Below are 57,671 nucleotides of genomic sequence, written 5' to 3'. Positions count from 1 at the left end.
GATAGCAAAAAATTCATTGTCGTTATAATCCACAAAAGAATGGGTAATGCGTTTGCCCTCGCTATTGACACAGAGCCTCAAGCCCCTGCCTACTTGCTGATGCCTGCTTGTCTCGCTGCTAGAATTTGCTAATTTGGTGAGCGTAAAGATATTTGGATTATCCCAACCCTCTTGCAACGCCCATACGCTAAAGATAAACCGCAAAGGGGTTTGAAAAGAAAGAATCTTTTCTTTTTCCTCTAAAATCATTTTTATATCGTTTGCTTCGATGTTTTCTTTGTTGCTTTCTTTTTTCTTGGTTAGCTTTAGGCTATCGCCACTAAAATAGCCCTGATGCACGCGTAAAACATTGTCTTTGTCAAAGTCTTGGTCTAAATATTCCCTATACTCTTGGGGGAGATTCTGCCTTAAAACCTCCTCTCGCTTTTGCTTATAGATTCTCTCAAATTCCTTTTTGATAAAAGGCTCTTCGCCCCTAAAGTCCTCAATGCTAGGGATAAAAAACAAGCTTAAAGCTTTAATGCCCTTTTGGAATAGGGCTATTTCTTTTTTGAAATGCAAGTCAATGGCTTTTTGTAACAATAAACTAATCTCACTTTCTTGCAAAACATAGCTTTTTTTGGTTTGGATTATCTCTCCATTGTCTAAATAGACTTTGTCTTTGGTGATTTTTATAAGGCAACTCCCCCGAAATTTAGGGTCTAGCTCTCCCAAGTCTTGGTTTAGGGTTATTCTTTTTTGTTTTTCGATTCCATTGACAAAATAAGAAAAAGTTGCATTTGCCTTATTATCGGCTTTGATGAGATAGGGGCTAGTATTGTCTTGAATGATAGTGTGTGTGCGTATTTGTTTTACAAGATAATGATTAAAGGCATTTATGGAATCAAGGCAATAAACAATATTGCTTAGTGCGTATTCCTTTTCTTTAGGGAAGGTCGCCCCAAAGCGAAAATACAAAGAATCAATCTGTGAAAAATATTTATTAAATGCCTCGCCTTTTAGCAAATGGGGTTCATCGATAATGCTAATTGGCTTTAGATTAGCAATATTTGTAAAGATACTCTCTACATTAAAAAGCCCTTCATTGCTTCTATTTAAAATATTATCCTTTTTGTCAATGGAGCTATTGGTAAGGATTAACACAGAGAGTTCATTAGTATTTTTAATGTAATGATTGATGATGTTGGATTGGCTCTTTGTATCGCTATAAACATAGGCTTTGAGGTGTTTATTGTATTGGGTGTAGAAATAATCTTTAGTGAGTTTGATGTTTTGTTTAACAGATTCTAAAATCGCTTTTCGTGGGACAAAAATAATAAATTTGTTTTGATTGAAATTGCGGTGTAATTCAAAGATGAGGTTTAGATAGGTAAAAGTCTTGCCCGTGCCTGTCTCCATAAGAATATCAAGATTGAGTTTATTGCTTAAATTCTTTAAGGGCATAGTATGTGTGCTGTAGAATCTATCTAAACAAGCTTTAAGATTTTCTGCATTATGTGTGTCAAAGTCAAAGCCTTGTAATACAGAAATAACATTGCCTATACATTCTTGCTGATAAACTTGTCTCTCAAAAATCATCTCTACCCTTTTTTAGCCTAAATGAAGCAATCTCACTTTTTTGCTTTCTTCTTTGAAAACTTTTAATTTTCAAACCCCAATAACAATCTTTCAGTCTATTATTAAAATGCTTTTTGCGTTTTATTGTTCTATTCTAATTCCTAACAAGCTTTGATTGCATCTTACTAATTTTTGCCGCAGTTTTACTTTATATACTTTATATTTAATATTATCTACATATTTTAATATAATTTCATCGCCCAATCAAGGCAAAAATACTTTAAAATTTCCCTAAATTTAGTTTCTGAAATTCTTGAAACAACTTCTACTCATTTTTTATCGTGCTAATCATAGCTTAAAGCTCCTTATTTTAACTTTAAGTTTGATTGAGCCAATGTTTTGCAGGCTGAATTTAGAACTTGCATTTGATAATATAAAATACAGCATTATTTTCTTTGTAGAAAATACTTTAAATACAAGCTTTATTCTTTTTTAAAAATCTTTTTAAGGTTAATTTTATAAACCTTTCTTAAACACAAAGCCTGTTTTTTCAAAAGCCATTTTTTCTTCATAAAAGCTATGTGCTTCTTTTCTAAAAAAACTTGAGCTCAGCTCTAGCTCTTTATAGCCTTGAGCTTTTGCCCAACTTTCAAGCTCTTTAAGGCATCTTGCTCCCACGCCCTTGCCTCTTAAGTTCTCATCAACCACAAAATCACAAATATAAAGACAAGCTTCATGATAAAGCACATTAAAAGGCATAACCCCACAAAGTGCTATAAATTCATCATTTTCACCCTGAAATGCAAAAAGTTTATAATATTCAGTTTTAAAAGCAAGTTCAGCTTTATCTAAAAATTCAGCTAAAGTAAGGCTTGGGCGAAGTTGCTTTATCAGTTTAAAGGCTTTTTCTAAGTCATTTTTTCGTCTAAGTTCTTGCATTATATTCTTCCTTAAATTTAAACAAAAAATTCAGGTTTAAGTCGCATCATCAAGCAAAATGCAGCCAAACACGCTTGCTCTCTGATGAAATTTCTATTGCCCTTAAAATCAAGTATTTCTTGTAAAAAAGTGCCATCTTTATACATCGCCCCTATAAACACCCTGCCACTTTTGCAAGTTGGCTCATTAGCCTCGCCAGCTACCCCGCTGATAGCCAGGGCAAAATCACATTGACTTGTTTTAAAAGTGCCTTTAAGCATAAAATACACACAACGCTCACTATACTCACCTCCATTTTCAAGAACACCTTCGCTAATACCGAGCCATTCGTGTTTTAAGCGGTTTGAGTAAGTGATCAAAGAACCTTCAAAAAGAGCAGAAACTCCGTCAATTTGAGCTAAATTTGCGGCACAAAGCCCAGCTGTGCAAGATTCTGCAAAAGAAATTTTAAGATTTTTTTCTTTTAGTGTTTGTGCGAGGTATTTAAGGGGATTGTTGCCAAGCATCATTTTTGCACCAAAAAGGTTTTTGCATGCCATAAAAAAGCTTTCAAGTTTGGCGTGTTCTATGTTGCTTGCTTTGATGAGTATGAGATTTTCTAAAATGCTTGTAGTTTGTATGCTTGTGTCATAGGACTTTGTTAAGGTTTCAAGCAAGAGCCTTGCACTCTGTTCGTCTATATCTTTAAGCATAAAAAAGTCAAATTCATCTTCAAGCTCGTGAAGTATGGCAGGAAGTTTTTGGTGTAGTTCTGTTTTAATGCAATTTACTTTTGATCTTTCAAAAGTGCTGATAAAGCTATTTTGATCAAAGCTTAAAGTTTTTGAAGGCACTAAAATATCATCTTTTAAAACGAGTAAGTCTTCATTTAAAGTGGCTAAAATCTTTGCGACGATAACATAATTTACTTGATTTGAAAAGATAGTGATATAGTTAAATTCTTTGATCCAGCCCTCAAGCAAAAAAGGCAAATCTTTGCTTGCTTTGGTAAGAATTTTAAGCTCATTGAGTTCTTTGAATTTTTTTTCATATTCTTCACAAATATAAGCGATAAAATTTTTATGCAAGTGTAAATCTTCGCCTATAATTAAAAGCAAATGTCTCATTTTTTTCCTTATTTTTTTGAAATTATAGCTAATTTAAAGTCAAATTTAAAGCATTTTTAAGTAAAATTGTAGCTTATATTTAAGTTTTTTAAGGAAAATTATGGATTATAAAGATACTTTGCTTTTGCCAAATACGAGTTTTGCTATGCGTGCAAACCTCCCAGAAAACGAGTCAAAGGCTTTTAAAAGATGGTTTGAAAACAATTATGCGTATGAAAAAATGAAGCAAAAACGAGAAAAAGCAAGTAAAAGTTTTACGCTTCATGATGGTCCTCCTTATGCAAATGGCTACATTCACATAGGACATGCCTTAAATAAAATCCTTAAGGAAACCATCATAAAAACACATTATTTTAACGGCGAAAGGGTGCGTTTTACACCGGGCTGGGATTGTCATGGTTTGCCTATAGAACAGCAAGTTGAGTTGAGTTTAAAAGAAAAAAAACAAAGTGCAAATACTCAAGAAATTCGCACACTATGCCGTGAGCATGCAAGTAAATTTATTGCTTTGCAAAAAGAAGGTTTTAAAGAGCTTGGAGTTATTGCAGACTGGAATAAGCCTTATTTGACTATGGATTTTGCTTTTGAAGCAAATATTTATCGCGCACTTTGCAAGGTGTTTGAAAAAGGACTTTTGCTTGAAAGAAGCAAGCCTGTATTTTGGAGCTGGGCAGCTCAATCAGCTTTGGCTGAAGCTGAGGTAGAGTATGAGGATAAAGAGGATTATTCGCTTTTTGTAGCCTTTAGTCTAGATGAAAAAGCTTGTGAAAAGCTTGGAGTAAAAGAAGCAAAGGCTGTGATTTGGACAACTACGCCTTGGACTTTGGTGGCAAACGTAGCTATAGCTTTAAATCCAGATGAAGAATATGTGCTTACAAGTGAAAACCTAATCTTTGCAAAACCCTTGCTTAAAAGTATGGTAGAAAAGGGCTTTACTAAGGCACAGGTGCAAAAAAACTTTAAAGCTAGCGAGCTTGAATATCTTGAAGCTATCAATCCTTTAAATTCAAGAAAATCCTTACTCATACTAGGCGATCATGTTTTAATGGACGGAGGAACCGGACTTGTGCATACTGCTCCAGGACACGGCGAAGATGATTATCATGTGGGTTTAAAATACAAACTTGAAGTGCTTATGCCTGTTGATGACGCAGGACTTTATGATGAAACTTTAAGAACTAAAAAGCTTTTACCTGAGGATAAACTTGATGAGTTTATCGGACTTCATATCTTTAAGGCAAATGAAAAGATTATCAAATTACTCGACTCAAGCGTCTTATCTTGCTCTAAATTTATACACTCTTATCCATTTTGCTGGAGGACACATAAACCTGTGATTTATAGGGCAACAAAACAATGGTTTATTGTGATGGATGAAAAAAAACTCAATCAAAAAAGCCTAAGAGAGCTTGCCTTAAAAGAGCTTGAAAAAATAAGATTTTATCCACAAAGTGGGATTAAACGCATAGGTTCTATGGTGCAAAATCGCCCTGATTGGTGTATCTCAAGGCAAAGAGCTTGGGGAACACCAATAGCCTTTTTTAGAGACAAAAAAACAAAAGAAGTGCTTTTAGATTTTACTTTATATGAACATATAGCAAAGATTTTCGAGCAAAAAGGAGCTGATGCGTGGTGGAATTTGAGTATAGCTGAACTTTTACCGCCAAACTCAAGCTATGAGGCTAAAGACTTAGAAAAGGTTGAGGATATACTTGATGTATGGTTTGATAGTGGTTCGACCTTTGAAGCTGTGCTTAAAAGTGGGCTTTATGATGCGGGAGGATTTTCAGCAAGTATGTATTTAGAAGGTAGCGATCAGCACAGAGGTTGGTTTCAAAGTTCGCTTTTAATCTCTTCAATCATCAATGAAAAAGCCCCCTATAAAAGCGTTTTAACGCATGGTTTTACTATAGATGAGAAGGGTCAAAAGATGAGTAAGTCTAAGGGCAATGTCATCGATCCAAAAATGGTTGCAAAGACTTATGGGGTAGAGATTTTAAGGCTATGGATTTTCTTAAGTGATTATTCAAGTGATTTGAAAATTTCAGAAAATATACTCAAACAAGTTGCCGAACAATACCGCAAAATCCGCAATACCTTGCGTTTTTTACTAGCCAACACTAATGATCTTGAATTCTTAGAAACACAAAATTTTAGTCTCATTGACAAGTGGATATTAAGCAAAGCAAGCAAGGTTTTTGCAAACACAAAAGCTTTGTTTGATACTTATGAATTTGCTAAAGCTTATGGGCTTTTGATGAATTTTCTCATCGCTGATTTAAGTGGAATTTATCTTGATATTTGCAAAGATAGATTGTATTGTGATGCAAAAAACTCGGCTAAAAGGCAAAGTGCTCAAAGTGCTATGGTTTTGATAGCAAAAGAACTTTTAATCCTACTAGCTCCTACTTTAACTTATAGTGTTGATGAGGCTTTAGAGCATGCAAATGTGCTTATAAAAGGCAGTGCAAAAGATGTGTTTGATCTTTGTTTTAATGGGGGCTTAGAGTATGATTTTAAGATAAGCGATGAACTTTTACTTAGCGCTAGAGCGAAATTTTTAGAACACATTGACAGTCTTAAAAAAGAGAAGATCATCAAATCAACTTTAGAGCTTAGCCTTCAAACTACCGCCAATGAGCTTTTAAGCTATGATATAAGTGAGATTGAGGACTTTTTTATGGTCAGCGAGGTGCGAAGCTTTGATTTAAGTGAGGCTTTGGCTGAATTTAGTGTAGGAGATCATCAATTTAAGATCATTAAAACAAGCAAGCACAAATGCCCAAGATGTTGGAAATTTCACGCTAAAAGCGAAAACGAACCTTGTTCAAGATGTGCTAAGGTCTTAAAGGCGATGAATGCTGAATAATCCGGTGCCATCAAGCCTTGTCATCACAACGATAATTATTGTTTTTGCCCTAGCTGGGCTTTTTTTTGTTTTAATTAAGAAAAAGGATAAAAAATGCTGAGTTTAAAAGAGGCGTTAAAGCTTTCAAAAAATGAGCTTGATGAGCTAAGAAAAGAGCTTAATGAAAGAGCGAAAAAAGAAGCAAAAATAGGTGCTTATGTCGAGCAGTTTTTAGGCAAAGACTTAAGCCAAAGTGGTGAGGGCGTGCCTATAGCGATAAAGGATAATATCAGCGTAAAAGACTGGGAGCTTACTTGTGCAAGCAAGATTTTGCAAGGTTATGTTGCTCCTTATGATGCTACAGTCATAGTAAATTTAAAGAAAAATGGCTTTGCACCATATGGTAGGGCAAATATGGACGAATTTGCTATGGGAAGCACCACAGCAACTTCCTTTTATGGCAAAACCCTAAATCCCCTAAATCCCTCACGCGTTCCGGGCGGCTCAAGTGGAGGCAGTGCAGCTGCAGTTGCAGCAAATTTAGCTCTAGCAAGTTTAGGTTCTGATACAGGCGGCTCTGTGCGTCAGCCAGCTGCTTTTTGTGGGTGTGTGGGCTTTAAGCCAAGTTATGGCAGGGTAAGTAGATATGGGCTTAGTGCATATTCATCAAGCCTTGATCAAATCGGCGTTTTAACTAGAAGCGTTGAGGATGCTGCCATTTTATATGATGCTATAGCAGGGCACGATGAAAAAGATAGCACTAGCCTTGATAAGCCTTTTGAATCAACTATGCCAAATTTAAATCCTAAGGCAAAAGCAAAAATTGCTGTGATACAAAATTATATAGATGAATGCACTCCAGAGGTAAAAACTGCTTTATTAGCAAGCCTTGATAAGCTTAAAAGTGAAGGTTTTGAGCTTGAGTTTCACTCCTTGCAAGATTCTAAATTTGATATAGCAACGTATTATATCATCGCTACAGCTGAAGCAAGTGCGAATTTAAGTCGTTATGATGGGGTGCGTTATGGAAGAAGGGCTGAAAATTTAAACAATCTTAAGGATTTATATCTTAAAAGCAGAAGCGAGGGCTTTGGCGATGAGGTAAAAAGACGCATAATGCTTGGGTGTTTTGTGCTTAGCAGTGGGTATTATGATGCGTATTATATCAAGGCTCAAAAAGCAAGGGCTTTGATCAAACATAAATACGATGAGCTTTTAAAAAGAGCTGATCTTATCTTTATGCCTGTTACTCCTAGTGTAGCTTTTGAGTTTAATAGTAAAAAAAGCCCTATGCAAGTGTATTTAGAAGATATTTTTACTATTTCTGTAAATTTAGCTGGTTTGGCTGGAATTTCTGTGCCTATAGCTAAGGATAAAGACGGGCTTAATATCTCAGCCCAGCTTATCAGCAATGATGAATTAAAGCTTTTAAATTCAGCCCTTAGCCTTGAAAATTTAGTAAAGGAGAACAAATGAAGATCATCAAACGCGCTTTAACTTTTGAAGATGTGCTTTTAGTTCCTCAGTATTCTGAAATTTTACCCAAAGAAGTAAGGGTAGAAACTCGTTTAAGTAAAAATTTAAAACTCAATATCCCTATCATTTCAGCAGCTATGGACACAGTTACAGAACACAGAGCTGCTATTACTATGGCAAGGCTTGGTGGAGTAGGTATAATTCACAAAAATATGGATACAGCAAGTCAAGCAAGAGAAGTTAAACGAGTGAAAAAAAGTGAAAGCGGAGTTATCATCGATCCTATTTTCATCAGCCCAAAAGCAAGCGTAAAAGACGCTCTTGATCTTATGGCAGAGTATAGAATTTCAGGCGTTCCAGTCGTTGATGAAAATAAAGTGCTTATAGGTATTTTAACAAATCGTGATTTGCGTTTTGAAGGTAAGTTTGATAATCGAGTTGAAAGTGTTATGACAAAAACTCCTTTAATCACCGCTTTAAAAGGCTGCACCCTTGATGATGCAGAGAAAATTTTTAGCACCAATAAAGTCGAAAAACTCCCAATCGTCGATGAAGAAGGACGACTTGAAGGCTTAATCACTATCAAAGACCTAAAAAAACGCAAAGAATACCCAAATTCAAACAAAGATAAATTTGGTAGGCTCTTAGTTGGTGCTGCTGTTGGGGTAGGACAGCTTGATAGGGTAGAAGCTCTTGTTGAAGCCGGTGTTGATATCATCGTGCTTGATAGTGCACATGGGCATTCAAAGGGCATTATTGATACAGCAAAGGCTATAAAAAAGACTTTTCCTAAACTTGAACTTATTGCTGGCAATGTCGCTACAGCAAAGGCTACAAAGGCTCTTTGTGAGGCTGGGGTTGATGGGGTTAAAGTTGGCATAGGACCGGGCAGTATTTGCACCACGCGTATAGTTTCAGGTGTGGGCGTGCCTCAAATTTCAGCCATAGAAGAATGTGCTTTAGAGGCGAGTAAATTTGATATTCCGGTGATAGCTGATGGGGGCATTAAGTATTCAGGCGATATAGCAAAGGCTCTTGCAGCAGGAGCAAGCTCTGTGATGATAGGCTCGCTTTTAGCTGGCACTGATGAAAGTCCGGGCGAGCTTTTTACCTTTCAAGGCAGACAGTATAAGACTTACAGAGGTATGGGAAGCTTAGCGGCTATGCAAAAGGGAAGTTCAGATCGTTATTTTCAAGAAGGCACAGCCAGCGAAAAGCTCGTGCCAGAAGGCATAGAAGGACGTGTGCCTTATATAGGTAATATCAAAAGCGTGCTTCATCAGCTTGTAGGTGGTTTAAGATCGGCTATGGGTTATGTTGGAGCAAAGGATATACTTGATTTTCAAGAAAAGGCTGAATTTGTAGAAATCACTTCAGCTGGACTTAAAGAAAGCCATGTGCATGATGTCATCATCACTCAAGAAGCTCCAAATTACAAGGTCAATCAATGAATTTTGAAGAGAATTTAAACGAAGCAAACAAAGCCCTAGAAGAGCTCAATAAAGATGAATTAAGTCTTGATGAGAGTGTAAAAATTTACAAACAAGGCTTAGAATTTATCAAAAACGCAAGAGAGCTTTTAGAAAAAGCTAAGCTTGAAATAAAGGAAATTGATGAGTAAAATAGCTGCCTTACAGCTAGCAACTTTGCCTTTGAGTGAAATGAGACTTGATTATTATCTAAAAGCTTCAAAACAAAGCGGGGCAAATCTTGTCGTGCTTGGTGAATATGTGCTAAACAGCTTTTTTACTGAACTTTTAACCATGCCTAAAAATATGATCAAAGAGCAAAGCCAGGTAAAAAAAGAAAGCCTCGTGTATTTAGCTCAAAAATATGAACTTAGCATCATCGCTCCTTTTATCGAGGTGCAAAGCAGGGCTTATAAAAAAGTGTGCTTAAAAGTAGCTCCAAATGGTGAAATTTCAAGCTATGAGCAGCAAATTCTTATGCCTTATACGCACTGGAATGAAGAGAAATTCTTTAGTAACAAAAGCACGAGATTAAAACTTTTTCATTTTGATTATGAGGGTATAAAATGTGCCTTACTTTTTGGTTTTGAGGCTCATTTTGATGCTTTTTGGGCTTTAATTAGAGCTAAAAAAATCGATCTTGTCATTATGCCAAGTGCTTGCACTTTTAAAAGTCAGCAAAGATGGCTTGAACTGCTTAAAACAAGGGCTTTTTTAAACTCAACAGCTATTTTAAGAGTAAATCGCATAGGGCAACTTAAAAATGATGAAGATTGGCTTTTTTATGGTGATAGTTTATATATAAATGCTTTTGGCGAACTTGAAGACAGACTTAAGGCTGATGAAGAAATGCTTATCATAGAACCTGTAAAGGCTGATGAGGCACGTAAAATTTGGAGCTTTGATAGATTAGCTAAAAAGCATAAGGTTTAAAAAGGTTAAATTTGAATTTAAATGCCGAAATTTTAAATAAAAATATTACAGCACTTATTTCAGGCACAAATGAACCACTTGCTCGCAAGCTTTTAGATTTTTTAAAAAGCAAAAGTTTTACTCGTTTTAGTTTAAGTGAAGACTTTAATATCTATGATAAAAGCAATCAAACTTTTATGTATGAAAATTTAGAAAAAGAACTAGAGCATTTTTATACGCATATACTTGCTTTAAGTCCCAGTTATCCTTTTATCTGTCTTTATGGTATAGCTAATGCCTTTCTTGTGAAAAAACTCGCAGGGCATTATAAACATATCTTTGTTTTTGAAAATGAGCTTGAGCTTTTTGCTTTGGCTTTATCAAGCGTTGATTTAAGCTTGGAACTAGCAAGTGGAAAGGTCTATCTCATCGATAGCTTAGAAGAAAAGATAACAACGCAACTTTTGATTTTATTTGATCAAAAAGATATGTTTGAATACCTACTTTTATACGAACTTTTTATCAACAATGCCTATTATAGTCGTTTTTATGAGCAAGAGTTTAAAAAGATAAATGAATTTATCTTAGAGCACATTCAAATTATCATTCGCAATCTTAATCTTAACTCAGAACTTCCTTTGTTGAATTATCAGAATTTTCTTAGCAATACACCCACAATGCTTCAAAGCGTTCCTTTTCAAAAACTACTTAGTCAAAGAAAGGGTAAATTTAACATAGCCATTGTCGTTTCAGCTGGACCGAGTTTAAATAAGCAACTTGAGCTTTTAGCTCAAATGCAAGAAAAAGCTGTGATTTTTTGTGCAGATGGAGCTTTAAGTATGCTTTTAGAATACAAAATCAAACCAGACTATGTTACAAATTTAGATTATAGCGATTATGCTTTGAAATTTTTTCAATGTGCCTTACCTTCAAAAACAATCAATGCCATTTCTGCTTCTACTCATCCTAAGATGCTTGCAAAACTTGAAAACAAATGCGTGATCTTAAAAACCACTCCTATATATGAGCGTTTTGGTTTGAGTGAATTTGGATATTTAGATGTTGGCACACAGGTTTCTCATTTTTCTTATGTGCTTGCTTTAGAACTTGGTTTTAAAATCATTATTATGTTAGGACAAGATTTAGCTTTTGATGAGGCTGGAAATTCACATGCTAAAGGTTTTGCTTACGGACAAAGCTTTGAAGCCGAAGAAAAATTTAGCAAACTAAAAGTTTTAGCTTATGGTGGCAAGGGCGAGGTGCAAACTCATTATACTTGGTATGATTATAAGATCAAACTTGAGTTTCTTTTTTCTTGTAATATTTCTAAAGTTCAATTTTACAATGCCACAGAAGGTGGAGCAAGGATAGCTTTTACTGAGGAGCTTAGTTTTAAAGAGTGCTGCGAGCGTTTTTTGAGTAAAGAAAAACCAAAATTTGAAATTCCTAAAAGCTTGCCAGAAAACAAAAGTAAAAAGCTTTTGCTTAAATTTAGAGAAAAATTACAAAAGGATCAAAAAACTTGCGAACTTTTCTTAAATGATAGCACGAGTTTATATCAGGCTTTAGAAAATATTTTAAACTCAAACAAAGACTTGCCTCTTGAGTTCTTGCAAAGCGTAAAAGCAAGTATAGAAAAACTTAATTTTAGCTTAGATACTAGTGATTTTTGTCAAGATGGTATGCTTAGGGCTGTATTTTTTCAAAGAGGAAGGCTTATAAGCAAGGTTTTAAATTTAAAAATCCAAGATGAAAAATCATATTTGTTTCATTTTATTTGTGCTTATAAAGAATGGCTTGAGCTTTTTATACAAGCCTTAGATGAAAGAAAAAAAGCTATCGAGGAAGTTTTGTTTGAAAGATAATTATATTAAAAATTTATAATCAATTCTTTGTGTATAACATAGTAAAGTTTTTATTTTTTTGCCCTAAAATTAAGCAAAAAAAGTGTAGAATTAGCTTTTCAAATTGAAGGTTTGTTATGCAAAAAATTCATTTTATCGGTATTGGTGGCATTGGTATTTCTGCTCTTGCTCGTTTTTTAAAAGAAAAAGGCTTTAGTGTTAGCGGGAGTGATTTGCAAAGTTCAAAGATTACTACTGAACTTGAAAATGAAGGTGTTATGATAAGCATTCCTCATCATAAAGACAATGTTTTAGGCAAGGACTTAGTTATTTACTCAGCTGCCATTAAAGAAGAAAATCCAGAGCTTAAAGAAGCTAGAACTAGAGGCATAAAATGCCTTTCGCGTAAAGAAGCCCTGCCTCTTATCTTGCAGGATAAAAAGGTTTTTGCTGTAGCTGGGGCACATGGAAAAAGCACTACTTCAAGTATATTAGCCTCACTTTTAGATGAAAGCTCGGTTATTATAGGAGCGATTTTAAAGGAATTTGGCTCAAATATGATCTATAAAGAAAGCGAAAATATCATCTTTGAAGCTGATGAGTCAGATAGTTCTTTTTTAAACTCAAATCCTTATTTAGCCTTAGTAACTAATGTTGAAGCTGAACATTTAGAGCATTATAATGATGATATTTCTAAGCTTCATTTAGCCTATAAAGACTTTTTAATGAGTGCAAAATTAAGAGTGATTAATGCCGAAGATGAGTTCTTAAGCACACTTAAATGCGAGGCAACAAGGCTTTATCCAAGTAAGGATATAAAAAATATCACGATGACTTTACAAGACTTTAAACCCTATGTAAGTTTTGAGTTTAAGAACTTTGGCGAGTTTAAGGTGCAGGGCATGGGCAAGCATTTAGCTCTTGATGTAAGTTTAGCTATACTAGCTGCACAACCTTTTAAAGAGCTTGAACAAATTAGAGCGAAGTTAAAAAACTATCAAGGCATAAAAAAACGTTTTGATATACTTTTAGCCAATGAAAAATGTGCGATTATTGATGATTACGGACACCATCCAACTGAGATAAAAGCCACTTTAAAAGCAGCTTTTGAATACGCCAAGCTTGCAAAATACTCAAAAATCACAGCCATTTTTCAGCCTCATCGTTATACGCGTCTAGCTTTAAATTTACAAGGTTTTAAAGAAGCTTTTGAAGATATTGATGAGCTTTTAATCTTGCCTGTATATGCAGCTGGAGAAAGCAAGATAGAGCTAAATTTGCAAGCTGTTTTTGATAAGGCACTTTTTATCAATGATATTAAACGTATAGGAAATTCTTTAGTTGATGATAGTGGCAGGGTATTTGATAAGGGGCTTATCATAGGCTTTGGTGCAGGGGATATTAGCCAAAAATTGAGGCTTTGATTAAGGATGATTTGTGTTAGAAAAGCTCGTAGTTCAACTTGATTTAAATGAGTATTTAGAATCTTTTGAAAAGCTTTTTGCGCGCAAAAAAAGCTTTGTTTTGCAAGGGGATTCTCATCTTCATTTTAAACGCATTAATGAGCTTTGTGAGCTTGAGTTTAAACCAGCCCCAAGCCTTAAAAACCTTGATATAGCTTTAACTCACTTAAGCAAGCAAGGGGTGCTACATTTAGAAGAAATTTTTGAATTTGTAAAGATCATCTCGTATTTTGTATATCTTAAAAAGCTTGAATTGCAGTCAAATTTAGGTTCTTGGCTTGATAAGATTATTATCCCAAACACACTTGAAAGCTTACTTGAAAGCTTTACGCAAAAAGGTGAGCTAAAAACTAATCTTGATGAAAGGCTGATTAACCTTGAAAATGCTTTAAAGCTTAAAAAAGAAAGTATACAAAATGAGTTTAAAAAGCTCATCTACTCAAAGTCTTTAAGCCCTTATCTCATTGATACACAAATTCATCTTATCAGCCAAACTGAAGTCTTGCTTGTAAGAGGAGGTTTTACGCACATTATAAAAGCAAAGATTGTGGCTCGAAGCAGTAGTGGAGGCTTTTATATCCTGCCTTTAGGCATTGAGAATTTACAAAATGATATAGCAAGGATTGAAAATGAACAAGAAATGATTTATTATGAATATGCTAAAAATTTTTCCTTGCTTTTGCATAAGAATTTAGCCTTTTTAAAATTTATTAATTCAGCTTTTGATCTTTTTGATCATTATAGTGCAAGGGTGCTTTTTGCTAAGGCAAAGGATTATGAATTTATCTTAGCAAATGGGGGTAATGAAATCGTGCTTAAAGACTTTGCCCATCCAGCCCTTAAAAATCCAAAAAGTGTAAGTTTAGACTTTAGCAAACAAGTCTTAATCATCACAGGGGTCAATGCTGGGGGAAAATCTATGCTTTTAAAGAGCTTGTTAGCTGCTGCTTTTTTAGCTAAGTATTTACTGCCTATGAAAATTAATGCAAGCTCAAGCAAAATAGGCTCTTTTAAGCATATACAAGCCATACTTGAAGATCCGCAAAATGTCAAAAACGATATTTCAACCTTTGCGGGTAGAATGCTTGCTTTTTCAAAGCTTTTAGGACAAAAAGATTTGCTTTTGGGCGTTGATGAAATAGAGCTTGGAACGGATTTTGAAGAATCGGCTAGCTTGTATAGCGTTTTAATTGAAAAGCTTATGAATCAAAATCAAAAAATCATCATCACTACGCACCATAAACGTCTTGCTATGCTGCTAGCAAAAAATGAAGCTGTTGAACTTCTTGCAGCTTTATATGATGAACAAACTTCGCGTCCAAAATATGAGTTTTTAAAAGGCACTATTGGTAAATCTTACGCCTTTGAAACAGCCCTTCGCTACGGCATAAGTGAAAACATAGTTTCAAAAGCAAGGCATGTTTATGGCGAGGATAAAGGCGATCTTGAGGAGTTAATTAACAAAAATATCAAGCTTGAACTTGAGCTTAAAATGCAGTTAAAAACCCTTGAAAGCAAAGAGCAAAAAGTAGATGTAATTTTACATTCTTTAAAAGAGCAAAAAGAGCGGCAAGAAGAAATGTTTAAACAAAAAATTAGCACGCTTGAAAGGCAGTATTATGAAGCCATAAAACAGGCTAAAAATACTTTGGAATTTAAAGATCTTAAAGATAGACAAAGAAGTATAAATAAAGCCAATGAGCTTAAAAAAAATATCACCCTGCCCCAAAAAAAAGAAGCCTTAGACTTTAAAATAAATGATTATGTAAAATACGAAAAAATCAAAGGAAAAATTAAAGTCTTAAAAAAAGATGAAGCCTTGATAGAATGCGAAGGCTTAAGTTTAAGAGTGCCTTTAGCTTTGCTTAAAAAAAGTGCAGAATTGCCAAAAACTACTCAAAAAGCAAATATTAGCGTTGATAGAGTGCAAAATTTAAGTCCAAGCTTGGATTTACATGGCTTAAGAAGTGAAGAAGCTCTAGAAAAACTTGACAAATATCTTTCAGATGCTTTAATAGTAGGTTTTGATGAGGTATTGATATATCATGGCATAGGCACAGGAAAGCTTGCTTTTGCGGTTAGAGAATTTTTAAAAACACATAAAAGCGTTAAAGAATTTAGCGACGCACCCTTAAATCAAGGTGGTTTTGGAGCAAAGGTAGTGAGATTTTAACTTAGCTTAAGATAAGTTTTATTTAAGCTTTATTTTTATCATAAATGTGCAAAGTATAAATTTATATATCTCTTATGTTATTATGTTACTATTTATTACAAATATACAAAATATAAATTTAATATTAGTTTAAAAAAATTTAAATTATACACATATCGTAAAATATTTGTTACATTTTTAAACAACTATCTGAATTTAAAAGATATAAAATTTGACTTTTTGAAAAAAACTTGAGATTTTTTTGTTATAGTAGAAATATTTCAAATATAAAGGAGTGTTAATGCAAAAAATGCAAATCAATACAGAGCAAAAAGAGCTTCTAAAAAAATTTAATAAATTTTTAAGTTTTAAGGGTAGATTTGCTTTGATCTTAAGTCTAGTTATTTTTATCCTTTATTATGTTTTTGTTTTAAGTATAGGACTTTTTCCTGATATCTTAGGCTATAAATTAGGACCAACCTCTGTTAGTCTTGGTATTATTTTCGGTGTGTTTTTAATCGTGCTTTGTTTAGTAACAACAGGTATATATACTTATATCGCAAATTATTTCCTTGATAAAGAGCAAAATGATTTGCTTGAAAATATAAGAAAGCAAGGACTTTTGGAAGCTTTACAAAATGGAGAGCTTAATTTTAAGGAGTATGTATGAAAATAGTTTTAGCATTATTTTTAAGTATGGCTTACACCTTTGCAGCGGGTTTTGATTTAGGTGCGGTTTCAGTCAAACCTATTAATTATATAGCTGTAAGTATGTTTTTGCTCTTTGTTTTTGCGACTTTAGTTATTACTTATTATTCTAATAAAAAATCGAAATCTAAAAGTGGGTTTTACACCGCAGGGGGTAATATTACAGGTATGCAAAATGGTATGGCTATAGCCGGCGATTATATGAGTGCGGCGAGTTTTTTAGGTATTTCTGCCCTGGTTTTTACAAATGGCTTTGATGGACTTATTTATTCCATAGGCTTTTTGGTAGGTTGGCCTATTATTTTGTTCTTGATTGCTGAAAAATTTAGAAATTTGGGCAAATTCACCTTTGCAGATATTACTGCGTATCGTTTAGAGGCTAAGCCTATACGCATTATATCGGCTATTTCAGCACTTAGCGTTATTATTTTTTACTTAATTGCCCAAATGGTAGGAGCAGGACAACTCATACAACTGCTCTTTGGGTTGCCTTATACTTTGGCTGTGGTTTTTGTGGGTATTTTGATGATAGCTTATGTGATGTTTGGTGGTATGCACGCTACGACTTGGGTTCAAATTATCAAAGCGTGCTTACTCTTGTTAGGTGCTTCTTTTATGGCTATTATGATACTTTATTTAACCAAATTTGATTTAAAGTATTATTTTGACTTAGCCATCTCCCATCATCCAAAAGGAGAGGCTATAATAAAACCAGGCACTTTTTTGCCTGATACGGTATCGGCACTTTCTTTAGGACTTGCTTTGATGTTTGGCACAGCTGGATTACCTCATATTTTAATGCGATTTTTCACGGTAAAAGATGCTAAAGAAGCTAGAAAATCAGTCTTTTATGCTACTGGTTTTATAGGGTATTTTTACATACTTACTTTCATCATAGGTTTTGGAGCTATTGGGCTTTTGCTTGGCAATCCTGACTTTACCAATGCTGATGGTAGTTTTAAAGGTGCTAGTAATATGGTTGCTGTTACTCTAGCTGAAGTTTTAGGCGGAGATATTTTTTTAGGCTTTATCTCTGCTGTTGCCTTTGCTACTATTTTAGCTGTGGTAGCTGGGCTTGCTATATCAGGAGCTGGAGCAATAAGCCATGATTTATATGTTAATGTTATCAAGAAAGGTGCAGTAAGCCATGAAAGTGAGATGAGGGTAACGAAATTTGCGACCTTGTTTATTGGCGTATTTGCTATTTTACTTGGTATTATTTTTGAAAATCAAAATGTAGCTTTTACCGTAGGACTTGCTTTTGCTATCGCAGCAAGTGTGAATTTTCCTATACTTTTGCTTTGTATTTATTGGAAAAATCTTACTACTAAAGGTGCTTTTTTGGGCGGGTTTATAGGGCTTATCGTGGTTTTAAGTTTAGTAATTTTGTCCCCGAGTATATGGGTAAAAAGCTTTGGCTTTGCAGAGCCTATTTTTCCTTATGATCACCCTGCTTTGTTTTCTATGCCACTGAGTTTTATTTTGATTTATCTCATTTCTAAATTTGATAATTCAAAAAGGGCAAGTGAGGATAAAAAAGGTTTTACAGCACAGGATTTCAAAGCGTGTAGTGGAATAGGTGTCAGTGAAGCCATAGCACATTAATTTAGGCTTACTTAAAAGAGTAAGCCTAAATTTAGATATAATGCAGATTTTGGTCTTTTTTATTTTTTTGCAAACACGGAAATGATGGGTAATTCTTTACAAGTTTATACTAAAGTTATAAAAGTGGAGATTATGGACTCAATTTCTTGATGAATCTATATATAAGATTTTTTGAATGTCTTTTAACATACGATCTTAAAACTTTAAATCGTAATGTGCTTGATTTGGGTGTAGTAAGGCAGTGAGGGCTGTTAGAATTTCTTTTAGTTATAGTTGAAAGTCTTAAAAAGCTTTAAAAAAAGGATTCTGAAATTAATGCAAAGAACTTTCATATCATCCCTGCTAATTCTAACTTTAATATCTTTTTAATGCAAAGATAAATCTTAATCTTAAGATTTTAACGGCAGAGATGAGATTATTAAATAAAAACACAAAGGCAAGGCGATGAAAAAAGTGCTGATTTTAAGTGGGGCTGGGCTTAGTGCTGAAAGTGGGCTAAAAACTTTTAGAGAAAGCAATGGACTTTGGGAAGAATATGATGTAATGGAGGTTTGTTCAGCAAGTGGCTTTCGCAAAAATCCTAAAAAAGTGCGTGAATTTTATGACGAAAGAAGAGCTCAACTTGAAAAAGTGAAGCCAAATCATGCCCATGAGATGATCGCAAAGCTTAAGACTGAATTTAAAGATCAAATTTTTGTGATTACGCAAAATGTTGATGATTTGCTTGAAAGGGCAGGGTGTAAGGGTGTGATTCATTTGCATGGTTTTTTTACCAGAGCTTTATTGTGCGAGTTGCGGGACGCATTTTAACATAGCTTATAAAAAGCAAGAAAGCACAACTTGTCCCCAATGCAAACAACCTTTTTTACGCCATAATATTGTTATGTTTGAAGAGCCAGCCCCGCAGTATCAGACTTTGTATGAGGCTTTAAGCCAGAGTTGGCTTTTTGTATGTATAGGCACAAGCGGTTATGTGTTGCCTGTTGGACATTTTGCGAGGATGTGTGAATATAGCATACTTAATAACCTTGACGCTGATCCTGCTTTAGATTCGTGTTTTGATAAGGTTTATACTCAAAAAGCAAGCACGGCAATTGATCAAATCGCTCTTGATATACGAAATTATTTTGGAGGAAATTATGTTTGAAGCTTTTGCACAAGGAGCATTACTTGGATTTGGTGTGGCTGTGCCTTTTGGTCCTTTAAATATCTTGATCTTAACGTATGCCTTAAAGTCTTTAAAAAACTCTCTAGCTGTAGGTTTTGGGGCGATGAGTGCGGATATTTTGTATCTTGTTTTACTTCTTTTTGGATTGCTTACTTTTTTAGACAATGGAATTTTTAAGCAAATTCTAGCAATTGGAGGCTTTGTTTTTTTAACTTATATGGCTTTGATGATGTTAAGAGCAAAAACAAAAGATTTGAATTTGAACGAAAAAGACGTAAAAACTATACAAGAAAATGTATTTAAAAGCTTTATCAAGGGTTTTAGTTTAAATCTTTTAAACCCTTTCGTCATTGCCTTTTGGCTTAGCGTATCTTTGCTTTTTTCGCACAATGATTACCATGAGTTTATGCTTTTGGGCTTATTTGTGGCAATTTTGCTTTGGGTGTGTAGCTTAGGCTTTTTGGTTGCTAAATTTTCAAAGTTTTTTAGCCATAAAGTTATTTTTTATATTAATGTCATTTCAGCCTTTATCATTGAGTATTTTGCTTTAAGCTTGCTTTACAAAGTCTTTGTTAGTCTTTGATCTCAAGCACGATTTCTTGCTTTAAGCCTTGTTTTTTAATCTCTTTAACACTAAGTTCATGAGGTAAGCAAGCAAGCAAATCTTGACTACTCTTGCACTTAAAACAAGCAAGCGTACGAAGCAAAATCCCACGATACGCTTTTGCAAAATGGCTGATGACTTTGTTATTTTTTAAGAATTTATAGCTTGTATAATCTTGCTTTAAAGTATAGAATTTCTCATAAAAACCAGCTCTAAGATCGATGATTTCTTCATTTTGCAAAAACTCATCTAAGGCTTTACTTAAATGCGTTTTATAAAATTTTGTTGTGTCAAATTCTTTGATTTTAGCCCCTTGTTTGAGCTTATAAAGTGGCAAGTGATCATTTGCTCGAACGACGCCAAAAAGATTTGAGAAAATGAGCGTATTTTCATACACATAATTTTGAGCTTTTTCATCTAAACTTTCAAAATTAAGATAATCATACGCCACACCTTTATAACGCTTGATCGCCTCACAGGTTTTTAACTCTAAAAGATCATTTTGTAAATTTTGCACTTCTTTTTCGCTTTTAAGTTCGAAAAAATTCTGAAGTTCATTTATTGATGCGTATTGAACAAAATCGTTATAAAGTTTGATGGCTTCAAGTCTTTTATCAAAAAGTTCTGCAAAGATAAAAGAATTTTTGTTTATAGGTGCAAGATAGGCTAGCTCGCTCTTGCTTTCGCTTGGAGAAAAAAGTATTTTCATTTATTTAACCTTAAAATATTTTTTAGATTATTATAGCCTAAATTAGTCTTGACAAAAAAGAAAATTTAGTCTATAATTTCAGTTTATTTTTTGCTGGTTTAGCTCAGTTGGTAGAGCAGCTGCCTTGTAAGCAGCAGGTCGGGGGTTCAAGTCCCTTAACCAGCTCCATTGTTTTTTTAGCAGTGTTTGACCAGAAATGAGAGGCAAATTTTAAGGTGAGTTACTCAAGTGGCCAACGAGGGCAGACTGTAAATCTGCTGGCTTTCGCCTTCCGTGGTTCGAATCCACGACTCACCACCATTGCTTTGCGGGAGTAGCTCAGTTGGCTAGAGCATCAGCCTTCCAAGCTGAGGGTCGCGGGTTCGAGCCCCGTTTCCCGCTCCACTAAATTTAGGATAAACTGGGAGCTGTATTTTTTCTCGCAGTCTTTCTTAAATTTATTTTGTTGTCTGTAGTATATAATTTTTCTGAGCGCTCGTATGGCTCAGAGGTAGAGCACTCCCTTGGTAAGGGAGAGGTCGCGGGTTCAATTCCCGCTATGAGCTCCATTGTTTTCTAAAAAGTTATATCTTATAGACTTGTTTTTGCATTTTAATTATCACAAAACGAAAGGATTTCTTATGGCTAAGGAAAAATTTTCTCGTAACAAGCCACATGTCAATATAGGAACCATCGGTCACGTCGATCATGGTAAAACAACCTTGACAGCAGCTATTTCTGCTGTTTTATCAAGAAAGGGTTTGGCTGAGCTTAAAGATTATGACAATATCGATAATGCTCCAGAAGAAAAAGAAAGAGGTATCACTATTGCTACTTCTCACATTGAGTATGAAACAGAAAAACGTCACTATGCACATGTGGATTGCCCGGGACACGCTGATTATGTTAAAAATATGATTACAGGTGCGGCTCAAATGGACGGAGCCATCCTTGTTGTTTCAGCGGCTGATGGTCCTATGCCTCAAACTAGAGAACATATCTTGCTTTCTCGTCAAGTCGGCGTGCCTTATATTGTTGTATTTATGAATAAGGCTGATATGGTTGATGATGCTGAACTTTTAGAGCTTGTTGAAATGGAAATTCGTGAGCTTTTAAGTTCTTATGATTTCCCGGGTGATGATACTCCTATCATCTCAGGTTCTGCTTTAAAGGCACTTGAGGAAGCTAAGGCTGGACAAGATGGAGAATGGTCACAAAAAGTTATTGCTTTAATGGACGCTGTTGATGAGTATATCCCAACTCCAACTCGCGATACTGATAAAGACTTCTTAATGCCTATCGAAGATGTTTTTTCTATTTCAGGTCGTGGAACTGTCGTTACAGGCAGGATTGAAAAGGGCGTGGTAAAAGTAGGCGATACTATAGAAATCGTAGGAATTCGCGATACTCAAACCACAACTGTTACAGGCGTTGAAATGTTTAGAAAAGAAATGGATCAAGGCGAAGCAGGTGATAATGTTGGTGTGCTTTTAAGAGGAACTAAAAAAGAAGATGTTCTTCGTGGTATGGTTCTTGCTAAACCAAAATCAATCACTCCACACACTGAGTTTGAAGCTGAAGTGTATATCTTAAACAAAGATGAAGGTGGTCGCCATACTCCATTCTTTAACAATTACCGCCCACAATTTTATGTAAGAACAACTGATGTTACAGGTTCTATTAAGCTTGCTGAAGGCACTGAAATGGTTATGCCGGGTGAAAATGTGCGTATTACAGTTAGCCTTATCGCTCCAGTTGCTCTTGAAGAAGGAACTCGTTTTGCGATCCGTGAAGGCGGACATACTGTTGGTTCAGGCGTAGTTTCTAAAATCATCAAATAAAATTTCAAATCAGGCTCCATTTTTTTGGGGCTTGAGTTTCATTTAAGGATTAAAGTATGAGAATAAAAGTTGGCTTAAAATGCGAAGAAACAGGCGATATTAATTACAGCACTTATAAAAATAGCAAAAATACAACTGAAAAGCTAGAACTTAAAAAATATTGCCCAAGATTAAGAAAACACACTATTCACAAAGAAGTTAAATTAAAAAGTTAAAGGGCAATAGCTCCAACGGTAGAGCACCGGATTCCAAATCCGATGGTTGGGGGTTCGAATCCCTCTTGCCCTGCCATTTTCGAAGGTTGTAGATTATGAAAAATTTAATAAGTTATTTTAAACTCTCAAAAGCCGAGTTATCAAAAGTCATTTTTCCACTTAAAGAACAAGTAAGAAATGCTTATATTACGGTTTTTGTTGTAGTAGCGGTAATTTCATTGTTTTTAGCTTTGGTAGATTGGATTATGTCTTCCATAGTTTCTTTGTTTGTTTCTTAAAAAGGAAAATGATGAGCGAAGAAAAATATAAATGGTATGCGATACAAACCTATGCGGGAAGTGAAATGGCGGTAAAAAGAGCCATAGAAAATTTAATCCGCGATAACGGAATAGGCGAAAGATTAAAAGAAATTGTTGTGCCAACTGAAGATGTGATTGAGTTTAAAAATGGCAAAGAAAAGATCAGCGAAAGAAGTTTGTATTCAGGCTATGTTTTTGCTCTGCTTGATCTTAATACCGAGCTTTGGCATAAAATTCAATCCTTACCAAAAGTAGGGCGTTTCATAGGCGAGGCGAAAAAGCCTACACCTTTGAGCGAAAAAGATATCAAGCTCATCTTAGAAAAGGTGCAAAATAAAGCTGCACCAAAACCTAAAATTTCTTTTGATGAGGGCGAAAATGTGCGAATCATCGAAGGTCCTTTTGCAAACTTTACTGGTATGGTTGAAGAATACGATATGGTTCGAGGTTTGCTTAAACTCAATGTTTCGATTTTTGGGCGTTCAACACCGGTTGAAATTCTCTATTCTCAAGTTGAAAAAATTATATAAGGAGTTTTTATATGGCAAAGAAAGTTGTTGGTGAGATAAAATTACAAATTGCAGCCACTAAGGCAAATCCATCTCCGCCAGTTGGTCCAGCTCTTGGACAGCAAGGTGTGAATATCATGGAATTTTGTAAAGCTTTTAATGAAAGAACAAAAGATATGGCAGGCTTTAATATCCCTGTTGTCATCACTGTTTATGCAGATAAAAGTTTTACTTTCATCACAAAACAACCTCCTGCTACTGATTTGATCAAAAAAGTAGCCGGTATAAGCAAAGGTGCGGATAATCCGCTTAAAAATAAAGTTGGCAAACTTACTCAAAAACAAGTTTTAGAAATCGTTGAGAAAAAACTTGCTGATTTAAACACCAAAGATAAGGATCAAGCCGCTAAAATTATAGCTGGATCAGCCAGATCTATGGGTGTTGAGATTGTCGATTAAGCCTTACCACTTGGCTTAAAAATGTGGAAGCACTTTAAAAATGCGGAGAAAATAAATGTCTAAAATAAGTAAAAGATTAAAAGAACTTGCAAACAAAGTTGATTCTTCTAAAGAATATGCCTTAGCAGAAGCTATTGACACGGTTAAAACCTTAGCTTCAGCTAAATTTGATGAAACTGTTGAGATAGCCTTAAAACTCAACGTTGATCCAAGACACGCTGATCAAATGGTGCGAGGTTCAGTTGTTTTGCCAGCTGGCACAGGTAAAAAAGTTCGAGTTGCAGTTATTGCAAAAGATGCAAAAGCTGATGAGGCTAAAAATGCCGGTGCTGATATAGTTGGAAGCGATGAATTAGTTGAAGAAATTCAAAAAGGCAATATCAATTTTGATGTATTAATCGCCACTCCGAATTTAATGGGACTTGTGGGCAAAGTAGGAAGAATTCTTGGACCAAAAGGACTTATGCCAAATCCTAAAACAGGAACCGTCACTATGGAAGTAGCTCAAGCGGTAAATAATGCTAAAAGCGGACAAGTGAATTTCCGCGTTGATAAGCAAGGTAATATCCATGCAGGACTTGGCAAAGTAAGCTTTTCAAAAGAGCAATTAAATGATAATATTAGCACTTTCATCAAAGCTATAAATAAACACAAACCAGCTGCAGCTAAAGGAAGATATATCAAAACAGCTGCCCTTTCTTTGACAATGAGCCCATCTGTAAGTCTTGAAACTCAAGAGCTTTTGGATATGAAATAAGCCTCTTTTTGAGGCTTAGGCTTAAAATAAAAATTTTAGAATTTAAGCTTAAATTTTAAGATTTTTATTTTAGATTGGAGATAGCCGAGGCTTTTAAGCTTAATTGTTTAGTTTTTAAACGCTCTGCTTGAAATCACCGGTCGGAAAGGAGAAGTATGACCAAGAGCGAAAAGATCGAGATCGTTGCTTCTTTGCAAGAAGATTTCAAAAAAAGTGAAGCTATAGTAGTATGTGATTATAGGGGCTTAAGCACAAAAAAACTCGAAGTTTTAAGACAAAACGCAAGAGAAAGTAATGTCAGAGTTCAAATCATTAAAAATACACTTGCTCATTTAGCCCTAGAAAATGCTGGCAAAAGCGGACTTGAGCTTAAAGATACCAATATCTATCTTTGGGGTGAAGATCAACTTAGTGTTTCTAAGGTAGCATCTAAATTTGAAGATGATCATGAGCAGTTTAAAATCAAAATGGCGTTCATTGAGGGAAGTGTGGCTGATGTGGCTAAGGTAAAAGCTTTAGCAAAAATGCCTTCACGCAACGAATTGCTTGCTATGCTTTTGCAAGTATGGAATGCCCCATTACAAAATTTTGTTATAGGGCTTAATGCTTTAAAAACCAAAAAAGAATCAGAATAAAATAAGGAGATAAAAATGGCAATTTCTAAAGAAGATGTTTTAGAATATATTTCAAATTTAAGTGTTCTTGAGCTTTCAGAGCTTGTAAAAGAATTTGAAGAAAAATTCGGTGTTTCAGCAGCTCCGGTTGTTGTAGCTGGTGCTGGTGGTGGCGGTGCTACTGGCGGTGCTGCTGCTGAAGAAAAAACAGAGTTTAACATCGTTTTAGTTGAAAGCGGTGCAAAGAAAATCGAAGTGATTAAGGTTGTTCGTGCGATTACTGGCTTAGGCTTAAAAGAAGCAAAAGATGCGGTTGAACAAACTCCTTCAGTGCTTAAAGAAGGTGTGGCTAAAGCTGATGCTGAAGCAGCTAAAAAACAACTCGAAGAAGCAGGTGCTAAGGTAGAACTTAAGTAAGTTTTATCAAAGTTTTTTATTTTAATTCAAGTCAAAAGGTTTATACAAGCCTTTTGACTTTTGTGCGTTTAAAGAGTTTTGCTCTTTATTTTAAAGTTCTTTAAAAAATAAAACGAGGTTTATTATGCCAAGAAGCCAATCTAAAAATCGTCTTAGGATCGATTTTTCCAATAATTCCCAAGATATAGAAATACCAAATCTTTTACAATTACAACAAAAAAGTTTTGATGACTTTTTAAATTTAAACAAGCAAAATACCGAAAGTGGTATAGAAAAAGTTTTTAAATCCGTCTTTCCTATCCATGATCCACAAAATCGCTTAAGCTTAGAATATGTTAGCAGTGAAATTGGCAAACCAAAATATACCATTCGAGAGTGCATGGAAAGAGGACTTACTTATGCTGTCAATTTAAAAATGAAAATCCGCCTTACTCTGCATGAAAAAGATGAAAAAAGTGGAGAAAAAGTCGGTATTAAAGATATAAAAGAACAAGAAATTTTTATAAGAGAAATTCCTTTAATGACAGATAGAACTTCTTTTATCATCAACGGCGTTGAAAGAGTTGTGGTTAATCAACTTCACAGAAGTCCGGGCGTGATTTTTAAAGAAGAAGAAAGTGCGACTATAGCAAACAAGCTTGTGTATACGGCTCAAATTATACCAGATCGTGGTTCTTGGCTGTATTTTGAATATGACGCTAAAGATGTATTGTATGTAAGGATTAATAAGCGTCGAAAAGTGCCTATTACTATGTTATTTAGGGCACTTGGCTATAAAAAACAAGATATTATCAAACTTTTTTATCCGGTGCAAACTATTCACATCAAAAAAGATAAATTCCTTGTCGAGTTTAACCCAAATGATTTCTTAGAACGTGTAGAATACGATATCAAAGATGAAAAAGGAAAACTTATACTTCAAGCTGGAAAAAGGCTTACTAAGAAAAAAGGCGAACAACTTATTAAAGAAGGTTTAAAATTCATTGAATATCCGGTTGAAATTCTTACAAACAGATACCTTGCCAAGCCTTTGCTTGACGCAAAAAGTGGCGAAATGCTGTATGATTCTTTAGTACAGCTTGATGAAAGCAAACTTGCTAAGATTAAAGAAAATTTTAAAAGTTTTGATATAGCAAACGATCTTGCGGTTGAAGTTGATGCGGCGATTATAAATTCTTTTATCCAAGATAATGAAACCCTAAAAGCACTCAAGCAAAGTGAAGGCTTAGACGATGAAAACGATCTTGCGGCTATTCGAATTTATAAGGTTATGCGTCCGGGCGAACCAGTGGTAAAAGATGCTGCAAAAGCGTATGTGAATGATTTGTTTTTCAATCCAGAGCGATATGATCTTACCAAAGTAGGACGTATGAAGATGAATCACAAACTCGGGCTTAAGGTTAGTGAATATGTAACCATACTCACCAACGAAGATATAGTTAAAACCGCAAAATACTTGATCAAGGTTAAAAATGGCAAAGGGCATATAGATGATAGAGACCACTTAGGAAACCGCCGTATCCGCTCTATAGGCGAACTTTTGGCAAATGAGCTTCATTTGGGCTTAGCTAAAATGCAAAAAGCAATCCGTGATAAATTCACTTCTTTGAGCACGGATTTAGATAAGATTATGCCATATGATTTGATTAATCCAAAGATGATTACTACGACTATCATTGAATTTTTTACTGGCGGACAGCTTTCCCAATTTATGGATCAAACTAACCCACTTAGCGAAGTAACACACAAACGCCGTTTATCAGCACTTGGTGAAGGCGGACTTGTGAAAGAAAGAGCTGGTTTTGAAGTGCGTGATGTGCATCCTACACATTATGGACGCATTTGTCCAGTTGAAACTCCAGAAGGACAAAATATAGGACTTATCAATACTTTAGCTACTTATGCAAAAGTTAATGATCTTGGCTTTGTTGAAGCTCCTTATAAAAAAGTCATTAATGGCAAGGTAAGCGATGAGATCGTATATCTTACCGCTATTCAAGAAGAGGGTATTGCTATAGCCGCAGCCTCAACCAAACTTGACGCAAAAGGCAATATAGTCGAGGATTTTGTAGAGGCACGAAAAGATGGTGAAAATATCCTCGCTAAAAAAGACGAGATCGAACTCATTGACCTTTGTTCTGGTATGATAGTCGGTGTTACAGCTTCTTTAATCCCTTTCTTAGAACATGATGACGCAAACAGAGCCTTAATGGGATCAAATATGCAAAGACAAGCTGTGCCACTTTTAACTTGCACTGCTCCTATCGTTGGCACTGGTATGGAACGCACTATCGCTCGTGATGCATGGATGGCAGTAAAGGCTAAAAGAGCTGGCGTAGTTGAAAAGGTAGATAATAAAAGCATATTTATTTTAGGTGAAGATGAAAAGGGTCCGTTTATCGACCATTATTCTATGGAAAAAAATCTCCGCACTAATCAAAACACCACTTACAATCAACACCCTATAGTTAAAAAGGGCGATGTGATTGAAGTTGGACAAATCATCGCTGATGGGGCAAGTATGGATGAAGGCGAGCTGGCTATTGGCAAAAACGCTCTTATAGCCTTTATGCCATGGAATGGCTATAATTACGAAGATGCGATCGTCGTGAGCGAAAGAATGATACGAGAAGATACTTTCACAAGCGTGCATATTTATGAAAAAGAGATTGAAGCAAGAGAACTAAAAGATGGTATTGAAGAGATCACAAAAGATATACCAAATGTCAAAGAAGATGATGTGGCTCACCTTGATGAAAGCGGTATAGCACGCATAGGAACGCACATAAAACCGGGTATGATATTAGTAGGTAAGGTATCTCCAAAGGGTGAAGTTAAACCAACCCCAGAAGAAAGGCTTTTAAGGGCTATTTTTGGCGAAAAGGCTGGACATGTAGTCAATAAATCTTTATACGCCACTGCTTCTTTAGAAGGTGTGGTTGTAGATGTAAAAATTTTCACTAAAAAAGGTTATGATAAGGATGCAAGGACAATTCAAGCTTATGATGAAGAAAAGATCAATCTTGAAAAAGAACACCATGATAGACTTTTAATGATGGATAGAGAAGAAATTTTAAGAGTGTGTGCCTTGCTTGCTAAAACTCCACTTTCAAGTGATCAAAAAGTAGGGGATAAAAACTACAAAAAAGGCGATAAAATCGACATTAAAGAGCTGAAAAAGATCAATCGCTTTGTGCTTAATTCACTTGTTAAAGCGTATTCTAAAACCATACAAAAGCAGTATGAAGATTTAAAAAACCACTTCCAAAATGAAAAGAAAAAGCTTAAAGCCGAGCATGATGAAAAGCTTGAAATTTTAGAAAAAGATGATATTTTACCAAGTGGAGTTGTTAAACTTGTTAAAATTTACATAGCGACAAAAAGAAAGCTCAAAGTTGGGGATAAAATGGCTGGACGACACGGTAATAAAGGCATAGTCTCAAACATAGTCCCAGAAGTTGATATGCCTTATCTGCCAAATGGTAAAAGCGTTGATATAGCCTTAAATCCACTCGGCGTTCCAAGTCGTATGAATATAGGACAAATTCTAGAAAGTCATTTAGGCATAGTTGGGCTTTCTTTAGGACATCAAATCCAAGAAATTTTTGATAAAAAACAGAAAAATTTTGTGAAGCAGCTAAGAACAAAAATGCTTGAAATTTGTTCTATCCCTAGACTTGCTAAGGAAAGAAAATTCCTAGAAAAGCTTGATGATGAGAGTTTGATCGCTTATGCAAGAGATTGGGCTAAGGGCGTAAAATTTGCTGCTCCTGTGTTTGAGGGCACGACTATGGACGAGTTTGCAAAGCTTTTTGAGCTTGCTAAGGTTGCAATGGATGGCAAAAGTGAGCTTTATGATGGACGCACTGGCGAAAAGATCGCTGAGAGAGTGCATGTAGGTTGTATGTATATGCTAAAACTCCACCACCTTGTTGATGAAAAGGTGCATGCTAGAAGCACTGGACCTTATAGCTTAGTTACTCAACAACCTGTGGGTGGTAAGGCTCTTTTTGGTGGGCAAAGATTTGGAGAAATGGAAGTTTGGGCTTTAGAAGCGTATGGGGCTGCTCATACTTTAAGAGAAATGCTTACTATCAAGTCAGATGATGTTGAGGGTAGATTTAGTGCATACAAAGCTCTTACAAAAGGCGAAAATGTCCCAGCAACGGGAATTCCAGAAACCTTTTTTGTTTTAACAAATGAGCTAAAATCCTTAGCCTTAGATGTTGAAATTTTTGATAAGGACGATGAAGATGAGTAAATTTAAGATAATTGAGATTAAAGAAGAAAACCGCCCAAGGGATTTTGAAGCCTTTCAACTTCGTCTTGCAAGCCCAGAAAAGATCAAATCTTGGAGCTATGGCGAGGTTAAAAAGCCTGAAACCATTAATTACCGCACCTTAAAGCCCGAAAGAGATGGACTTTTTTGTGCTAAGATTTTTGGACCTATAAGGGATTATGAATGCCTTTGTGGCAAGTATAAAAAAATGCGTTTTAAAGGTGTAAAATGCGAAAAATGCGGGGTTGAAGTAGCTAGCTCAAAAGTAAGACGTTCAAGAATGGGACATATTGAGCTTGTTACTCCTGTAGCACATATTTGGTATGTAAATTCCTTACCAAGTCGTATAGGCACGCTTTTAGGTGTAAAGATGAAAGACTTAGAACGCGTGCTTTATTATGAAGCTTATATAGTAGAAAATGCAGGCGATGCCTTTTATGATAATGAAAGCAATAAAAAAGTTGAGTTTTGCGATGTTTTAAATGAAGAACAATACCAAAAGCTTATGCAACGTTACGAAAGCAGCGGTTTTAAAGCAAGAATGGGTGGTGAGGTGATACGAGATTTGCTTGCTAATTTAGACCTTGTCGAGCTTTTAAATACACTTAAAGAAGAAATGGCAACTACAAATAGCGAAGCAAAGAAAAAAAGTATAGTTAAACGTTTAAAAGTAGTTGAAAACTTCTTAAATTCAAATCTTAATGCCAATACTAGCGATGAAGAAGCTGTGCCAAATCGCCCTGAATGGATGATGATTACAAATTTACCGGTTTTACCGCCTGATTTACGCCCTTTGGTGGCTTTAGATGGTGGAAAATTTGCTGTTTCTGATGTGAATGATTTATATCGCCGCGTGATCAACCGCAATACGCGTTTAAAACGTTTGCTTGAGCTTGATGCACCTGAAATCATCATTAGAAATGAAAAAAGAATGCTTCAAGAAGCTGTTGATGCCCTTTTTGATAATGGCAGAAGAACTAATGCTGTAAAAGGAGCAAACAAACGCCCTTTAAAATCACTTAGCGAGATTATCAAAGGTAAGCAAGGACGTTTCCGCCAAAACTTGCTTGGAAAACGTGTGGATTTTTCAGGCAGAAGCGTTATCGTTGTTGGTCCAAAACTAAGAATGGATCAATGTGGCTTACCTAAGAAAATGGCTTTAGAGCTTTTCAAGCCTCATTTGTTGGCAAAACTTGAAGAAAAAGGTTATGCTACAACGGTAAAACAAGCTAAAAAAATGATAGAAAACAAAACCAATGAAGTGTGGGAATGCCTTGAAGAAGTGGTGCAAGGACACCCTGTTTTACTTAACCGCGCCCCGACCCTTCACAAACTTTCTATACAAGCTTTTCACCCTGTTTTGGTTGAGGGCAAGGCTATACAACTACACCCTTTAGTGTGTTCAGCCTTTAATGCTGACTTTGACGGCGATCAAATGGCTGTTCATGTGCCTTTATCTCAAGATGCTATCGCAGAATGCAAAGTTTTAATGCTTTCATCAATGAATATTTTACTTCCAGCAAGTGGCAAATCAGTTACCGTGCCAAGTCAAGATATGGTTTTAGGCATTTATTATCTTTCTTTGGAGAAAAACGATGCCAAAGGAGCACATAAAATTTGCACCGGTATTGATGAAGTAATGATGGCTTTAGAATCAAATTGCCTTGATATACACGCAAGTATTCAAACCATTGATCAAGGACGCAAGATTACAACTACAGCTGGTAGGCTTATCATTAAGTCTATTTTACCGGATTTTGTGCCTGAATATATGTGGAATAAAATTTTAAAGAAAAAAGATATAGCAGCTCTTGTTGATTTTGTTTATAAAAAAGGAGGCTTAGGCTTTACAGCAAGCTTTTTGGATAGACTTAAAAATCTTGGTTTTGAGTATGCAACTAAGGCTGGGATTTCTATATCAATCGCCGATATTATCGTGCCTGAAGATAAACAAAAAGAAATTGATAATGCTAAAAAACAAGTGCGAACTATACAAAACTCATTTAACCAAGGGCTTATTACAGCTGGGGAAAGATATAATAAAATCATTGATATTTGGAAAAGCACAAACAACACTCTTTCAAAAGAGATGATGAAGCTCGTGCAAAAGGATAAAGATGGCTTTAATTCTATTTATATGATGGCAGATAGCGGGGCAAGAGGTAGTGCAGCACAAATTTCTCAACTTGCTGCTATGCGTGGGCTTATGGCTAAGCCAGATGGCTCTATCATTGAAACGCCTATCATTTCAAATTTCCGTGAAGGGCTAAATGTTTTAGAATACTTCATCTCAACACACGGAGCAAGAAAAGGGCTAGCAGATACTGCGCTTAAAACAGCAAACGCTGGTTATTTGACAAGAAAGCTCATCGATGTGGCTCAAAATGTGAAGATCACTATGGAAGATTGTGGCACACATGAGGGCGTTGAGATCAATGAAATCACCGCTGATGGTAGCTTAGTTGAAAGCCTAGAAGAGCGAATTTTAGGACGCGTTTTAGCAGAAGATATTATCGATCCTATCACAAATGAGACTTTATTTGCTGAAGGTGCTTTAATGGATGAAGAAAAGGTTAAAATTCTTAGTGAAAGAGGGATTAAAAGTGTCAATATACGCACCCCTATCACCTGCAAAGCAAAAAAAGGAATTTGTTCAAAATGCTATGGTATCAACCTTGGCGAAGGAAAGCTTGTTAAGCCGGGCGAAGCAGTAGGCATAATCTCGGCTCAAAGTATAGGTGAGCCAGGGACACAGCTTACTTTAAGAACCTTTCACAGCGGTGGAACAGCAAGCACGGACTTACAAGATAGACAAGTTGTAGCTCAAAAAGAAGGTTTTATAAGATTTTATAATATCAACACCTACACCAACAAAGAAGGCAAAAGTGTAGTTGCAAATCGTAGAAATGCTGGAATTTTGCTTGTTGAGCCTAAGATTAAAGCTCCATTTAAAGGCGTTATTCACATAGAAACTATACATGAGGATGTAGTTATCAGTGTAAAAGATAAAAAACAAGAAGCTAAATACATACTTAGAAAATACGACTTAGCCAAGCCAAACGAGCTTGCCGGTGTAAGTGGTAATATAGGTGGAAAGCTTTATCTGCCGTATCAAAACGGAGCTGGAGTTGCTCAAGATGAAAGTATAGTTGAAGTGATTAAAGAGGGCTGGAATGTGCCAAATCGTATCCCTTATGCAAGTGAAATTCTTGTTCATGATGACGATCCTGTGGTGCAAAATGTCAAAGCTGGAGCCAAAGGCACGCTTAAATACTATTTACTGAAAGGCGATGGACTTGATAGGGTAAAAAATATCAAAAAAGGCTACATAGTCAAAGAAAAAGGCTTTTTTGTGGTGATAGCTGATGAAAACGATAGAGAAGCAAAACGTCATTATATACCAAGAGAAAGCGTGATTGAATTTGATGATAGTGCAGTAATTGATGATATCAACACCTTCATCGCTACCGCTTCAAAACAAGAAAAAACGATCATTGCTGAATGGGATCCTTATAACAATACCCTCATCGCTGAACTTGACGGCACGATAAGCTTTGAAGATATAGAGCTTGGCTATAGTGCAGATGAGCAAATCGATGAAGCCACCGGTAAAAGTTCTTTAGTGATTAACGAATATCTTCCAAGTGATGTTCGCCCAACCCTTATCATCACAAAAGGAAGTAAAAGTATCCGTTATCCGCTCGAGCCAAAAAGCGTTATCTTGGTTAGCGCTAAAGATAAAGTTGCTTTGGCTGATATTTTGGCTAAAACTCCAAAAGCAGCAGCTAAATCAAAAGATATTACCGGAGGTTTGCCTCGAGTGAGTGAGCTTTTTGAAGCAAGAAAGCCTAAAAACGCAGCAGTAATCGCTGAAATAGATGGCATAGTTCGTTTTGATAAGCCTTTGCGATCAAAAGAAAGAATCATCATTGAGGCAGAGGATGGAAGCACAAGCGAATATCTTATCAGTAATTCAAAGCATATTCAAGTGCGAAATGGCGAGTTTATCCATGCTGGCGAAAAGCTTACTGATGGTGTGATCTCAAGTCATGATGTGCTTAAGATTTTAGGTGAAAAAGCTTTACATCACTATCTTATTAGTGAAATTCAACAAGTTTATCGCGGACAAGGCGTTGTGATCTCTGATAAGCATATCGAGGTGATCGTTTCTCAAATGCTTAGGCAAGTTAAGGTTGTTGATAGCGGTAATACTAAGTTTATCATCGGTGATTTTGTTTCGCGTCGTAAATTTAGAGAGGAAAACGAACGCATAATGGCTATGGGTGGCGAACCAGCTATCGCTGAACCGGTATTGCTCGGGGTAACTCGAGCGGCTATTGGTTCTGATAGTGTTATTTCAGCAGCATCCTTCCAAGAAACAACGAAGGTGCTTACAGAAGCAAGTATAGCTGGTAAATTCGACTTCTTAGAAGACTTAAAAGAAAATGTTATCTTAGGAAGAATGATCCCAGTAGGCACAGGGCTATATCAAGAAGAAAAAATTCGCCTCAAAGAAGAAGAATAAACTTCTAACCTTAAACCAAAAGTAAGTATTAGCAAACTTTTGGTTTTTAATTTTATTTGATTTAAAGAAAAATCAAGTTTTTATAGCATAAATGTATGGATTTATAGTGGCAAATGTAAGTGTAAAAGCGTCTAAAAACTTTCAACTTGCTGAACCAACAATTTCATTACAAGAAAACTATCAAATTCAGCAATTCACAAGTAGCAAATTGCTAAAATCACAATCCATACATTCCATTACATAAGCGATAACTATGAATTTTTTAAGTATTTACCTCACACAGATACAAAACATTACCACAACCGACAAAGAGCACACCCACCGCACAGCATTAGAAAATCTCTTAAAATCCTTGCAAGAAAGCCTAGCACTTGGTAATAAGGACTTAGCACATATTCGTATCAAGCACGAGCCAAACAACGACAAAGAGGGGCGAGGTGCGCCTGATTTTTTGATCCAAAATCAAGGGCTAATCATCGGCTATATCGAAAACAAACGCGTTGGTGCGGATTTAGACTCAATCGCTCAAAGTTCTCAAATTGCAAAATATCTTCAATTGAGTGAAAACATCTTACTAACAGATTATTTACGATTTTGCCTCGTGCGAAAGAGCGAAAAAATAAACATTGGGGGGGGGGCATCAATAATTATACAAGAATGTAGAATCTGCGAACTCTCCCAAATCAAAACTACATTAAAAAACAAATCCCTCTTAGAATCCAAACTTCAAGAATTAAGCGAACTCTTTAGCCTCTTTTTTAGCCACAATCCAAAGCCCATTAACACCGCCTTAGAATTTGCTTCTACCCTAGCTAGACGCACACAGATACTCAAAGACTTTTTAATTCAAACCCAAGAAAACTCCCATATTTCAAGTCTTTATGATAGCTTTAAAGAACAGCTTTATAAAGAGCTAGACTTTAGTGAATTTGCTGATAGCTTTGCTCAAACACTTACTTATAGTCTTTTTCTTGCAAGGCTTAATAATACAAAAAACCAAGAAATTGATCTGTTTAATGCTAAGAAATTTATCCCAAAATCCTTCTCACTCATCCGTGCAATGAGTGGCTTTTTAGATAATTTAGATGATTTAGAATCCATTAAATGGCTCTTAGAAGAAATCCTTTGTATCATTAATCACATTGATATTTCAAGCATTATTAATGAGCTTAATAAAACAAGCAAAAACGACAATGAAGCGTTAGATTATACTCACAAAGACCCTTATTTGCATTTCTATGAGACTTTTTTAAGTCAGTATGATCCAAAAATGCGTGAGATTCGAGGCGTGTATTATACCCCAGCAAGTGTGGTAAGCTTTATCATCAACGCCATAGACTACACACTCAAAAATGAACTTAAGCTCCCCAAAGGTTTAGGTGCAAGTTTAGAAAATCCTCATATCACACTTTTAGACTTTGCCACAGGCACAGGCACTTTTTTGCTAGAAGCCTTTCGCAAAGCCTTAGAATCCATACCTAAAAATAGCCCAAAGTATGAGCCTAAAAAACTACTTCATCAATTTTCTGGGCTTGAATACCTCATTGCCCCTTATACAATAGCTCATCTTAAACTCTCTCAAAGCTTTAAAGAAGAATTTAATGCACCCTTAAAAGATGATGAATTTTTAAATATCCGCTTAACAAATACACTTTATTTTCGCACAAAAAAAGACGAGCTTAATCAGCAAATCAATCTTTTTGCAGGAATGATAGAGTTAGCAGAGGAATTTAAAGGAGCTCAAGAGATTAAAGAAAATAAGATTTTAATCATCACAGGTAATCCGCCTTATAGCGGAGCAAGTGCAAATAAAGGACTTTTTGAGGATAATGTTCGCATAAGCTATGGGCTAGAGCCAAGCGAGGCAGAGCTAAGCAAAGAGGAGCAAAGATACATTAATCTTTATCTACAAGAGCCTAATAATACAGAATACAAAAAGACCTTTAAGCAAATCCTAGAGCGCAAAAAGCTAAAAAATGAGAAAACCGTAAAATGGCTACTTGATGATTATGTGAAGTTTATTTGCTTTGCAGAATCAAAGATCAAAGAACAAGAAAGCGGAATCTTTGCCTTTATTTCTAATAATGCTTTTTTAGACAATCCTACCTTTAGGGGTATGCGTTACTCCCTTTTAAAGACTTTTGATGAAATTTATATACTAGACTTGCATGGTAATACAAGAAAAAAGGAAATTTCACCAGATGGCAGCAAGGATGAGAATGTGTTTGATATAATGCAAGGCGTTTCAATCAATATCTTTATAAAAAATATCAATTCGTCTCTTACGCAAGATACTAGAATTTGTGATGCTAAGTCCGCTAAAAAATCCTTAAAAAATAACGAAGAATCTCAAAACCACGCCCAAATTTATCATTATGATCTCTATGGCAAAAGAAAGGATAAATATAGCTTCCTCTATGCAAATAGCCTTGATTCTATTGCTTGGACTAAGCTAAAGCCTAAAAATCCCTTTTATCTCTTTATCCCACAAAATGAAAGTTTGAGGGCAGAATATGATAAGGGCTGGAGTGTGAAGGATATTTTTAGGGTGTCAAGTGTGGGGATTGCAAGTGGAAACGATTCCTTTTGTATTTCAAGTTCTGATAGTGAAAAGTCTCTACAAGAATTAAAACAAAGAATACTGACATTCTTAAAACTTGACATTGAAAGTGCAAGAAAGGAATTTAACATTGGTGATGATTCAAGATCAAGTTGGCAAATAGTAAGAGCTAAAGAGGATTTAAAAAAATCGAATAATAGTGATAAAAATTACATAAAAATTGCTTATCGCCCTTTTGATTACCGTTGGACTTATTATACAGGTAAATCATCGGGATTTTTGGGGAGACCTAGATTTGAAACAATGCAACACTTTTTGCAAGGCGATAATTTAGGACTCATCTATAAAAGAGGTTTTCCAAATACACAAAGCGGACATAGCTTTACAACTGATAGCATAATTGATTTTAGGAGTTGGTCTTGCTCGGGAATGCAAGGAGGGGATTATATCTCGCCCCTTTACCTCAAAAACACCAAAGCAAAAGAGAATAAAAAAGATTCTAAGACGAAAAAGCTAGATTCTTCGTCTCAAAATGACAATGCAAAATCTAAAACGCAATGGGTAGAAAACTTCACCCCTGAATTTAGAGAGTTTATTGATTCTAAATACAATGAGCGTTTTAGCCCTGAAGCGATTCTAGGCTATATCTATGCGGTGCTTTTTCATAAAGACTATCGCGAAAAATATATTGATTTTCTCAAAATCGACTTCCCAAAGATTTTATTTGTAGAATCCAAAGAGAAATTTTTAACTCTAAGTGCATTGGGACAAGAATTAATCGTTACACATTTAATGCAAGATTCGCAAATAGAGAGAGAGAGAGAGAGAGCAGAAAATATTGAGAATGAATTGCAATATTGGGTTAGTTTGTCCAAGACAAATATCGAGTCGAGACTTTACGCACAGCTTCATAGCACACACGATAATGGAGATGTGTTACATTTCCAACAAAACCAAAGAAGGCAATTATCTCTTCCCCCTCTATCTCTACCAAAAGGCAAAATAATGCACAATATCGGGCTAGTGGTTTCAAGGAGGACAATTATTTATGGCGGTTGGAAGTCGGTATTTGTAACACAAAACATAGCCGAACTAGGACTATTGGGCGACAACAGGGGAGGAGGTAGCATATTCCCGCTTTATATAAAAGGAGTGAGTAATGAATGAAATTGGCGAGGCGTTATTTAAAGATATAAACAACAAGAATCTAAAAATAGAAAAAATGACTTATAACTTAGAAACTCAAAAGCTTTTTGTAAATGATTCTTTGTATTTTTGCGGAGTTGCTAAGGAAGTGTGGGAATATAAAATCGGTGGTTATCAGGTTTTGGATAAATACCTCAAAAGCCACAAGGGTGAGGAGATAGATTTTGAATATTTTACAAAAATCATTCAAACTTTAAGTAAGAGCTTAAAGATAGAAGAAGAGATTGCAAAAATAGAATTATCTTAACTTTTAGTAAAATATGAGGATTTTGCAAGCATAAGTTAAAAATTTACTTAAAAAGAAAGAATTTCAAGCTTTGAAAGCTTGAAATTGAAGTTTTATGCTAGATAATCATTAATAATAACGCCATCATTTAGCCCAACGACTATGCTTGCACCGTTTTTTGTAGCGATATCACCAGCTACAAATATGCCTTTAACATTACTTTGTTTATGTGCGTCAAATACGGGTACACCTTTGTCATCAACTTCTATGCCACATTTTTGTAAAAAATCCACTGGCGTAGAACCACCGATCGCATAAATGGCTCTATCATATACTTCGCTACTGCCGTCATTAAAGAGCATTTTTACCTTACCATTTTCATCTTGAACTTCGTTAATATCAACACCGAGTTTAAGTGTGATTTTAGCTTCTTTTGCGGCTGTTTCAACATTATTTAGATTGATATCATTAAGCCTTGTGAATTTATCTCTTCTATAGCAAAGTGTAACTTTGTGCTTGCTTGCAAGATCAACAGCGTATTCAGCAGCTGAATTTCCACCGCCTATGATAATGACTTTTTCGCCCTCTTGCACGCTGTTTGCGTTGAAATTGACAATTTTATTTAAAGTGGCAGGGATTTTATAGTCTGGTTTGTTTGGCTTTCCCATTCTGCCTATAGCAACGATGATATTTTTGCATTCATAGCTTTGTTTTGGTGTGGTGATGATAAAATTTTCGCCATTTTTTTTCACACTTTCAACTTCGCTGTTAAGCTCAAGTTCTATGTTGTTTGCTTTTAGGGCTTGATTAAAAGTTGCAAGCGAACTTTCTTTAGTGCCGTCTTCAAAAGGGATATGCCCGCGGTTTATACTATCATGCCCTTTATACTCTTTATCAACTCTTTTGCCGTCTTTATAAAATTTCACAAAGGTTTGGCATATAGCATCAGCTTTTTCAAGTAAAACAACTTCCTTGCCTTTAAGTTTTGCTTCTACGGTTGCTCCAATGCCAGCTGGACCAGCACCGATAACGATAAGATCAACTTTTTTCATACTCAAAATACCTCTCTTAATAAAATTTTTGTATAATGTATCAAATTTTTTATAAACAAAGGATTAAAAATGCGTCAAAGCCTTGAAAAACTTAAGAAAAATACACAAAAATTACTTGAACTTAATCCAAGCCAAAAAGAAAAAATCATACTCGCCCTTGCTCAAGCTTTGCGTGAAAAAATGTATTTGATTTTAAAAGCAAACGAAAAAGATTTAGCAAATTTTAATAAAAATGCAGCTCTTAAAGATCGCTTAAGGCTTGATGAAAAAAGACTTGAAGCACTTTGCAAGGGTTTAGAAACGATTGCTTTTTTGCCTGATCCTGTTGGTAGAGTGCTTGAGGGTTGGGTGAATTATGTCGGTTTAAAGATAGAAAAAGTAAGCATTCCTTTGGGTGTTGTGGGGGTGGTTTATGAGGCGCGTCCAGCGATTAGTGCAGAAATTTTGGCTTTACTTTTGAAAAGTTCTAATGCTGGAGTTTTAAAGGGTGGAAGTGAAGCAAAATACAGCAATGAAGCATTTTTTAATATCATTAATGAAGTGCTTAAAGGCTTTGATTTGCACGAGTGTTTTTTAATGCTTGTTGATAGAGCTGAATTTCAAAGCTTGCTTGAATTTGATGATATTATCGATGTGATCGTGCCTCGTGGAAGTTCGGCTATGATTGCACAAATTGCTGCAAATACGAAAATTCCGCTCATCAAACACGATAAAGGCTTGTGCCATATTTTTGTCGATGAGGGTGCAAATTTAAAAAAAGCCTGCGAGATCATCATTAATGCAAAATGTCAAAGAGTAAGTGTTTGCAATGCTTTAGAAAGCTTGCTAGTGCATAAAAATATAGCCAAAGAGCTTTTTAGTTTGCTTGTGCCAGAGCTTGAGCGATTTAAGGTAAAAATTCACGCACACGAAAATGCTCTTGAGTTTTTCAAGCATTCAAAGCTTGAAATTCAAATCGCTGATGAAAAGGCTTTTGCGAGTGAGTGGCTTGATTTTGAACTCAGTGTAAAGTTGGTTGATAGTGTTCAAGAAGCTTGCGAGCATATTAATACTTTTTCTTCAGCTCATTCTGAAGCCATACTTTCAAATAATGCTCAAAATATCGCTTTTTTTCAAAGATATATTAATTCAGCGTGCGTGTATGTTAATGCTTCGACGCGTTTTAGTGATGGAGGCGAGTTTGGTTTTGGTGCGGAACTTGGAATTTCAACAAATAAACTTCATGCTAGGGGTCCTGTGGGTATAAATGAGCTTTGCACTTACAAATACCTTATCAACGGAGAGGGACAAATCAGGCTTTAGCGGCTTTAAGCGTTTTGGTATTTTTGTTAAAATCAAGCAATTCTTGAGTAGTTTTAATATAAAATGGGAGTTTTTTAAGGCAGTGTTTTAGGATTTCAGCTGCAGCTTTAGCGTCGCTTAGGGCTCTGTGATGCACGCTTGTGATATGTAAAATTTCTTTTAAACTATCAAGCCCATAACGCTCACTTTGAATAAGTCTTCGTGCAAGATCAATGGTGCAAAGGCGTTGATTTAATAGCACACCAAAACCACATTTTTGCAAAGAACTTGAGATAAAACTATAATCAAAACGCACATTATGAGCTACAAAAATGCTATCTGTTAAAAATAGTCTAAATTCATTTAACACTGAAGCTAAAGAAGGTGCATTTTGTAACATAGAACTTGAAATTCCAGTCAGCTCTTGTATATTTAAAGGCACATTTGAAGCTTTGATAAGCGTGTTAAAATGGGCTATTTCTTTGTAGTTTCGGATCTTAACAGCTCCGATTTCTATGATCTGTCCGCCTCGTTTAAAACTTCCATTGCTTTCTATATCTACAACGCAAAAAATTTGATCTTTTAAGGCGGTGCTTTTGCTTTTTAAAACAAGCTCATTTTGAGCATTTAAATTTACACTTAAGCCTAAAAGCTCAAGCATATATAAATCAAAATCGATAAAATTAAGCTCTTCGATCTTGTTTAATTCTTGAAGTGCGAGCGTGTAGGGTTTGTTTTGTTTAGCGAGTTTGGCGACAAACTCGTCGATTTGTTGTTGGCTCAAAATTCAAGCTTTAAAGATGAAATAGCGTTTTTATAATCTTGCGAAGAAAAGATATAGTTTCCAGCCACGAGTATATCAGCTCCGGCAAGTTCAAGTTCGCTTGCATTAAGCCCATTTACCCCTCCATCAACTTCGATAAAAAGTTTAACATTTTTTTGATCAACAAGCTCTCTTAGATGTTTGATTTTATCATAAACTAAGGGCAAAAATTCTTGTCCGCCAAAGCCCGGATTAACGCTCATTAAAAGCACCAAATCCACAAATTCAAGCAAATGTTCAAGTGTGGAGATGTTTGTGTGCGGGTTTAAAACTATGCCAGCTCCAACACCTTTTGATCTTAAGTATTGACAAAGTTTTATAGGGTGGGCATGATTTTCTATATGAAAACTTAAAAATTTAGGTTTAAAAGGCAAAAACAAATCTACAAAAAAGTCTATGTTATCAACCATTAAATGAATGTCAAGCGGCACAGAGCTTGCTTCTTTGATACTTTTAAGCACACAAGGACCAAAAGTAAGGTTTGGCACAAAATGTCCGTCCATAACATCAATATGCAAAAGATCAGCCCCAGCTTCACATACTTTTTCTATCTCTTCTTTAAGGTGCAAAAAATCAGCCGATAAAAGACTTGGTGCTACATACATTTCTAATTTTCCTTTCAAAAAAGTGAATTTTATCTTTTAAAGTATAAGAAAAATATAAATATTTGAAAAATTTAAGCTTAAATTTGCTAAAATTGCACTTTAAAAATTATTTAACAAGGAAAAATTATGTCAAGAATTTGTCAAATTACAGGAAAAGGTCCTATGGTAGGAAATAATGTAAGTCATGCAAATAACAAAACAAAAAGACGCTTTTTGCCAAATCTTAGAACCGTTCGTATCAGCTTAGAAGATGGCACTACAAGAAAAATTAGAGTTGCTGCCTCGACTTTAAGAACTCTAAGAAAGCAAAACTCTTAAACACAAGTCTTTACTTAAAAAAATATCTTTTACTTTCGCTTTTATATTAAGAGCGGAGGTTATCTTGCGTGTTTATTTTTTTTATATCAAAATTGCATTTTTGTGCCAAATCTTTACAATTTGTTCTTTCAAAAGCAAAAACACCCATTTTTTTGCTTATTTTATATAAGTTTAGCATTTTTTTTGTTATAATCTTGATTATATTTAACTTAGATTCAAGGAGTATTTAAAATGTGGCATGAATATAGAGATTTGATGACCGAACTTAAAGGGAAGGACGGGCGTTTTGACAGCTTGTTTGAAAAACATAATGAACTTGATGATCAAATCAAAGCTGCCGAGGAAGGAAGAGTTTATCTTGATGATCTTGAAGTTTCAAGAATGAAAAAAGAAAAATTACGTGTAAAAGAAGAGTTAGGACAATATTTGGCTAATTATTCTAAAAATAAATAAGGAGCTATCGTGTTTGGCTTAAATAAAAAAACTTTAGATGTGGCACTGAATACAAATTCAGAAGCACAAAAAATGCAACTACAAATCTCACAGCTTAGAAGTGAAAATGAAAACTTAAAAGCTGAAATTGAAAAACTTAAAAGTAATTCTCAAAAGACTTTGCAGTCTGATCTTTTCCGCACGCTTTTAGTTGGAATTTTAAGCAATATCTCGGTCGTTCAAAATGATATGCTTGCAAATGTAAATAAAGCTGAAGCGATCGCAAACTCTTCTAATTATTCTTTAGGGGCTATGAATGAACTTGATGAAATCACCAATTCTATCATGCATTCTTTAGACGACATTATAGAATCAGCAAATAAATCCCGCGATACAGCTGGCACCTTGCATAGAAGCGTTGATGAGATCAGTAATGTTATCAACCTTATCAAAGATGTTTCAGATCAAACCAATCTTTTAGCTCTAAATGCAGCTATCGAAGCAGCAAGAGCTGGCGAACATGGTAGAGGCTTTGCTGTTGTGGCTGATGAAGTAAGAAAGCTTGCTGAAAAAACTCAAAAAGCAACAGCTGAAGTAGAAATGAATATCAACCTACTCAAACAAAATGCGAACGAAATGTTTTCTCAAAGCGAACAAGTTGAAAAAGTTTCTATGGATTCAAATACTCATATTATGCAGTTTTCTGATAAATTTAACGAACTTAAAGAAGAAGCAAATGCAAACAATATAAATGCCACCGGTATAGTTTCAGAAGCTTTTGTGTCTTTAGTAAAGCTTGATCATGTCGCATTTAAACTTAATGGATATAAAGAAATTTTCACTCATTCAGGCAAAAAACTTTCAGATCACTTAAGTTGTCGTTTAGGTAAATGGGTCGCGACTGATGGAAAACAACGTTTTGGAACGAATCCAGTGTTCCCACTAATCAACGAACCACACCAAAAAGTGCATCAAAGTATGAATGAAGCAATCGAACTAGCAAAAAACATAGATGAAAGTCAAAACGAACAAATCGAACAAGAAATTCTCTCTAAGTGCAATGACGCTGAAACTGCTTCAGGTCGCTTGTTTGATATATTTAAAGATATGCTTGCTATTGCAAGTGATGCACAAACTAAAACTACTCCACAGCAAGATTCTTCTGATCCTCAAGAAGCCCAAACAAATAAAGAAGAAAGCTGATATCAAAGCCCATATATTTGGGTTTTGTTTTTCATAAACCAAAGATAAGCAAATTCAAAGCTTGCTGCATGCACAATGCGTTTTGAAAACTCTTCGAATTCTTTAACTTTGACAAAAACACTTTGAATTTCCTCATCATCAATTCCACCGCCTTCAGCTTTTTTATCCTCTTCGCTTACTTCGGCAAAAAACAAACTTTGCTTGCTTGCTCCAGAACCAAAACCACCATAAAAATCAGCCACTTTTTCAAGACTTTTTGGTAGATAACCAAGCTCTTCAAGGCATTCTTCTTTGGCTATGTCCTCTATGCTTAAATTTTTATCAACAAGTCCAGAACAAAGCTCTATGCTGTAGCCAAGCTCGCTTTTGTCTATATCGATATTATTTCTTACTTGATAATCCCACAAAGGCACACGAAACTGCTTTACAAAGATAAAACTTTGCCTTTCTTTGTGATATAAGAGTGTAGAGACGCTATCTAGGGCTTCTATAAAGTCCCAAGTATGTTTTTTGCCATTTTTAAGATAACTGAAGCGTTTGGTTTTGATATAAATGGAGCTTTTAAATTCTTCCTGCTTGAGTGTGCTTATATCCATAATTTTGCCTTATTGGGTTTTTAAAATTATAATTAAAAAAAAACAATAAGGCAAATTTTTAGTGAAAAATCTCGTTTATTGTTTTATTTAAGGGCTTTAAAAACTTCATCAACCATAACTTTAAAAGACTCTAAACCACCGCCTGAAAGATACCAATACTCCGGATCAAGATAGATGATTTTACCATTTATCACTGCATTTGTTTTTGCCACTAATGGATTATTAAGGCTAGTTTGAGCTCTTTCTTGATTACCAACGATAACATTTCTATCCACAACAAAAAGATAATCTGGATTGGTTTTTAAGATGTATTCAGAATCAGCTCTATTTCCATGAGTGCTAGTTTTTATGCTTTTATCAGCTGCTTTGATACCCAAAACATCATGGATAATGCCAAATCTTGAACCCTCACCAAATACTGAAATACGATTTGCATTTGTGAGCACGATAAGTGCTTTTTTGTTAGGATCAAGTTCTGCTTTTTTACTTTCAATATCAGCCTTTATGGCTTCAAGTTGAGCTTTGGCTTCTTCTTGTTTATCAAAAAGTGTGGCTAGAGTGATGATTTTGTTTTCAAAAGAATTTAAAAAATTTGCATTATCTGTGCCAACATAAATTGTCGGTGCTATTTGATTGAGTTTATCAAAAAATTTAGCTTGTCTACCCGAGATGATAATCAAATCAGCTTGAAGTTCATTTACTTTTTCAAAATCAATTTCATTTACTGCCCCAACGCTTGTTTTATCCTTAAATTGCTCAAGGTATTTTGGTAGAGTTTTACTCGTAACGCCTACGACGCGTTCATTTAAACCAAGTGCATCAAAGGTATCTAAAGCTCCAAGATCAAAGATGATAACCCGACTTGGATTTTTTATCACTTCAGTTTTACCCAAAGAATGTTCGATCTCAAAGCTTGAGCCTTTATCATGAAGCACAAGAGGCTTATAACTAACTTCTACTCTTGCTTTTTCTTTAGTTGAAGTATTGGGCTCAGTGATGTTTGAGTCTTGTTGAATGCTTTTGTCATTGCCACAAGCAAAGAAAAAGAAAGCAAAAACTGAAAAAATCGTAATGAAAAGCGTTTTTTTCATTATTTCTCCTTTAACATAAGATAAATTTTATTCATAATACACGCAAATTTTCTTTGAATTTATTTCTTGTATTTTAATATCAAAATCATAAATTTCTCTTAAAATTTCACTTCGAATCATATCTTTTGTATTGCCATGAAATAATACTCGTGCATTTTTCATCGCTATTATGGTGTCTGAATACACAGAAGCAAAATTAATATCATGTAGCACAAGTATAATACTTTTGTTAAATTCAGACACAAGCTTTTGAAGCATTTTCATGATATGCACGCAATTTTTCATATCCAAGTTGTTTAAAGGTTCATCAAGCATGATATAATCAGTATCTTGAGCGATAATCATCGCGATAAACGCACGTTGCTTTTGCCCTCCACTTAAGGAGTCTAAAAAGCGATCTTCTAAGTCTTTAAGTCCCATAAATTCAATAGCTTGAGCTATTTTTTGTTTGTCTTTTTCGCCCAATTTACCTGCACTATAAGGAAAACGTCCAAAACTTACTAATTCCTTAACTCTAAGGCGAATATTAAGATGATTTTGCTGTTTGAGTATGGAAATTTTTTTTGCAAGCTCGCTATTTTTGTATGTTTTAAGGTTTTTATCATCAAATAAAACTTCGCCTGAATCCGGGCTTAAAAGCCTACTTGCCACGCCAAGTAAGGTGCTTTTTCCAGCACCATTTGAGCCGATTAAGGAGGTAATTTTACCTTTTTCAAAGCTTAAATTTATATTCTCAAGCACGGTTTTTTCATCGTATTTTTTGTTAATATTTCTAAGTTCTAACATAAGCGATTACCCTTTAATACAAGATAAATAAAATAAATTCCACCGATAAAATTAATCACTACGCTAAGAGTTGTGTTAAAAGCAAAAACTCTAGCAACAAGATAAGTTCCACCGACTAAAGCGATGATACTTACAAGCGTGCAGGCGATGAGTAAAATACTATGCTTGCTTGTCTTAAAAAGCTCATAGCTTAAGTTTGCAACCAAAAGCCCAAGAAAGGTAATAGGACCTACTAAGGCTGTGCTTATGGAGATTAAAACGGCAATGATGATGAGAAATCTTTTCACTAATCTTTCATATTCAAGCCCTAAATTTATGGATATATCTTTTCCTAAAGCCAAAATATCAAGAAATTTAAAATATGAAAGCATATATATAAAAATGCCAATAAAAAGTATATAGCTTAATACTAGAAGTTCTATTTTGACATTGTTAAAGCTAGCAAACATACGCCCTTGCACGACTAAAAACTCGTCTGGGTCGATCAAGACTCCAAAAAAAGAGCTTAAAGATGAAAAAAATGTTCCAAAAATAAGTCCTAAAAGCAAGATATGATAAATACTACGATTTTCCTTAAATAAAATCTTATAAAAAACAATGCCAAAAGCGATCATACAAATCACAGAAGTAAGAAAATTAATCCTCTCATCATAAACACTCACATGTGTTGCTGTAAGTATAAAAACAAGAAAAGACTGCACTAAAAGATATAAGGAGTCAAGTCCTATGATACTTGGAGTAAGGATTTTGTTATTTGTAATCGTTTGAAAAATAAGCGTGCAAATAGCGATACAAGTGGCAACTAAAATGATAGCTAAAATACTTATAATTCTTTCTTTAATGACAAATTCAGGAAATTTCCCTATAAAGCTAAAAATGTAAATCAAAATACACACCAAAGCGATTGTTGCAGTGATAAAGAGCTTTTTACGCATAATTTTTCTTTTTGAGTAAAATCAATGCAAACATAAAAGAGCCAAGTACACCTAAAGTAAGGCTTACAGGCACTTCAAAAGGATAGATGATAAGCCTTGAAAAAATATCACATACAAGCATTAAAACTGCCCCAAAAAGTCCAACGATAAGGATAGAACCTTTTAAATCATCTCCTTTGAAAATCGAAACGATATTTGGCACTATAAGCCCTAAAAATGGGATAACACCGGCTATAAGTATGATCACAGAAACGATAATACTTACTATAATTAAGCCTAAATTTAAGATAAATTGATAAGAAAGTCCTAAATTTGTGGCTATGTCCTTACCCATACCAACGATTGTGATTTTATTTGCATATAAAAAAGCAAGCAAGAGTAGGGGTAAAGTAAGGTAAATCAGCTCATAACTTCCTTGCATAGTATTTGAAAAATCTCCCTGAAGCCAGCCTTGCATATTTTGAATCAAATTCATCTGATAGGCAAAAAAAGTTGTGATTGAGTTGATAACACCTCCAAACATAAGCCCTATTAAAGGCACGAGGATAAGGTTTTTAAACTTAATTTTGTTTAAAATTTGCAAGAAAATTAAATTTCCTGCCAAAGCAAAAAGTGAAGCGATAAAAACTTGAGTGATAAAAGCACTTTGAGCGAAAAAAATCATACTCACAAGTATGCCAAGTTTAGCACAATCCATAGTTCCAGCCGTGGTTGGGGAGACAAATTTATTTTGTGTGAGTTGCTGCATGATCAGCCCACAAATACTTAAGCTCATTCCTGTGATAATAATGGCAATGGTTCTAGGAATTCTCGAGATCAAAAGGATTTCATTTTCAAGACTATGTGTATGAAAGATATCAAAAATATGAATATCACTTACCCCAATAAATAAGCTTAAAAGGGCTAAAATGCAAAGCACGGGAAATAAAAAAGCAATATGAAAGAAAAAGCCTAAATTCAAAACAAACCTTAAAATTAGATAATTATTATTAAAATATATATTTTAATAAAAGAAATTTTAATCTTGGTTAACAAAGTCTTAAAAAAATGTAAAATAAAATATCTCCTTTTTAAATTTGAAAAAAACTTTTTATCTCAATCGAGTGTGCTTTTCCTTAAAAAATAAAGTTTTAAAAATTCATGCTATGCTTTAGGATATATTAGGATACAGCATAACTTTAATCATAAAAAATGTAGATGAATAAGCCTTTTACCGATATTTCAAGGCATAGCTAAAGGCATAAAGGCAAAATGTGAGGTAGATTAAGATGAAACCAATTGGCTCATAAGAGTAGTAAAAGAGCTGAAAAAATAGCATAAAAAGGCGAATGAAAAGAGTTGGTAAACCTTAAGTTAAGTCTTAAGTCAGTTTAAGGCTTTTACTAAGGGCATTGATACCAATGTTAATATAGTTCTGTTTTTTTAGTAAAACGCCCAAAGAAACTACAACTCAATCAAAATAAACTTAATTTTTCACCCTGTGCTTTTTAACTTTGCCATTTTTTTATTTTTTTCAAAAATGGTTTATTTAACAAATTGAAAGTTTTAAAAAAAAATGAAAATTTTTCCTGCTTAAAGTTGCATTTATTCAGATATAATGAATGTTTTATTTTGAATTTGATTAATAAAAATTAAGGATAGATTTTGAAGCAAATGCCTTTTTTAAAGATTTATGGGGTTATACCCTTTTTGCTTGTGGGTTTTATCAATGCTTTTGTGGATTTAGGACATAAGATTATCATTCAAAATACTATTTATAAAGTCTATACAGGTGATACTCAACTTCTTTTAACGGCTATAGTCAATGCCTTAATGCTCTTTCCTTTCATTATGTTTTTATCTCCATCTGGCTTTTTGGCGGATAAATTTCCAAAAAATTTGGTCATGAAAATTTCAGCTTTTGCTTCTGTGATTTTAACTTTTATCATTTGCGTGGCGTATTTTATAGGAGCTTTTTATTTTGCTTTTACGATGATTTTTTTAATGGCAGTGCAATCAGCACTTTACTCGCCTTCAAAATACGGCTTTATTAAAGAGCTTGTCGGTAAAGATTTACTCACTTTTGGTAATGCTATTATAGCTGCGATTAGCATAGTGGCAATTTTGGCCGGTATGAGCGTATTTTCTTTGAGTTTCGAGCTATTTTATCAAGTGGGTGCAACTGAACCTGGGCAGGTTTTAAAAGATGTTGCACCTTTGGGTTTTGTGCTGATTTTGTTTGCTTGCTTTGAGCTTTTTATGGCGTTTCGTTTGCCATGTTTAAAAGAAGGCGATACAAAGGCTAAATTTGATACAAAGGCTTATGTTAGAGGCAGGCTTTTAGCGCAGAATTTAGGTTTGGTGTTTAAGGATCAAGTGATTTGGTTGTGTATCTTTGGAGTGGCTTTGTTTTGGTCTATCTCTCAGCTTTATTTGGTAGCTTTTCCAAACTATGCAAAAAGTTATTTAGGCGTTGAAAACACCTTTTTTGTTCAAGCGAGTATGGCTTGTTCCGGGCTTGGTGTGATCGTAGGTTCTTTAAACGCTGGACGTTTTTCAAAAAACTATATCGAGCTTGGTTTTATACCGCTTGGAGCTTTAGGCATTTTTTTCACTACGCTTTTAGTGCCTTTTTTTGAGAATTTGCTTATTTATGCTTGTATCTTTTTTGTATTTGGGCTGTGCGGAGCATTTTTTACTATACCTTTAACCTCGCTTATTCAGTTTCGTGCAAAAGAGCATGATCTTGGTAAAATTCTAGCGGGCAAAAATTTTATTGAAAATATAGCTATGCTTATTTTTCTCGTGCTTGCTACAGCTTGTGCGGTGCTAAGTGTGAGGGCTGAAAATCTTTTTTACTTTAATATCATCGTTACTTTTTTTGGGGCGTGTTATGTTGTCTTACTTTTACCTTTTTCTTTGGTAAGAATTTTAGTTTCCTTGGCATTTTTTCAACGTTATCGTTTGCTTGTTGAGGGCTTTGATAATGTGCCTGAAAAAGGCGGTGCTTTGCTTTTGGGGAATCATATTTCTTTTATTGATTGGGCTGTGGTGCAAATGGCTGTGCCTCGCAAGATATATTTTGTCATGGAAAAAAGTATTTATGCGAAGTGGTATATGCGAATTTTTCTTGATCGCTTTGGCGTAATACCTGTTTCTTCAGCAGCAAGCAAAGGAGCTATAGAACAAGTCGCAAAACATATCAAAGAAGGACATTTGGTTTGCATTTTTCCTGAAGGTGTGCTTTCAAGACATGGACATTTGAATGAATTTAAGGCCGGGTTTGAGTTGATTTGTTCTCAGCTTAAAGAAAATGACGGCATTATCTTGCCTTTTTATATCAAAGGGCTTTGGGGTAGCTCGTTTTCAAGAAGCGATGAAGATTTTTCAGCAAGACACAGAAGCTTTGCGAAGCGAAATATAGCCATAGTCTTTGGTAAGCCTATGAGCCTTCATTCAAACAGGGAGGAAGTCAAAGCTAAAGTCTTTGATCTTTCTTTCATCGCTTGGCAATCACAATGTGATAATATGCAAACCATAGCTAGGGCTTTTATCGATAATGCAAAGAAAAATCTTTCAAAAGTTGCTAACATCGATCCTTTAAGTGGAAGTATGACTTATCGTCGTTTTTTAGCTCTTGCTCTAATGCTCTCGCTTAAGATTAAACAAAACTCAAGGCTTTTTAAGATTGTGCCAAAACAAGGCGAGTTTGCACCAAAAGAAGAATGCGTGGGCATTATCTTGCCCGCAAGTTTAGCAAGCTCTTTGTGTAATTTTGCTGTGCTTATCGCTTCAAAAGTGGTTGTAAATTTAAATTTTACAGCTGGAACTAAGGCTTTAAATTTGGCTGTAGAAAATGCTGGTATAAAGCAAATTTATACTTCTAAAAAATTCCTTGAAAAGCTTGAAAACAAAGGCGTAATTTTAAGCTTTGATGAGAGCGTGAAAATTATCTTTATGGAGGATATTATTGTTGAGTTTAAGGCTAAAAAGATGCAAATTCTAAGCTTTTTAGCTCTTGTAAGCCTTGCTCCTAGTGCTTGGATTAAGTCAGCATTCGCTCATCAAAATAATAACAAATTCGTTGCAGCCATACTTTTTAGTAGTGGAAGTGAAGGTGCTCCAAAAGGCGTAATGCTCAATCACCGCAATATCATGAGTAATATCGCTCAAATTTCAGATGTGCTTTGCACTAAAGATGATGATGTTATACTCTCATCTTTACCGCCATTTCACGCTTTTGGGCTAACGGTTACAACTTTTTTGCCATTTTTAGACTCTATCTTAAGTGTAAGTTTTGCTGATCCAACTGATGCAGTTGGCGTGGCTAAAGCTGTGGCAAAAAACAATGTAAGTATAATGTGTGGAACTTCAACATTTCTTGGAATTTATGCACGTAACAAAAAACTTGATGCTTTAATGTTTGAGAATTTACGTATAGTTGTAAGTGGGGCTGAAAAGCTTAAAAGTGAAGTAAGAACGGCTTTTGAGATGAAATTTAAGAAAAATATCTATGAAGGGTATGGAGCAACTGAAACCACGCCGGTTGCAAGTGTAAATTTACCAAATAAATTTGATCCAGAGTATTGGGTTTTGCACCGAGCCTCTAAGGAAGGAAGCGTAGGTATGCCACTGCCTGGAACTGCTATTAGGATAGTTGATCCAAATACGCTTGAAAGTCTTAAAGCAAATGAGGATGGGCTGATTTTAGTAGGTGGGCATCAGGTTATGGCAGGCTATCTTAATGACAAGACAAAAACTGATGAAGTGGTGCTAGAACTTGATGGTATTCGTTGGTATAAAACGGGTGATAAGGGGCATTTAGATGAGGATGGCTTTTTGTATATCATAGATCGGTATTCTCGTTTTGCTAAGATAGGCGGTGAAATGATCTCGCTTGGTGCGATCGAAGAAGAGCTAGCTAAAATTATCGCAAGCGAAGAAATTCGCTTTGTGGCCGTAGCTTTAGAAGATGAGAAAAAGGGCGAAAATATAGTGCTTTTGCTTGAGTGTAAGCAAGATGAATTTGAGGATATAATTAAGCAGATTAAAAACTCAAATCTGCCCGCCATTTTTAAGCCGAGTAAAATCATAAAAATCGAAAAAATTCCGCTTCTTGGTTCGGGGAAGGTGGATTTAAAAGGTGCTAAAGAGTTAGCTAAAGAAAAATTATCTTAGTGTATGTTTAAACATATATTCAAGCATAAAATCAGCTCCATTGCTATACTCTTGTGCTTTAAGTTTGCTTGAGATAAGATCGAGTTTTAAGTTTAGTATGGATTGTAAAAGCAAGGTTTCGTTTTGAGCTTGCTCTTGGGTAAAAATTTGACACAAATTTTGATCAAATAAAAATTTTGCATTACAATACTGATGGTTTTTACTTGCACTTGGATAAGGTATGAAAAGTGTAGGTAAGGCATTTGCACTGAGTTCAAAAAGTGTGCTTGCCCCAGCTCTTGATATGGCTAAATCTGCTTTTTTCATTTTTTGTTCTAAATTCGGCTTGAAAGCAAAAACTTCCGCATTTATCCCCAGTTCTTTATAAGCATTTTGGCATTTTTCAAATTCAAGCTTTCCTGATTGATGAATGATTTGTATGCCCATTTCATAAAGCTTTGGAGCAAGTTTTAAAGCAAGAGAGTTGATAAAACTAGCTCCTTGAGAACCGCCTAGAAAAATGATGGTTTTTAACTCTTTTCTTATCCTTGCTTGTTCGAAAAAGCAAGGTTTGATAGGATAAGGACAAAAAATAGGCTCAAAGGCACTAAAAAAGCCTTTTGAAAATGGTTTTAAAAGTTTATTTAAACTCCCACTTTTTGAGTTTTGCTCATGTATGAAAAGAGGTGTTTTGTTAAAAATAGCCCCGAAAGAAGCCGGTGCTGCTGAATATCCACCTACACTAAAAACAGCTTTTATATCTTCATCGCGTATGATTTCTTTACATTTTAAAGCAAGTTTAAGTGTATGTGCAAGGCTTTTAAATTTGCCTAAGCCTTTTTGATTAACCACGCCTTTGCTACTTAAAAAATGTTTTTGTATAAAGCCAGCTTGGTTTTCAAACCAAGCTTTATCTTGCCCGCTTTCACTGCCTATATAAATACATTCTAAACCTTTTTTTAAGGCACTTTCAAGCAAGCAAGCAACTATGTTTAAATGTCCGCCTGTGCCTCCTCCTGTAAGGATTATTTTCATAGTTTCACCTTTTTTGAGATCATTAAAACATAGCCTAAACCTATGCAAATACTCCACATAGAACTTCCCCCATAACTTAAAAGAGGCACAGCCACACCTTTAAGTGGAGTTAAAGAGATAATACCAAAAGCATTCATAAAAAAACTAAAAAGCAAGAGTAAAGCCACACCAGAACAAAAGATAAAATGCACCTTATTTTCACAACGTCCAGCTATACGAAAAATTCGCAAGATCAGTAGTAAATATAGCATGCAAACTATACCTAAGCCAAAAAGTCCAACCTCTTCAGTGATACCTGAAAGCACAAAGTCTGTATGCACCTCGCTTAAAAAGCCAAGTTTAAATATCCCAAGTCCTAAACCTTCACCAAAAAAGCTTCCATGTGCTATAGCATTTAAGGAGTGTGAAATTTGGTAAGGTTCTGAATTTGAGCTAACTTTTAAGGCGTTTGCAAGCCATTCTGGGAAAAGGGGTAAAAAAGCATCTTGGATATTGCCCCACCAATTCATAATGCGTTCAATCCGCCTTTGATTACTAAAAATAACCAAAAAACCGATGAGTGTAATGATAGCAAGTCCAAAAGCAAAAAGTCTTTTACTTGCTCCAGCAAAAAAGGCAAGTGCAAGGATTAAGAAAAAGGAGATCACGCTTTGTCCAAGATCATTTTGAGTAAGATAGATATAGCCTATAACGATTAAAGCAACGATAATATAAGGTAAAAGTATGAGTATTTCGTGTTTTATCGCCTTTTTGCTCTCATCAATTCTTCTTGTATAAGACCACGCTAAAAAATAAATCAAACCTATCTTAAAAAATTCAACCGGTGAAATGGAAATTGCCCCAAGCCTTATCCAACGTTTTGCTCCACCACTTGCAGTGGCTAAAGAATTAGGTAAAAAAGGCAGGATAATAATAGCTAGGAAAGAAATGAGTAACAAAGCAATCATTATATGGTGGAAATAAGCTCCGTCTGGATCAAGCTTTGAGATAAAAAACATAATCAAAATTCCACTTACCCCAAAGGCAAGCTGGCGAATGAAAAAATGAAATTCATCATAGTTAAAATACAGCACCACAAAAGTGCTTAAAGAATAAGAAAAGACTATGCCTATAGTGATTAAAATACAAGTTAGGTAGAATAATTGTTTATCTGCAAGCACACTTTTCCTTTTTTTATTACAAAGAGCCTTATTGTATAAAAATTTGCCTTAAAGACTTGTTAGAATTTATAAATTTTAAGGTTTTGTTATTATAAATTTTTAAAAGTCTTTTTTGATAAAAATTTCAAACAAAATTAAAGATTTTTGCTTATAATTGTAAAAGAAAATCTTTTTGTAAGGGCAAGTGATGATTCATAAGATTTTAATCGCCAATCGTGGAGAAATAGCCGTTAGGATTATCAGAGCGTGCAGGGATTTACACATTAAAAATGTAGCTATTTTTACAGAGCCAGATAGAGAATGCTTACATGTAAAAATCGCTGATGAAGCTTATAGAATAGGAACTGATGCGATTAGGGGCTATTTGGACGGAAAGAGGATAGTTGAAATCGCTAAGGCGTGCGGGGCTGATGCTATACACCCAGGATATGGTTTTTTGAGTGAAAATTATGAATTTGCTAAGGAATGTGAAGACGCTGGGATCATTTTTATAGGACCAAAATCAGACATTATTCGTAAAATGGGAAATAAAAATATCGCAAGGTATTTGATGAGCAAAAATGGAATTCCTGTAGTTCCGGGCACTGAAAAGCTCAATAATAACACCTTAGAAGAGATCAAAAACTATGCTGAGAGGATAGGTTATCCTGTGATCTTAAAAGCAAGTGGAGGTGGAGGAGGGCGTGGAATTCGCGTTGTTTATAAGGAAGAAGAACTTGAAAATGCCTTTGAATCCTGCAAAAGAGAGGCTTTGAGTTTTTTCAATGACGATGAAGTTTTTATGGAAAAATACATAGAAAATCCACGTCATATAGAATTTCAAATTCTAGGTGATAATTATGGCAATATCATTCATCTTTGCGAAAGGGATTGTTCTATACAACGTCGTCATCAAAAAGTCATAGAAATCGCTCCATGTCCAAGCATTAGTGAGAGTTTACGCAAAACTATAGGCGTAACAGCTGTAGCAGCAGCTAAGGCAGTGGGCTATACAAATGCTGGGACTATAGAGTTTTTGCTTGATGATTATAACCGCTTTTATTTTATGGAGATGAATACAAGAATACAAGTTGAACACCCTATCACTGAAGAAGTAACAGGCATTGATCTTGTGGTAAGACAGATTAGGATAGCTTCTGGAGCTATTTTAGACTTACAGCAAAGTGATATACACCCAAGAGGTTATGCTATAGAAGTGAGAATTACAGCTGAAAATGTATGGAAAGATTTTGTCCCAAATCCGGGTAAAATCAGCGAATACTTTCCAGCTTTAGGACCGGGCGTGCGTGTGGATAGTCATATTTACAAAGGTTATAACGTGCCTCCTTTTTATGATAGTTTGCTTGCAAAGCTTATCGTTAAAGCCACAAGTTATGATCAGGTAGTAAATAAGCTCGAAAGAGCCTTGAAAGAATTCATCATCAATGATGTGCGAACGACTATACCTTTTTTAATCGCTATCACGAAAATCAAAGAATTTAGAAGAGGATATTTTGATACTTCCTTTATAGAAACGCATATGCAAGAGCTTTTAGAAAAAACAGAAGATCATCATCAAGAAAACAAAGAAGAAGTTATAGCAGCTATTGCTGCAGCTTTGAAAAAAATCAGAGAAAGCAGGTAAAATGGACTTTGCTGAAAGTTTAAAAAACATAAAAGCACAGATGATCAAAGAGGGTAAAGAAAATAGCACTCAAACAAAAGAGTTAAAACCTGAAAAAAAAGAACAACAAAAAGCACGAAAAGATTTTGAAAGTGTTGCTGAAAAAGAAGAAAGATTGCTTGCTGAGTTTTTGGAATTTATTCAAAATGAGGATATAAAAAGAATTCGATGAGACAAATTGGCTTTTGCACCTTAGAAGATGGGTGTCCTTATCTTGAAAACAAACGTTGCAAGATGGAGTATAAATTCATCGAGAATTGTTCTAAAGAACTTAATTTTGAGCTTGTAAATAGAGGCTGGAGACGTTTTGGGGCGTATTTTTCTCGTCCTATTTGTTCAGCTTGTAATGAATGCTTAGGCTTAAGGATCAAAGCAAATGAATTTAGATTTTCTAAAAGCTACAGAAGAGTGATTAATAAAAACACCCATACTCAAATTTATCTTAAAAAACCTCAACTTAGCAACGAACATTTGTATTTATATGAAAAATATCATTGCTTCATGGGCGAAAAAAGATTGTGGAAAGTATATAATCTTTCTTTTAAACAATACTATAATTTCTATGTTGATGAGGCAAATGATTACGGCTTTGAGCTTGATTTTTATGTAGATAAAAAGCTTGTTTGCGTTGATCTTATCGACATCTTTGAGGGTGGAATTTCAAGCATTTATTGTTTTTATGATCCAGAATACGCACATTTAAGTTTGGGCAAATTTTCACTTTTAACAGAGATTAAGCTCGCACAAAATAAGGGACTTGAATATATTTATCTGGGATATTTTGTCAAAGAGTGTCAATCTTTGTCGTATAAAGCCGATTATAGTCCAAGTGAAATTCTAAAACAGACAAGCCCACTTGCACAAGAGGCTTTTTTATGGGAGGATTATAATGCAAATCGTTCAAAGTCTAGGTTCAATTAGCGTTCATACCGATGATATAAGCGTTTTTCATTATTTTAAAAATCTAATTAAAAAAAATTTTTCAAAAGTTTTAGGTAAAAAGGATAAGATTTTTTCTTTTTTTCAAGAAGATGAAATTCCTCAGCGAAAATACTTTTTAAAGCTACTTGAAAAGCGTTATAAAGAAAGTGCAAATGGCGATCTTGTAAA

Annotated in this window: 46 protein-coding genes, 5 tRNA genes and 3 pseudogenes (2 of these 54 only partly in view); 40 read left to right on the top strand and 14 right to left on the bottom strand. The window is 35.0% G+C overall.

What is annotated here, in order from left to right:
- The 3 genes from DMB91_RS01135 to DMB91_RS01125 form a co-directional block, all read right to left on the bottom strand.
- Window positions 1-1,578, bottom strand: partial view of a DEAD/DEAH box helicase family protein gene (locus DMB91_RS01135; protein ID WP_034902773.1) — the 5' portion only. It extends 1,377 nt beyond the left edge of the window; 1,578 of the gene's 2,955 nt are visible here — the first part of the coding sequence; it begins with the start codon at window positions 1,576-1,578; the stop codon falls past the left edge of the window.
- Window positions 1,579-2,073: 495 nt separating this feature from the next.
- On the bottom strand, window positions 2,074-2,496 hold the full coding sequence (locus DMB91_RS01130; protein WP_034902770.1) for a GNAT family N-acetyltransferase: 423 nt from the start codon (window positions 2,494-2,496) through the stop codon (window positions 2,074-2,076).
- 17 nt (window positions 2,497-2,513) lie between these two features.
- Complete coding sequence (locus DMB91_RS01125; protein ID WP_034902767.1) at window positions 2,514-3,602, bottom strand: CinA family protein; 1,089 nt, start codon at window positions 3,600-3,602, stop codon at window positions 2,514-2,516.
- 100 nt (window positions 3,603-3,702) lie between these two features.
- Between DMB91_RS01125 and ileS the strand changes: the two genes are divergently transcribed.
- From ileS to DMB91_RS01065, 12 genes and pseudogenes are all read left to right on the top strand, one after another.
- On the top strand, window positions 3,703-6,471 hold the full coding sequence (ileS, locus tag DMB91_RS01120) for an isoleucine--tRNA ligase (protein ID WP_034902764.1): 2,769 nt from the start codon (window positions 3,703-3,705) through the stop codon (window positions 6,469-6,471).
- 93 nt (window positions 6,472-6,564) lie between these two features.
- Complete coding sequence (gene gatA / locus DMB91_RS01115; protein WP_034902761.1) at window positions 6,565-7,926, top strand: Asp-tRNA(Asn)/Glu-tRNA(Gln) amidotransferase subunit GatA; 1,362 nt, start codon at window positions 6,565-6,567, stop codon at window positions 7,924-7,926.
- Window positions 7,923-9,377 carry an IMP dehydrogenase gene (gene guaB, locus DMB91_RS01110; protein ID WP_034902759.1) on the top strand — a complete coding sequence of 485 codons (1,455 nt, stop codon included), beginning with the start codon at window positions 7,923-7,925 and terminating at the stop codon, window positions 9,375-9,377. Before gatA ends, guaB begins: the two co-directional genes overlap by 4 nt.
- Window positions 9,374-9,547 (top strand): exodeoxyribonuclease VII small subunit, encoded by a 174-nt coding sequence (gene xseB, locus DMB91_RS01105; protein ID WP_034902756.1) that lies wholly within the window; start codon window positions 9,374-9,376, stop codon window positions 9,545-9,547. Before guaB ends, xseB begins: the two co-directional genes overlap by 4 nt.
- On the top strand, window positions 9,540-10,328 hold the full coding sequence (locus DMB91_RS01100) for a carbon-nitrogen hydrolase family protein (RefSeq protein WP_034902753.1): 789 nt from the start codon (window positions 9,540-9,542) through the stop codon (window positions 10,326-10,328). Before xseB ends, DMB91_RS01100 begins: the two co-directional genes overlap by 8 nt.
- An 11-nt stretch (window positions 10,329-10,339) precedes the next feature.
- Window positions 10,340-12,172 (top strand): motility associated factor glycosyltransferase family protein, encoded by a 1,833-nt coding sequence (locus DMB91_RS01095; RefSeq protein ID WP_231549652.1) that lies wholly within the window; start codon window positions 10,340-10,342, stop codon window positions 12,170-12,172.
- A 116-nt stretch (window positions 12,173-12,288) separates the two neighbouring features.
- Window positions 12,289-13,575 (top strand): UDP-N-acetylmuramate--L-alanine ligase, encoded by a 1,287-nt coding sequence (gene murC / locus DMB91_RS01090; RefSeq protein ID WP_034902750.1) that lies wholly within the window; start codon window positions 12,289-12,291, stop codon window positions 13,573-13,575.
- A 13-nt stretch (window positions 13,576-13,588) separates the two neighbouring features.
- Window positions 13,589-15,787, top strand: coding sequence for an endonuclease MutS2 (locus DMB91_RS01085; RefSeq protein ID WP_034902748.1), 2,199 nt, complete (start codon window positions 13,589-13,591; stop codon window positions 15,785-15,787).
- Window positions 15,788-16,076: 289 nt separating this feature from the next.
- Window positions 16,077-16,436 (top strand): DUF485 domain-containing protein, encoded by a 360-nt coding sequence (locus tag DMB91_RS01080; protein ID WP_034903644.1) that lies wholly within the window; start codon window positions 16,077-16,079, stop codon window positions 16,434-16,436.
- Window positions 16,433-18,079: a cation acetate symporter gene (locus DMB91_RS01075; protein WP_034902745.1), complete on the top strand. Its 1,647-nt coding sequence runs from the start codon at window positions 16,433-16,435 to the stop codon at window positions 18,077-18,079. The genes DMB91_RS01080 and DMB91_RS01075 overlap by 4 nt, the downstream gene beginning before the upstream one ends.
- 444 nt (window positions 18,080-18,523) lie before the next feature.
- Window positions 18,524-19,226: pseudogene (locus tag DMB91_RS01070) on the top strand (SIR2 family NAD-dependent protein deacylase).
- Window positions 19,219-19,830 carry a LysE family transporter gene (locus DMB91_RS01065; protein WP_034902742.1) on the top strand — a complete coding sequence of 204 codons (612 nt, stop codon included), beginning with the start codon at window positions 19,219-19,221 and terminating at the stop codon, window positions 19,828-19,830. Before DMB91_RS01070 ends, DMB91_RS01065 begins: the two are co-directional and overlap by 8 nt.
- Here the strand turns inward: DMB91_RS01065 and DMB91_RS01060 are convergent.
- Entirely contained in the window at window positions 19,820-20,560 is a 741-nt protein-coding gene (locus DMB91_RS01060; protein ID WP_034902738.1) for a YaaA family protein, read from the bottom strand. The two genes, DMB91_RS01065 and DMB91_RS01060, sit on opposite strands and share 11 nt — an antisense overlap.
- Window positions 20,561-20,652: 92 nt before the next feature.
- Between DMB91_RS01060 and DMB91_RS01055 the strand changes: the two genes are divergently transcribed.
- The 18 genes and pseudogenes from DMB91_RS01055 (at window position 20,653) to DMB91_RS00975 (ending at window position 38,466) form a co-directional block, all read left to right on the top strand.
- A tRNA-Thr gene (locus DMB91_RS01055) sits at window positions 20,653-20,728 on the top strand.
- A 46-nt stretch (window positions 20,729-20,774) separates the two neighbouring features.
- Window positions 20,775-20,860, top strand: a tRNA-Tyr gene (locus tag DMB91_RS01050).
- Between the two features lie 7 nt (window positions 20,861-20,867).
- Window positions 20,868-20,944: transfer RNA gene (locus DMB91_RS01045), tRNA-Gly, on the top strand.
- An 89-nt stretch (window positions 20,945-21,033) separates the two neighbouring features.
- Window positions 21,034-21,108, top strand: a tRNA-Thr gene (locus tag DMB91_RS01040).
- A gap of 72 nt (window positions 21,109-21,180) precedes the next feature.
- On the top strand, window positions 21,181-22,380 hold the full coding sequence (gene tuf, locus DMB91_RS01035) for an elongation factor Tu (protein WP_034902735.1): 1,200 nt from the start codon (window positions 21,181-21,183) through the stop codon (window positions 22,378-22,380).
- 56 nt (window positions 22,381-22,436) lie between these two features.
- Window positions 22,437-22,595, top strand: a complete 159-nt coding sequence (gene rpmG, locus DMB91_RS01030) for a 50S ribosomal protein L33 (protein WP_034902732.1) — start codon at window positions 22,437-22,439, stop codon at window positions 22,593-22,595.
- Window positions 22,596-22,671 (top strand) — tRNA-Trp (locus DMB91_RS01025).
- Window positions 22,672-22,690: 19 nt separating this feature from the next.
- Complete coding sequence (gene secE / locus DMB91_RS01020) at window positions 22,691-22,873, top strand: preprotein translocase subunit SecE (protein WP_034902730.1); 183 nt, start codon at window positions 22,691-22,693, stop codon at window positions 22,871-22,873.
- An 11-nt stretch (window positions 22,874-22,884) separates the two neighbouring features.
- Complete coding sequence (gene nusG, locus DMB91_RS01015; protein ID WP_034902727.1) at window positions 22,885-23,424, top strand: transcription termination/antitermination protein NusG; 540 nt, start codon at window positions 22,885-22,887, stop codon at window positions 23,422-23,424.
- Window positions 23,425-23,435: 11 nt separating this feature from the next.
- A complete protein-coding gene (rplK, locus tag DMB91_RS01010; protein WP_034902723.1) occupies window positions 23,436-23,861 on the top strand; it encodes a 50S ribosomal protein L11 in 426 nt (141 codons plus the stop codon).
- 55 nt (window positions 23,862-23,916) lie between these two features.
- Complete coding sequence (gene rplA, locus DMB91_RS01005) at window positions 23,917-24,618, top strand: 50S ribosomal protein L1 (RefSeq protein WP_034902720.1); 702 nt, start codon at window positions 23,917-23,919, stop codon at window positions 24,616-24,618.
- 155 nt (window positions 24,619-24,773) lie between these two features.
- Complete coding sequence (gene rplJ / locus DMB91_RS01000; protein ID WP_034902717.1) at window positions 24,774-25,253, top strand: 50S ribosomal protein L10; 480 nt, start codon at window positions 24,774-24,776, stop codon at window positions 25,251-25,253.
- A gap of 15 nt (window positions 25,254-25,268) precedes the next feature.
- Window positions 25,269-25,649, top strand: a complete 381-nt coding sequence (gene rplL / locus DMB91_RS00995; RefSeq protein ID WP_034902715.1) for a 50S ribosomal protein L7/L12 — start codon at window positions 25,269-25,271, stop codon at window positions 25,647-25,649.
- Between the two features lie 124 nt (window positions 25,650-25,773).
- Window positions 25,774-29,910 carry a DNA-directed RNA polymerase subunit beta gene (rpoB, locus tag DMB91_RS00990; RefSeq protein ID WP_034902713.1) on the top strand — a complete coding sequence of 1,379 codons (4,137 nt, stop codon included), beginning with the start codon at window positions 25,774-25,776 and terminating at the stop codon, window positions 29,908-29,910.
- Window positions 29,903-34,453 (top strand): DNA-directed RNA polymerase subunit beta', encoded by a 4,551-nt coding sequence (rpoC, locus tag DMB91_RS00985; RefSeq protein WP_034902710.1) that lies wholly within the window; start codon window positions 29,903-29,905, stop codon window positions 34,451-34,453. The genes rpoB and rpoC overlap by 8 nt, the downstream gene beginning before the upstream one ends.
- Window positions 34,454-34,706: 253 nt before the next feature.
- Window positions 34,707-37,850, top strand: a pseudogene (locus tag DMB91_RS00980) (type ISP restriction/modification enzyme); the annotation flags it as partial.
- Window positions 37,851-37,857: 7 nt separating this feature from the next.
- Window positions 37,858-38,019 carry a type ISP restriction/modification enzyme gene (locus DMB91_RS09255; protein ID WP_158657038.1) on the top strand — a complete coding sequence of 54 codons (162 nt, stop codon included), beginning with the start codon at window positions 37,858-37,860 and terminating at the stop codon, window positions 38,017-38,019.
- A gap of 153 nt (window positions 38,020-38,172) precedes the next feature.
- Window positions 38,173-38,466 carry a type ISP restriction/modification enzyme gene (locus DMB91_RS00975; protein WP_034902912.1) on the top strand — a complete coding sequence of 98 codons (294 nt, stop codon included), beginning with the start codon at window positions 38,173-38,175 and terminating at the stop codon, window positions 38,464-38,466.
- A 92-nt stretch (window positions 38,467-38,558) separates the two neighbouring features.
- Here DMB91_RS00975 and DMB91_RS00970 read toward each other — a convergent pair whose 3' ends face one another.
- A complete protein-coding gene (locus DMB91_RS00970; RefSeq protein WP_034902915.1) occupies window positions 38,559-39,497 on the bottom strand; it encodes an NAD(P)-binding domain-containing protein in 939 nt (312 codons plus the stop codon).
- 69 nt (window positions 39,498-39,566) lie between these two features.
- Between DMB91_RS00970 and DMB91_RS00965 the strand changes: the two genes are divergently transcribed.
- Complete coding sequence (locus DMB91_RS00965; RefSeq protein ID WP_034902918.1) at window positions 39,567-40,799, top strand: glutamate-5-semialdehyde dehydrogenase; 1,233 nt, start codon at window positions 39,567-39,569, stop codon at window positions 40,797-40,799.
- Here the strand turns inward: DMB91_RS00965 and DMB91_RS00960 are convergent.
- Entirely contained in the window at window positions 40,789-41,562 is a 774-nt protein-coding gene (locus DMB91_RS00960; protein ID WP_034902921.1) for a 3'-5' exonuclease, read from the bottom strand. The genes DMB91_RS00965 and DMB91_RS00960 overlap by 11 nt on opposite strands.
- Window positions 41,559-42,206, bottom strand: a complete 648-nt coding sequence (rpe, locus tag DMB91_RS00955; protein ID WP_034902924.1) for a ribulose-phosphate 3-epimerase — start codon at window positions 42,204-42,206, stop codon at window positions 41,559-41,561. Before rpe ends, DMB91_RS00960 begins: the two co-directional genes overlap by 4 nt.
- A gap of 126 nt (window positions 42,207-42,332) precedes the next feature.
- Between rpe and rpmB the strand changes: the two genes are divergently transcribed.
- The 4 genes and pseudogenes from rpmB (at window position 42,333) to DMB91_RS09245 (ending at window position 44,159) form a co-directional block, all read left to right on the top strand.
- Window positions 42,333-42,524: a 50S ribosomal protein L28 gene (gene rpmB, locus DMB91_RS00950; protein WP_034902928.1), complete on the top strand. Its 192-nt coding sequence runs from the start codon at window positions 42,333-42,335 to the stop codon at window positions 42,522-42,524.
- Window positions 42,525-42,755: 231 nt separating this feature from the next.
- Window positions 42,756-42,977: a YdcH family protein gene (locus DMB91_RS00945; protein WP_034902931.1), complete on the top strand. Its 222-nt coding sequence runs from the start codon at window positions 42,756-42,758 to the stop codon at window positions 42,975-42,977.
- Window positions 42,978-43,397: 420 nt separating this feature from the next.
- Window positions 43,398-43,631 (top strand): annotated as a pseudogene (locus DMB91_RS09250) (methyl-accepting chemotaxis protein); the annotation flags it as partial.
- The gene (locus tag DMB91_RS09245) at window positions 43,629-44,159 is read left to right on the top strand and encodes a CZB domain-containing protein (RefSeq protein WP_409513458.1); all 531 of its coding nucleotides are present in this window, start codon (window positions 43,629-43,631) and stop codon (window positions 44,157-44,159) included. The pseudogene DMB91_RS09250 and the gene DMB91_RS09245, both read left to right, overlap by 3 nt.
- A 2-nt stretch (window positions 44,160-44,161) precedes the next feature.
- Here the strand turns inward: DMB91_RS09245 and DMB91_RS00935 are convergent, their stop codons facing one another.
- From DMB91_RS00935 to DMB91_RS00915, 5 genes are all read right to left on the bottom strand, one after another.
- Window positions 44,162-44,755 (bottom strand): NUDIX domain-containing protein, encoded by a 594-nt coding sequence (locus DMB91_RS00935; RefSeq protein ID WP_034902620.1) that lies wholly within the window; start codon window positions 44,753-44,755, stop codon window positions 44,162-44,164.
- 83 nt (window positions 44,756-44,838) lie between these two features.
- Window positions 44,839-45,846 carry a siderophore ABC transporter substrate-binding protein gene (locus DMB91_RS00930; RefSeq protein ID WP_034902622.1) on the bottom strand — a complete coding sequence of 336 codons (1,008 nt, stop codon included), beginning with the start codon at window positions 45,844-45,846 and terminating at the stop codon, window positions 44,839-44,841.
- Window positions 45,847-45,873: 27 nt separating this feature from the next.
- The gene (locus DMB91_RS00925; RefSeq protein WP_034902626.1) at window positions 45,874-46,632 is read right to left on the bottom strand and encodes an ABC transporter ATP-binding protein; all 759 of its coding nucleotides are present in this window, start codon (window positions 46,630-46,632) and stop codon (window positions 45,874-45,876) included.
- Entirely contained in the window at window positions 46,626-47,567 is a 942-nt protein-coding gene (locus DMB91_RS00920; RefSeq protein ID WP_034902629.1) for an iron chelate uptake ABC transporter family permease subunit, read from the bottom strand. Before DMB91_RS00920 ends, DMB91_RS00925 begins: the two co-directional genes overlap by 7 nt.
- Entirely contained in the window at window positions 47,560-48,528 is a 969-nt protein-coding gene (locus DMB91_RS00915) for an ABC transporter permease (protein ID WP_052043130.1), read from the bottom strand. Before DMB91_RS00915 ends, DMB91_RS00920 begins: the two co-directional genes overlap by 8 nt.
- A gap of 683 nt (window positions 48,529-49,211) precedes the next feature.
- Here DMB91_RS00915 and DMB91_RS00910 point away from each other — a divergent pair.
- Window positions 49,212-52,724, top strand: coding sequence for an acyl-[ACP]--phospholipid O-acyltransferase (locus DMB91_RS00910; RefSeq protein WP_034902632.1), 3,513 nt, complete (start codon window positions 49,212-49,214; stop codon window positions 52,722-52,724).
- Here the strand turns inward: DMB91_RS00910 and DMB91_RS00905 are convergent.
- Together DMB91_RS00905 and ftsW are read right to left on the bottom strand one after the other, a co-directional pair.
- Window positions 52,716-53,738: a UDP-N-acetylglucosamine--N-acetylmuramyl-(pentapeptide) pyrophosphoryl-undecaprenol N-acetylglucosamine transferase gene (locus DMB91_RS00905; protein WP_034902636.1), complete on the bottom strand. Its 1,023-nt coding sequence runs from the start codon at window positions 53,736-53,738 to the stop codon at window positions 52,716-52,718. The genes DMB91_RS00910 and DMB91_RS00905 overlap by 9 nt on opposite strands.
- Window positions 53,735-54,898 carry a putative lipid II flippase FtsW gene (gene ftsW / locus DMB91_RS00900; RefSeq protein WP_034902639.1) on the bottom strand — a complete coding sequence of 388 codons (1,164 nt, stop codon included), beginning with the start codon at window positions 54,896-54,898 and terminating at the stop codon, window positions 53,735-53,737. Before ftsW ends, DMB91_RS00905 begins: the two co-directional genes overlap by 4 nt.
- Window positions 54,899-55,085: 187 nt before the next feature.
- Here ftsW and DMB91_RS00895 point away from each other — a divergent pair, with 187 nt between their 5' ends.
- The 4 genes in view from DMB91_RS00895 to DMB91_RS00880 are tightly spaced (at most 1 nt apart) and all read left to right on the top strand, a layout consistent with a single transcriptional unit that may run on beyond the window.
- A complete protein-coding gene (locus tag DMB91_RS00895) occupies window positions 55,086-56,522 on the top strand; it encodes an acetyl-CoA carboxylase subunit A (protein ID WP_034902641.1) in 1,437 nt (478 codons plus the stop codon).
- 1 nt (window position 56,523) lies between these two features.
- Entirely contained in the window at window positions 56,524-56,733 is a 210-nt protein-coding gene (locus DMB91_RS00890) for a hypothetical protein (RefSeq protein ID WP_034902644.1), read from the top strand.
- Window positions 56,730-57,482 (top strand): arginyltransferase, encoded by a 753-nt coding sequence (locus DMB91_RS00885; RefSeq protein ID WP_034902647.1) that lies wholly within the window; start codon window positions 56,730-56,732, stop codon window positions 57,480-57,482. The genes DMB91_RS00890 and DMB91_RS00885 overlap by 4 nt, the downstream gene beginning before the upstream one ends.
- Window positions 57,451-57,671, top strand: partial view of an adenylosuccinate lyase gene (locus tag DMB91_RS00880; RefSeq protein WP_034902650.1) — the 5' end (the start) only. Its footprint extends 586 nt past the window's final position; 221 of the gene's 807 nt are visible here — the first part of the coding sequence; it begins with the start codon at window positions 57,451-57,453; its stop codon lies beyond the right edge, outside the window. The genes DMB91_RS00885 and DMB91_RS00880 overlap by 32 nt, the downstream gene beginning before the upstream one ends.

The organism is Campylobacter sp. MIT 97-5078 (assembly GCF_006864455.1).
Taxonomy (GTDB): domain Bacteria; phylum Campylobacterota; class Campylobacteria; order Campylobacterales; family Campylobacteraceae; genus Campylobacter_D.
This window is presented reverse-complemented; position numbering and strand designations above follow the sequence as displayed.

Coding starts and splice junctions, on each gene's coding strand:
- DMB91_RS01130 (WP_034902770.1), bottom strand. CDS start 2,496: ATGCAAGAACTTAGACGAAAAAATGACTTAGAAAAAGCCTTTAAACTG.
- rplA (WP_034902720.1), top strand. CDS start 23,917: ATGTCTAAAATAAGTAAAAGATTAAAAGAACTTGCAAACAAAGTTGAT.
- ileS (WP_034902764.1), top strand. CDS start 3,703: ATGGATTATAAAGATACTTTGCTTTTGCCAAATACGAGTTTTGCTATG.
- DMB91_RS09245 (WP_409513458.1), top strand. CDS start 43,629: ATGGATTCAAATACTCATATTATGCAGTTTTCTGATAAATTTAACGAA.
- DMB91_RS00965 (WP_034902918.1), top strand. CDS start 39,567: ATGCGTCAAAGCCTTGAAAAACTTAAGAAAAATACACAAAAATTACTT.
- DMB91_RS00930 (WP_034902622.1), bottom strand. CDS start 45,846: ATGAAAAAAACGCTTTTCATTACGATTTTTTCAGTTTTTGCTTTCTTT.
- DMB91_RS09255 (WP_158657038.1), top strand. CDS start 37,858: ATGAATTGCAATATTGGGTTAGTTTGTCCAAGACAAATATCGAGTCGA.
- gatA (WP_034902761.1), top strand. CDS start 6,565: ATGCTGAGTTTAAAAGAGGCGTTAAAGCTTTCAAAAAATGAGCTTGAT.
- murC (WP_034902750.1), top strand. CDS start 12,289: ATGCAAAAAATTCATTTTATCGGTATTGGTGGCATTGGTATTTCTGCT.
- DMB91_RS01080 (WP_034903644.1), top strand. CDS start 16,077: ATGCAAATCAATACAGAGCAAAAAGAGCTTCTAAAAAAATTTAATAAA.
- DMB91_RS01065 (WP_034902742.1), top strand. CDS start 19,219: ATGTTTGAAGCTTTTGCACAAGGAGCATTACTTGGATTTGGTGTGGCT.
- DMB91_RS00970 (WP_034902915.1), bottom strand. CDS start 39,497: ATGAAAAAAGTTGATCTTATCGTTATCGGTGCTGGTCCAGCTGGCATT.
- DMB91_RS01100 (WP_034902753.1), top strand. CDS start 9,540: ATGAGTAAAATAGCTGCCTTACAGCTAGCAACTTTGCCTTTGAGTGAA.
- DMB91_RS00975 (WP_034902912.1), top strand. CDS start 38,173: ATGAATGAAATTGGCGAGGCGTTATTTAAAGATATAAACAACAAGAAT.
- DMB91_RS01125 (WP_034902767.1), bottom strand. CDS start 3,602: ATGAGACATTTGCTTTTAATTATAGGCGAAGATTTACACTTGCATAAA.
- DMB91_RS01075 (WP_034902745.1), top strand. CDS start 16,433: ATGAAAATAGTTTTAGCATTATTTTTAAGTATGGCTTACACCTTTGCA.
- DMB91_RS00945 (WP_034902931.1), top strand. CDS start 42,756: ATGTGGCATGAATATAGAGATTTGATGACCGAACTTAAAGGGAAGGAC.
- DMB91_RS01060 (WP_034902738.1), bottom strand. CDS start 20,560: ATGAAAATACTTTTTTCTCCAAGCGAAAGCAAGAGCGAGCTAGCCTAT.
- rplJ (WP_034902717.1), top strand. CDS start 24,774: ATGACCAAGAGCGAAAAGATCGAGATCGTTGCTTCTTTGCAAGAAGAT.
- nusG (WP_034902727.1), top strand. CDS start 22,885: ATGAGCGAAGAAAAATATAAATGGTATGCGATACAAACCTATGCGGGA.
- DMB91_RS00885 (WP_034902647.1), top strand. CDS start 56,730: ATGAGACAAATTGGCTTTTGCACCTTAGAAGATGGGTGTCCTTATCTT.
- guaB (WP_034902759.1), top strand. CDS start 7,923: ATGAAGATCATCAAACGCGCTTTAACTTTTGAAGATGTGCTTTTAGTT.
- tuf (WP_034902735.1), top strand. CDS start 21,181: ATGGCTAAGGAAAAATTTTCTCGTAACAAGCCACATGTCAATATAGGA.
- DMB91_RS00920 (WP_034902629.1), bottom strand. CDS start 47,567: ATGCGTAAAAAGCTCTTTATCACTGCAACAATCGCTTTGGTGTGTATT.
- rplK (WP_034902723.1), top strand. CDS start 23,436: ATGGCAAAGAAAGTTGTTGGTGAGATAAAATTACAAATTGCAGCCACT.
- DMB91_RS00935 (WP_034902620.1), bottom strand. CDS start 44,755: ATGGATATAAGCACACTCAAGCAGGAAGAATTTAAAAGCTCCATTTAT.
- DMB91_RS00925 (WP_034902626.1), bottom strand. CDS start 46,632: ATGTTAGAACTTAGAAATATTAACAAAAAATACGATGAAAAAACCGTG.
- rpoC (WP_034902710.1), top strand. CDS start 29,903: ATGAGTAAATTTAAGATAATTGAGATTAAAGAAGAAAACCGCCCAAGG.
- DMB91_RS00895 (WP_034902641.1), top strand. CDS start 55,086: ATGATTCATAAGATTTTAATCGCCAATCGTGGAGAAATAGCCGTTAGG.
- rplL (WP_034902715.1), top strand. CDS start 25,269: ATGGCAATTTCTAAAGAAGATGTTTTAGAATATATTTCAAATTTAAGT.
- secE (WP_034902730.1), top strand. CDS start 22,691: ATGAAAAATTTAATAAGTTATTTTAAACTCTCAAAAGCCGAGTTATCA.
- rpmG (WP_034902732.1), top strand. CDS start 22,437: ATGAGAATAAAAGTTGGCTTAAAATGCGAAGAAACAGGCGATATTAAT.
- xseB (WP_034902756.1), top strand. CDS start 9,374: ATGAATTTTGAAGAGAATTTAAACGAAGCAAACAAAGCCCTAGAAGAG.
- rpoB (WP_034902713.1), top strand. CDS start 25,774: ATGCCAAGAAGCCAATCTAAAAATCGTCTTAGGATCGATTTTTCCAAT.
- rpmB (WP_034902928.1), top strand. CDS start 42,333: ATGTCAAGAATTTGTCAAATTACAGGAAAAGGTCCTATGGTAGGAAAT.
- DMB91_RS00890 (WP_034902644.1), top strand. CDS start 56,524: ATGGACTTTGCTGAAAGTTTAAAAAACATAAAAGCACAGATGATCAAA.
- rpe (WP_034902924.1), bottom strand. CDS start 42,206: ATGTATGTAGCACCAAGTCTTTTATCGGCTGATTTTTTGCACCTTAAA.
- DMB91_RS00905 (WP_034902636.1), bottom strand. CDS start 53,738: ATGAAAATAATCCTTACAGGAGGAGGCACAGGCGGACATTTAAACATA.